44 protein-coding genes, 1 tRNA gene and 1 pseudogene (1 of these 46 only partly in view) are annotated in these 48,672 nt (G+C 72.4%); 19 read left to right on the forward strand and 27 right to left on the reverse strand.

All coding sequences use genetic code 11. The annotated features are described in order from the left end of the window. The 8 genes from JJI54_RS27885 to JJI54_RS27920 form a co-directional block, all read left to right on the forward strand. Positions 1-1,962: the 3' portion of a glycogen/starch/alpha-glucan phosphorylase gene (locus JJI54_RS27885; RefSeq protein WP_203076701.1), read on the forward strand. The gene continues 519 nt to the left of window position 1, outside the view; only the last 1,962 of its 2,481 coding nucleotides appear in the window; the start codon falls outside the window, past its left edge; the stop codon is at positions 1,960-1,962. Between the two features lie 16 nt (positions 1,963-1,978). Then, a complete protein-coding gene (gene glgB / locus JJI54_RS27890) occupies positions 1,979-4,222 on the forward strand; it encodes a 1,4-alpha-glucan branching protein GlgB (protein ID WP_203076702.1) in 2,244 nt (747 codons plus the stop codon). Beyond that, positions 4,212-5,483 carry a glucose-1-phosphate adenylyltransferase gene (gene glgC / locus JJI54_RS27895; RefSeq protein ID WP_203076703.1) on the forward strand — a complete coding sequence of 424 codons (1,272 nt, stop codon included), beginning with the start codon at positions 4,212-4,214 and terminating at the stop codon, positions 5,481-5,483. The genes glgB and glgC overlap by 11 nt, the downstream gene beginning before the upstream one ends. 124 nt (positions 5,484-5,607) lie before the next feature. Beyond that, the gene (glgA, locus tag JJI54_RS27900) at positions 5,608-7,050 is read left to right on the forward strand and encodes a glycogen synthase GlgA (RefSeq protein ID WP_203076704.1); all 1,443 of its coding nucleotides are present in this window, start codon (positions 5,608-5,610) and stop codon (positions 7,048-7,050) included. Then, entirely contained in the window at positions 7,040-11,053 is a 4,014-nt protein-coding gene (glgX, locus tag JJI54_RS27905) for a glycogen debranching protein GlgX (RefSeq protein ID WP_203076705.1), read from the forward strand. The genes glgA and glgX overlap by 11 nt, the downstream gene beginning before the upstream one ends. Positions 11,054-11,110: 57 nt before the next feature. Beyond that, a complete protein-coding gene (locus JJI54_RS27910; RefSeq protein WP_203076706.1) occupies positions 11,111-12,211 on the forward strand; it encodes an alpha-hydroxy acid oxidase in 1,101 nt (366 codons plus the stop codon). A 75-nt stretch (positions 12,212-12,286) separates the two neighbouring features. Then, the gene (locus JJI54_RS27915; protein WP_203076707.1) at positions 12,287-14,275 is read left to right on the forward strand and encodes a hypothetical protein; all 1,989 of its coding nucleotides are present in this window, start codon (positions 12,287-12,289) and stop codon (positions 14,273-14,275) included. Then, a complete protein-coding gene (locus tag JJI54_RS27920; protein WP_203076708.1) occupies positions 14,272-14,961 on the forward strand; it encodes a sulfotransferase family protein in 690 nt (229 codons plus the stop codon). Before JJI54_RS27915 ends, JJI54_RS27920 begins: the two co-directional genes overlap by 4 nt. Before the next feature lie 22 nt (positions 14,962-14,983). Here the strand turns inward: JJI54_RS27920 and JJI54_RS27925 are convergent, their stop codons facing one another. The 15 genes from JJI54_RS27925 to ffh all read right to left on the reverse strand — a co-directional run bounded on the left by JJI54_RS27925 (position 14,984) and on the right by ffh (position 27,634). After that, positions 14,984-15,787, reverse strand: a complete 804-nt coding sequence (locus JJI54_RS27925) for a 2-oxo acid dehydrogenase subunit E2 (RefSeq protein WP_203076709.1) — start codon at positions 15,785-15,787, stop codon at positions 14,984-14,986. After that, positions 15,784-16,464: an ABC transporter ATP-binding protein gene (locus JJI54_RS27930; protein ID WP_203076710.1), complete on the reverse strand. Its 681-nt coding sequence runs from the start codon at positions 16,462-16,464 to the stop codon at positions 15,784-15,786. Before JJI54_RS27930 ends, JJI54_RS27925 begins: the two co-directional genes overlap by 4 nt. Beyond that, positions 16,461-17,645: an FtsX-like permease family protein gene (locus tag JJI54_RS27935; protein ID WP_203076711.1), complete on the reverse strand. Its 1,185-nt coding sequence runs from the start codon at positions 17,643-17,645 to the stop codon at positions 16,461-16,463. The genes JJI54_RS27930 and JJI54_RS27935 overlap by 4 nt, the downstream gene beginning before the upstream one ends. Next, on the reverse strand, positions 17,645-18,661 hold the full coding sequence (locus JJI54_RS27940) for an efflux RND transporter periplasmic adaptor subunit (RefSeq protein WP_203076712.1): 1,017 nt from the start codon (positions 18,659-18,661) through the stop codon (positions 17,645-17,647). The genes JJI54_RS27935 and JJI54_RS27940 overlap by 1 nt, the downstream gene beginning before the upstream one ends. Next, positions 18,658-19,227: a hypothetical protein gene (locus JJI54_RS27945; RefSeq protein ID WP_203076713.1), complete on the reverse strand. Its 570-nt coding sequence runs from the start codon at positions 19,225-19,227 to the stop codon at positions 18,658-18,660. Before JJI54_RS27945 ends, JJI54_RS27940 begins: the two co-directional genes overlap by 4 nt. After that, positions 19,224-20,585 carry a cytochrome P450 gene (locus JJI54_RS27950; protein ID WP_203076714.1) on the reverse strand — a complete coding sequence of 454 codons (1,362 nt, stop codon included), beginning with the start codon at positions 20,583-20,585 and terminating at the stop codon, positions 19,224-19,226. The genes JJI54_RS27945 and JJI54_RS27950 overlap by 4 nt, the downstream gene beginning before the upstream one ends. A 164-nt stretch (positions 20,586-20,749) precedes the next feature. Continuing rightward, a tRNA-Arg gene (locus JJI54_RS27955) sits at positions 20,750-20,826 on the reverse strand. A 68-nt stretch (positions 20,827-20,894) separates the two neighbouring features. Then, entirely contained in the window at positions 20,895-22,007 is a 1,113-nt protein-coding gene (leuB, locus tag JJI54_RS27960; protein WP_203076715.1) for a 3-isopropylmalate dehydrogenase, read from the reverse strand. 57 nt (positions 22,008-22,064) lie between these two features. Further along, the gene (gene leuD / locus JJI54_RS27965) at positions 22,065-22,685 is read right to left on the reverse strand and encodes a 3-isopropylmalate dehydratase small subunit (RefSeq protein WP_203076716.1); all 621 of its coding nucleotides are present in this window, start codon (positions 22,683-22,685) and stop codon (positions 22,065-22,067) included. A gap of 1 nt (position 22,686) precedes the next feature. Further along, entirely contained in the window at positions 22,687-24,117 is a 1,431-nt protein-coding gene (leuC, locus tag JJI54_RS27970) for a 3-isopropylmalate dehydratase large subunit (RefSeq protein ID WP_203076717.1), read from the reverse strand. Positions 24,118-24,183: 66 nt separating this feature from the next. Further along, entirely contained in the window at positions 24,184-24,564 is a 381-nt protein-coding gene (gene rplS, locus JJI54_RS27975) for a 50S ribosomal protein L19 (protein WP_203076718.1), read from the reverse strand. A gap of 27 nt (positions 24,565-24,591) precedes the next feature. Beyond that, positions 24,592-25,350, reverse strand: coding sequence for a tRNA (guanosine(37)-N1)-methyltransferase TrmD (trmD, locus tag JJI54_RS27980; RefSeq protein WP_164694125.1), 759 nt, complete (start codon positions 25,348-25,350; stop codon positions 24,592-24,594). After that, positions 25,347-25,871, reverse strand: a complete 525-nt coding sequence (rimM, locus tag JJI54_RS27985; protein ID WP_203076719.1) for a ribosome maturation factor RimM — start codon at positions 25,869-25,871, stop codon at positions 25,347-25,349. The genes trmD and rimM overlap by 4 nt, the downstream gene beginning before the upstream one ends. A 24-nt stretch (positions 25,872-25,895) precedes the next feature. Further along, entirely contained in the window at positions 25,896-26,225 is a 330-nt protein-coding gene (gene rpsP, locus JJI54_RS27990) for a 30S ribosomal protein S16 (RefSeq protein WP_203076720.1), read from the reverse strand. A 23-nt stretch (positions 26,226-26,248) separates the two neighbouring features. Beyond that, complete coding sequence (gene ffh, locus JJI54_RS27995; protein WP_203076721.1) at positions 26,249-27,634, reverse strand: signal recognition particle protein; 1,386 nt, start codon at positions 27,632-27,634, stop codon at positions 26,249-26,251. Positions 27,635-27,950: 316 nt separating this feature from the next. Between ffh and JJI54_RS28000 the strand changes: the two genes are divergently transcribed. Beyond that, positions 27,951-28,235 carry a hypothetical protein gene (locus JJI54_RS28000; RefSeq protein ID WP_203076722.1) on the forward strand — a complete coding sequence of 95 codons (285 nt, stop codon included), beginning with the start codon at positions 27,951-27,953 and terminating at the stop codon, positions 28,233-28,235. A 13-nt stretch (positions 28,236-28,248) separates the two neighbouring features. After that, positions 28,249-29,745 (forward strand): tripartite tricarboxylate transporter permease, encoded by a 1,497-nt coding sequence (locus JJI54_RS28005; RefSeq protein WP_203076723.1) that lies wholly within the window; start codon positions 28,249-28,251, stop codon positions 29,743-29,745. A gap of 80 nt (positions 29,746-29,825) precedes the next feature. On the opposite strand, the gene infC is transcribed toward JJI54_RS28005, so the two are convergent. Together infC and thrS are read right to left on the reverse strand one after the other, a co-directional pair. Beyond that, positions 29,826-30,338 carry a translation initiation factor IF-3 gene (infC, locus tag JJI54_RS28010; RefSeq protein ID WP_226382180.1) on the reverse strand — a complete coding sequence of 171 codons (513 nt, stop codon included), beginning with the start codon at positions 30,336-30,338 and terminating at the stop codon, positions 29,826-29,828. Between the two features lie 140 nt (positions 30,339-30,478). Then, on the reverse strand, positions 30,479-32,413 hold the full coding sequence (gene thrS / locus JJI54_RS28015; RefSeq protein WP_203076725.1) for a threonine--tRNA ligase: 1,935 nt from the start codon (positions 32,411-32,413) through the stop codon (positions 30,479-30,481). A 147-nt stretch (positions 32,414-32,560) separates the two neighbouring features. Here thrS and JJI54_RS28020 point away from each other — a divergent pair, with 147 nt between their 5' ends. Beyond that, the gene (locus JJI54_RS28020; RefSeq protein ID WP_203076726.1) at positions 32,561-34,231 is read left to right on the forward strand and encodes an NYN domain-containing protein; all 1,671 of its coding nucleotides are present in this window, start codon (positions 32,561-32,563) and stop codon (positions 34,229-34,231) included. A gap of 46 nt (positions 34,232-34,277) precedes the next feature. Here the strand turns inward: JJI54_RS28020 and JJI54_RS28025 are convergent, their stop codons facing one another. The 6 genes from JJI54_RS28025 to JJI54_RS28050 are packed head-to-tail and all read right to left on the reverse strand — an operon-like array spanning position 34,278 to position 40,468. Beyond that, positions 34,278-35,195, reverse strand: coding sequence for a glycosyltransferase family 9 protein (locus tag JJI54_RS28025; protein ID WP_203076727.1), 918 nt, complete (start codon positions 35,193-35,195; stop codon positions 34,278-34,280). Continuing rightward, a complete protein-coding gene (locus tag JJI54_RS28030) occupies positions 35,192-36,319 on the reverse strand; it encodes a glycosyltransferase family 4 protein (protein ID WP_203076728.1) in 1,128 nt (375 codons plus the stop codon). The genes JJI54_RS28025 and JJI54_RS28030 overlap by 4 nt, the downstream gene beginning before the upstream one ends. 42 nt (positions 36,320-36,361) lie before the next feature. After that, positions 36,362-37,315: an isopenicillin N synthase family dioxygenase gene (locus tag JJI54_RS28035; RefSeq protein ID WP_203076729.1), complete on the reverse strand. Its 954-nt coding sequence runs from the start codon at positions 37,313-37,315 to the stop codon at positions 36,362-36,364. Positions 37,316-37,347: 32 nt separating this feature from the next. Beyond that, entirely contained in the window at positions 37,348-38,196 is an 849-nt protein-coding gene (locus JJI54_RS28040) for a carbohydrate ABC transporter permease (protein ID WP_226382181.1), read from the reverse strand. Next, positions 38,193-39,131: a carbohydrate ABC transporter permease gene (locus tag JJI54_RS28045; RefSeq protein WP_203076730.1), complete on the reverse strand. Its 939-nt coding sequence runs from the start codon at positions 39,129-39,131 to the stop codon at positions 38,193-38,195. The genes JJI54_RS28040 and JJI54_RS28045 overlap by 4 nt, the downstream gene beginning before the upstream one ends. Beyond that, positions 39,131-40,468, reverse strand: coding sequence for an extracellular solute-binding protein (locus JJI54_RS28050; RefSeq protein ID WP_203076731.1), 1,338 nt, complete (start codon positions 40,466-40,468; stop codon positions 39,131-39,133). Before JJI54_RS28050 ends, JJI54_RS28045 begins: the two co-directional genes overlap by 1 nt. A gap of 179 nt (positions 40,469-40,647) precedes the next feature. Here JJI54_RS28050 and JJI54_RS28055 point away from each other — a divergent pair, with 179 nt between their 5' ends. The 4 genes from JJI54_RS28055 to JJI54_RS28070 are packed head-to-tail and all read left to right on the forward strand — an operon-like array spanning position 40,648 to position 43,546. Continuing rightward, entirely contained in the window at positions 40,648-41,808 is a 1,161-nt protein-coding gene (locus JJI54_RS28055) for a fumarylacetoacetate hydrolase family protein (protein ID WP_203076732.1), read from the forward strand. Then, positions 41,805-42,539 carry an alpha/beta hydrolase gene (locus JJI54_RS28060; RefSeq protein WP_203076733.1) on the forward strand — a complete coding sequence of 245 codons (735 nt, stop codon included), beginning with the start codon at positions 41,805-41,807 and terminating at the stop codon, positions 42,537-42,539. Before JJI54_RS28055 ends, JJI54_RS28060 begins: the two co-directional genes overlap by 4 nt. Then, a complete protein-coding gene (locus JJI54_RS28065; RefSeq protein WP_203076734.1) occupies positions 42,536-42,712 on the forward strand; it encodes a hypothetical protein in 177 nt (58 codons plus the stop codon). The genes JJI54_RS28060 and JJI54_RS28065 overlap by 4 nt, the downstream gene beginning before the upstream one ends. Before the next feature lie 36 nt (positions 42,713-42,748). Next, the gene (locus JJI54_RS28070) at positions 42,749-43,546 is read left to right on the forward strand and encodes a phosphotransferase (RefSeq protein ID WP_203076735.1); all 798 of its coding nucleotides are present in this window, start codon (positions 42,749-42,751) and stop codon (positions 43,544-43,546) included. Here JJI54_RS28070 and JJI54_RS28075 read toward each other — a convergent pair. Beyond that, complete coding sequence (locus JJI54_RS28075) at positions 43,498-44,352, reverse strand: Rossmann-fold NAD(P)-binding domain-containing protein (protein WP_203076736.1); 855 nt, start codon at positions 44,350-44,352, stop codon at positions 43,498-43,500. The two genes, JJI54_RS28070 and JJI54_RS28075, sit on opposite strands and share 49 nt — an antisense overlap. 120 nt (positions 44,353-44,472) lie before the next feature. On the opposite strand from JJI54_RS28075, the gene JJI54_RS28080 reads away from it, so the two are divergent. From JJI54_RS28080 to JJI54_RS28095, 4 genes are all read left to right on the forward strand, one after another. Continuing rightward, positions 44,473-45,441: a tripartite tricarboxylate transporter substrate binding protein gene (locus JJI54_RS28080; RefSeq protein ID WP_203076737.1), complete on the forward strand. Its 969-nt coding sequence runs from the start codon at positions 44,473-44,475 to the stop codon at positions 45,439-45,441. Between the two features lie 78 nt (positions 45,442-45,519). After that, entirely contained in the window at positions 45,520-46,353 is an 834-nt protein-coding gene (locus tag JJI54_RS28085) for a tetratricopeptide repeat protein (protein WP_226382182.1), read from the forward strand. Continuing rightward, the gene (locus JJI54_RS28090) at positions 46,350-46,697 is read left to right on the forward strand and encodes a CidA/LrgA family protein (RefSeq protein ID WP_203076738.1); all 348 of its coding nucleotides are present in this window, start codon (positions 46,350-46,352) and stop codon (positions 46,695-46,697) included. The genes JJI54_RS28085 and JJI54_RS28090 overlap by 4 nt, the downstream gene beginning before the upstream one ends. Next, positions 46,694-47,413, forward strand: coding sequence for an LrgB family protein (locus JJI54_RS28095; RefSeq protein WP_203076739.1), 720 nt, complete (start codon positions 46,694-46,696; stop codon positions 47,411-47,413). Before JJI54_RS28090 ends, JJI54_RS28095 begins: the two co-directional genes overlap by 4 nt. A gap of 3 nt (positions 47,414-47,416) precedes the next feature. Here JJI54_RS28095 and JJI54_RS28100 read toward each other — a convergent pair whose 3' ends face one another. From JJI54_RS28100 to JJI54_RS28110, 3 genes and pseudogenes are all read right to left on the reverse strand, one after another. Then, entirely contained in the window at positions 47,417-48,124 is a 708-nt protein-coding gene (locus JJI54_RS28100) for a hypothetical protein (RefSeq protein ID WP_203076740.1), read from the reverse strand. A 77-nt stretch (positions 48,125-48,201) separates the two neighbouring features. Continuing rightward, positions 48,202-48,519 (reverse strand): hypothetical protein, encoded by a 318-nt coding sequence (locus JJI54_RS28105; protein ID WP_203076741.1) that lies wholly within the window; start codon positions 48,517-48,519, stop codon positions 48,202-48,204. 46 nt (positions 48,520-48,565) lie between these two features. Further along, positions 48,566-48,672, reverse strand: a pseudogene (locus tag JJI54_RS28110) (IS5/IS1182 family transposase); the annotation flags it as partial.

Consider the following 48,672-nt stretch of genomic DNA (forward strand, 5'->3'; position numbering starts at 1 on the left):
CGCGAATACCCGGAGGACTGGCTGAACGACGGCAATCCCTGGGAATTCGCCCGCCCCGAGATCGCGCACGAGATCGGCTTCGGCGGCACGGTGGAGGCCGTGACGGTCAGCGAGGCCCGCGTCAAGCATGTGTGGAAGCCGAGCGAGACGGTGCAGGCCGTCGCCTATGACACGCCAATCGTGGGCTGGCGCGGCGCGCATGTGAACACGCTGCGCCTGTGGTCGGCCCGCGCCGTCGATCCGCTGCGGCTCGATGCCTTCAACTCCGGCGACCATGTCGGCGCGCTGGCCAACAAGGTGAAGGCGGAGAGCATCTCGAAGCTGCTCTACCCCTCCGATGAAAGCGCGGCGGGGCAGGAATTGCGGCTGCGGCAGGAATACTTCTTCTCCTCCGCCGCCCTCCAGGACCTGGTCCGCCGGCATCTGCGCGTCTATGGCGATCTGCGGTCGCTGCCCGACCGCGTCTCCATCCAGCTGAACGACACGCACCCCGCCATCGTGGTGGCGGAGCTGCTGCGCATCCTGGTCGACCTGCACGACATCCCGTGGGAGGAAGCCTGGCCGATCACGCAGAAGACGATCAGCTACACCAACCACACGCTGCTGCCGGAGGCGCTGGAAAGCTGGCCGGTGCCACTGATGGAACGGCTGCTGCCGCGGCACATGCAGCTGATCTACCTGGTCAACGCCTTCCACCTGGACAGCGTGCGCCTGCAATACCCGGGCGATGGGCGGCTGCTCTCCTCCGTCTCCCTCATCGAGGAAGGGCATGGCCGCCGCGTGCGCATGGGGCACCTGGCGGTGGTCGGCTCCCACAAGGTGAACGGCGTCTCCGCGCTGCATTCGGACCTGCTGAAGCAGACGGTCTTCGCGGATTTCCACCGGCTGTTCCCGGACCGCCTGACCAACAAGACCAACGGCATCACCTTCCGGCGCTGGCTGCAGCAATGCAATCCGGGCCTGACCTCCCTGCTGGTGGAGGCCATAGGGCCCGAGGTGCTGGACGATGCGGGTGCGCTGGCGAAGCTGAAGCCCCTCGCGGGTGACAAGGGCTTCCAGGAGAGGTTCGCGGCGGTGAAGCGCGCCAACAAGGTGGCGCTGGCGGAGCTGGTGCGGGACCGCTTCCAGCTGCGGCTCGACCCCGATGCCATCTTCGACGTGCAGATCAAGCGCATCCACGAATACAAGCGCCAGCTGCTGAACGTGCTGGAAGCGGTCGCGCTGTATGACGAGATCCGCAGCCAGCCGACGCGGGACTGGACGCCGCGCGTCAAGATCTTCGCGGGCAAGGCGGCCAGCAGCTACCACCGCGCCAAGCTCATCATCAAGCTGGCGCATGACGTGGCGCGCGTGATCAACAGCGACCCCACCGTGCGCAACCTGCTGAAGGTGGTCTTCCTGCCGAACTACAACGTCTCCCTGGCCGAGATGATCGTGCCGGCGGCCGACCTGTCGGAGCAGATCAGCACGGCGGGGATGGAGGCGTCCGGCACGGGCAACATGAAGTTCGCGCTGAACGGCGCGCTGACCATCGGCACGCTGGACGGCGCCAATGTCGAGATCAGGGAGCATGTCGGCGACGACAACATCTTCATCTTCGGCCTGACGACGCCGGAGGTGGAGCAGCGGCGGCGGGAGGGCTGGCAGGGCCAGCGCGCGGTCGACCAGTCCCGCCGGCTGCAGGAGGCGCTGGAGCAGATCGAGGCCGGCGTCTTCTCCCCCGACGATCCCGGGCGGTACCGGGAGCTGGTCGGCAACCTGCGCGGCAGCGACTACTTCATGGTGACGGCCGATTTCGACAGCTACTACGACGCGCAGCGCTTGGTCGGTCGGCGCTGGCGCGACCCTTCCGCCTGGTGGCAATCGGCCGTGATCAACACCGCCAGCATGGGGTGGTTCTCCTCCGACCGCACCATCGCCGAATACGCGCAGGAGATCTGGAACGTGCCGGTGAAGCGGTGAGGATGAAGCGTTGAGGATGGAGCCGTGGCGCGCACCGCAGGAGGCGGTGGAGGCCCTGCTGGCCGCGCGCCACGGCGACCCCTTCGCCATCCTCGGCCCGCATGCCGCGCCGGGCGGCCTGGTCATCCGCGCCCTGCTGCCGGGGGCGGAGGCGCTGGCGGTGCTGCCCTGGGATGGCGGGGAGCCGGTCCCGCTGCCGCGCCGCCACGGCGCCCTGTTCGAGGGGCTGCTGCCCGGCCGGGCCGCGCCCTTCGGCTACCGCCTGCGCGCCTCGGCGGGCGGCGGCAGCTGGGACCTCGAGGATCCCTACCGCTTCGGCGCGACGCTCGGGCCGCTCGATGACCATCTGATGGTGGAGGGCACGCACCGGCGACTGCACCGCCGGCTGGGTGCCCATGCCGTGATGCATGAGGGCGTGGCCGGCACGCGCTTCGCGGTCTGGGCGCCGAATGCGGCGCGCGTTTCCGTCGTGGGCGCCTTCAACGAATGGGACGGGCGGCGCCATCCCATGCGCAAGCGCGTGGATAGCGGGCTGTGGGAGCTGTTCATCCCCGGCCTCGGCGCCGGCGCGGCCTACAAGTATGAGATCCTGGCGCGGGACGGCACGGTGCTGCCGCTGAAGGCGGACCCCTTCGGCCGGGCGGCGGAATTGCGGCCCTCCACCGCCTCGCTGGTGCCGGCGGACAGCGATTTCGCCTGGGACGACGCGGCCTTCCTGCAGGCGCGCGCCGCCACGCAGGACCGGCGCGCGGCCATCTCCATCTACGAGGTCCATGCGCCGTCCTGGCGACGGCATCCCGGCGGCGCCTTCTACAGCTGGGACGACCTGATCGGATCGCTGATCCCGCATGTCGCCTGGATGGGCTTCACGCATATCGAGCTGATGCCCGTGATGGAGCATCCGCTCGATGAAAGCTGGGGCTACCAGCCGATCGGGCTGCATGCGCCGACGGCGCGGCTGGGCGATCCCGCGGGCCTCAAGCGCTTCATCGCCGCCTGCCACGCGCAGGGCATCGGCGTGCTGCTGGACTGGGTGCCGGCGCATTTCCCGAAGGATGTGCACGGGCTGGCGCGCTTCGACGGCCAGACGCTGTACGAGGACCCGGACCCGCTGCGCGGCTTCCACCGGGCCTGGGGCACCGCCGTCTTCGACTATGGCCGGCGCGAAGTGGCCGCCTTCCTCGCCTCCAACGCGCTCTACTGGATGGAGGAGTTCCACGCGGACGGGCTGCGCGTCGATGCCGTCTCCACCATGGTCCATCTCGACCACGGGCGCGCGCCTGGCGAATGGCGCCCGAATGCGGAGGGCGGCACGGAGCACCATGAGGCCGTGGCCTTCCTCCGCCAGGTGAATGCGCTGGTGGAGGAGGAGCACCCCGGCGCCATCATGGTGGCGGAGGAAGCGACATCCTGGCCCGGCGTCTCCCGCCCCGCCGCCGAAGGCGGGCTCGGCTTCCGCTTCAAGTGGAACATGGGCTGGATGAACGACACGCTGCGCTATTTGGCGATCGACCCCATCCACCGCCGCTGGCACCACGACCTCGTCACCTTCGGCATGATGTACGCCTTCACCGAGGATTTCGTGCTGCCGCTGAGCCATGACGAGGTGGTGCACGGCAAGGGATCGCTGCTCGGCCGGCTGCCCGGCGATGACTGGCAGCGCTTCGCGACGCTGCGCGCCTACTACGCGCTGATGTGGGCGCATCCCGGCAAGAAGCTGCTCTTCATGGGCGGCGAGATCGCGCAATGGCGGGAATGGTCGGAGGCGCGGGAGCTGGACTGGTGGCTGCTGCAATACGCCCCCCACCAGGGCGTGCAGAGGCTGGTGCGTGACCTCAACCATCTGTACCGGTCGCTGCCCGCGCTGCACGCCAGGGATGCGGAGGCGGAAGGATTTCGCTGGATCGATGCGGATGACAGCACGCGATCGATCTTTTCCTGGCTCCGTTTCGACGGAGAGGGTGGCGCGCCGGTCGCGATGATCTGCAACATGACGCCGGTGCCGCATGCCGCGCTCCGCTTCGGCCTGCCGCGGGCGGGGGCGTGGCGGGAGGTGCTGAACACGGATGCCGCGGTCTATGGCGGCTCCGGCATGGGGAATCTCGGCGGGGTGGTGGCGGAACGCGTGGCCTTCCAGGGCTTTCCCGCTTCCGCCACGGTGACGGTGCCGCCACTCGGCACCATCTGGCTGGTGGCGGAGGGTCCGGAGCCTGGGGAAGAGGCGGCGGACGACAAGAAAGGGGAGAGCGATGCCGAATAGCAGGACCCAGGCGAGTGCGCCCCTGGCGCGGACCGCGATGGCCTTCGTGCTGGCGGGCGGGCGGGGCTCGCGGCTGATGGAGCTGACGGACCGTCGCGCCAAGCCCGCGGTCTATTTCGGCGGCAAGTCGCGCATCATCGACTTCGCGCTGTCGAACGCCATGAATTCCGGCATCCGGCGCCTGGCCGTCGCCACGCAGTACAAGGCGCACAGCCTGATCCGCCACCTGCAACGGGGCTGGAACTTCCTGCGCCCCGAACGGAACGAGACCTTCGACATCCTGCCCGCCAGCCAGCGCGGCGATGGCGCCAACTGGTACCTCGGCACCGCCGATGCCGTGTACCAGAACATCGACATCATCGAGGACCTGGCCCCGCGCCACATGGTGATCCTGGCGGGCGATCACATCTACAAGCAGGATTACGAGCACATGCTGCAGCAGCATGTGGAATCCGGCGCCGACGTGACGGTGGGCTGCATCGCGGTGCCGCGCCTCGATGCCCGCGGCTTCGGCGTGATGCATGTGGATCCGGACAGCCGCATCGTCGCCTTCATGGAAAAGCCCCAGGACCCGCCCGGCATCCCGGGGCGGGAGGACCTGGCCCTCGCCTCCATGGGCATCTACGTCTTCGAGACGAAGTTCCTGTTCGAGCAGCTGCGGCGGGATGCCGCGGACCCGAACTCCCAGCGCGATTTCGGCCACGACATCATCCCCTACCTGGTGAAGCACGGGAAGGCCGTGGCGCATCGGTTCGAGCGGTCCTGCGTGCGGTCCCGCGCGGAATCGAAGCCCTATTGGCGCGATGTCGGCACCGTCGATGCCTATTGGGAGGCGAATATCGACCTGACCGACGTGGTGCCGGAACTCGACCTCTATGACCGCGACTGGCCGATCTGGACCTACGCGGAGGTGACGCCGCCGGCGAAGTTCGTGCATGACCTGGATGGCCGGCGGGGCGAGGCCATCGCCTCCCTCGTCTCGGGCGGGTGCATCGTCTCCGGCGCCATGGCGCGGCGGTCGCTGATGTTCACGGGCGTGCACCTGCACAGCTATGCGAAGATCGATGGCGCGGTGATCCTTCCTTACGTCGATGTCGGCCGCGGCGCGCGGCTGACCAATGTCGTCGTCGATCGCGGCGTGCGGATTCCGGAAGGCATGGTGGTCGGCGAGGATCCGGTGGAGGACGCGAAGCGCTTCCGCCGGACGGAGAAGGGCATCTGCCTGATCACCCAGGCGATGCTGGACCGCATCGCGCCGTGAGCGACACTCGGCAGCGGTCTCACCTTGCGGGCGCCGGCAGGCGCCCGAGCGGCCGAATGGCCGCCGCCGCTTATGCGGCGAAGGCAAGCGGCCGGAGGCCGCGCCCGCCGTTTGAGGGCATGATATGAAAATTCTCTCCGTCGCCTCCGAATGCGTGCCGCTGGTGAAGACCGGCGGGCTGGCCGATGTCGCCGGCGCGCTGCCTTCGGCGCTGGCGGCGGAGGGCGTGAAGGTCACGACGCTGCTGCCGGGCTATCCCGCCGTGATGGCGGCGCTGGGCGGCGGGCGGGCGCTGCGGCGGATCGATGATCTGTTCGGCGGCCCGGCGCGGCTGCAGCGGGGGGAGGCCGGCGGGCTCGACATCATCGCCATCGATGCGCCGCACCTCTTCGCCCGCACGGGCAACCCCTACCTGGCGCCGGATGGCGGGGAATGGGGGGATAACGGCATCCGCTTCGCGGCCCTCGGCGCCATGGCATCGCTGCTGGCGACGGGCGGCGTGCGCGGCCTGGCCTTCGACGTGGTGCATGCGCATGACTGGCAGGCGGGGCTGGCGCCGGCCTATCTGCGCTTCGGCGCCAGGCGCGTGCCCTCCGTCTTCACCGTCCACAACCTGGCCTTCCAGGGGAAATTCCCGCTCGACCTCTTCCCCCGCCTCGGCCTGCCGCCGCAGGCGCTGTCGGTGGAGGGGCTGGAGTATTTCGGCACCATCGGCTTCCTCAAATCGGGGCTCTGGTACGCGGACCGCCTCACCACCGTCTCCCCCACCTATGCGGCGGAGATCCGCACGCCGGAGGCGGGGATGGGGCTGGACGGGCTGCTGCGCGGCCGCGCGGGTGCCGTCTCCGGCATCCTGAACGGCATCGACACGGTGGAATGGGACCCGGCGACGGACCGGCATCTCGCCGCGAATTTCTCCGGCGCGAAGCTGGCGGGGCGCGCGGCGAACAAGGCGGCGCTGCAGCGGCGCCTCGGGCTTGCGGAAGACCCGGAGGCGCTGCTGATGGGCTTCGTCGGGCGCCTCACCTGGCAGAAGGGCGTGGACCTCATCCTCGGCGCCATCCCGTCCATCCTCGGCTGTGGCGCGCAGCTCGCGCTGCTCGGCACCGGGGAGCGGGGCATCGAGGATGGGGCGCGAGGCGCCGCCTGGGCGCATCCCGGGCGCATCGGCGCCGAGATCGGCTATGACGAGGGGCTGGCGCGGCTGATCTATGGCGGCGCCGATGTCGTGCTGGTGCCGAGCCGCTTCGAGCCCTGCGGCCTCGCCCAGCTCTGCGCGCTGCGCTACGGCGCGGTGCCGCTGGTGGCGCATGTCGGCGGGCTGTCCGACACGGTGGTGGACGCGAACGAGATGGCGCTGGCGCAGGGCTTGGGCACCGGCATCCACTTCGCCCCCGTGCAGCGGGAGATGCTGGAAGCCGCGGTCTGGCGCATGGCCGCGCTGTGGCGGGACCGCGCGGTCTTCGCGCGGCTGCAGAAGAACGCGCTGGCCACGGATGTGTCCTGGACACGATCGGCGAAGCGCTACGCCGCGCTCTACCGCGACGCCATCGCCGATGCAGGCTGAGGCCAGCGCGGGTTTTCACGAGCCGCTCGGCGCGACGCTCGACAGCACGGGCGCGAATTTCGCGTATCCGGCGCCGGGGGCGGAGGCGGTGTTCGTCTGCGTCTTCGACGATGCCGACAGGGAAATCGCCCGTATCCGCCTGCCGGGCCGGACCGGCGACGTGCATCACGGCCATGTCGCGGGCATGGCCGCGGGCACGCGCTACGGGCTGCGCGTCGAGGGGCCCTTCGCGCCCTGGCACGGCCACCGCTTCAACCCGCGCAAGCTGCTGGTCGATCCCTGGGCGGGGCGGATCGACCGCCGCTTCGCCCTCAATCCCGCGCTGTTCGACACGGGGGAGGCGCCGGACGGCGCGGACAGCGCGCCGCATCTGCCGAAGGCGGTGCTGGCGGCGCCGCTGCCGCCCATCCATCGCCGCGGGCCGCGCGGCCCGCAGGTGATCTACGAGCTGCATGTGAAGGGCTTCACCGCCGCGCATCCCGCCATCCCGGCGGCGATCCGCGGCACCTTCGCGGGCCTCGCCCATCCCGCCGCCATCGGCCATCTGCGCGGCCTCGGCGTGACCTGCGTGGAGGTGATGCCGGCGGCCGCCTGGATCGATGAACGGCACCTGCCGCCGCTCGGCCTGACCAACCACTGGGGCTACAACCCGGTGGCGCTGCTGGCGCCCGATCCGAAGCTGGCGCCGGGCGGCATGGCGGAGGTGCGCGCGGCGGTCGCGGCCCTGCAGGACGCCGGCATCGCGGTGGTGCTGGACGTGGTGCTGAACCACAGCGGGGAAGGCGATCACCTCGGCCCCACGCTGTCGCTGAAGGGGCTCGGCAACGCGGCCTTCCACCGGCTGCGGGGCGATGATCCGCGCCGCTACGTGGACGATTCCGGCTGCGGCCATGCGCTGGCGCTGGACCGGCCCTGGGGGCTGCGCCTCGCCATGGATGCGCTGCGGCACTGGGCCGGCCAGGCGGGGCTGGATGGCTTCCGGCTTGACCTGGCGACCACGCTGGCGCGGCGGGAACACGGCTTCGATGCGGAGGCGCCGCTGCTCCAGGCCATGCGCCAGGACCCGGTGCTGCGCGACCTGCTGATCATCGCGGAGCCCTGGGATATCGGCCGGGACGGCTATCGCCTGGGCGCCTTCCCCGCGGGCTGGGGCGAATGGAACGACCGCTTCCGCGACGATGTGCGGCGCTTCTGGCGCGGCGATGGCGGCATGGTTGGCGCGCTGGCCACGCGGCTGGCGGGCTCCACCGATGCCTTCCGCGGCCGGTCGCTGGCGGACAGCGTCAACTTCGTCACGGCGCATGATGGCTTCACGCTGCGCGACCTCGTCAGCTTCACCGCCAAGCGCAACCACGCGAATGGCGAGCAGAACCGCGACGGCACGGACGACAACAAATCCTGGAACAACGGCGCGGAAGGGCCGAGCGACGATCCCGCCATCACGGCCCGCCGCGCTTCCGATGCGCGGGCGCTGCTGGCGACGCTGCTGCTGGCGCGCGGCACGCCGATGCTCTCCATGGGGGATGAGGCCGGGCGCAGCCAGGGCGGCAACAACAACGCCTATGCGCAGGACAATGCCCTGTCCTGGTTCGACTGGGATGGCGCGGATGCGGGCCTGATCGGGTTCACGCGGCGGCTGGTGGCGGCGCGCCTCGCCCATCCCGCGCTGCATGACGGCACGGCGCTGACGGGCGGCGCCGATGCGGATGGCGTGCGGGATGTGGCGTGGCTGCGCCCCGATGGCGCCGCGATGGACCGCTGGGGGGATCACGATTGCCGCGCGCTGGTCGCCGTGCTGCACGCACAAGGCGATCGCTGCCTGGTGGCGCTGAACGCCGGCGACGCCACGCCGCTGGTGCTGCCCCTTGCCCGCCCCGGCCGCGCCTGGCGCCTGCTGGCGGACAGCAGCGCGCCCGACGCCACCGCCCTGCCCGCCATGCTGCCCGCGCGATCCGTGCTGCTGCTGGCGGAGGAAGCGACCCTCTCGCGCTCGCCGGCCGATGACCCCGCGCTGCTGGCGCGCCTCGCCCGCGCGGCGGGGATCGAGCCCGTCTGGCATGCCATCTCCGGGGAGCGGCATGAGGTGCCGGTGGCAACGCTGACCGCGCTGCTCGGCGCGCTCGGCCTGCCGGCGGGGAACCGGGATGCCATGCAGGGCAGCCTGGCGCGGCTCTCGGCCGCGCGGGCGCTGCCGGCCTCCGCCACGCTGCGCGCGGGCCAGCCCCTGCCGATGGCGCTGTCCGGCCGCCCCGTGATGCTGCGCATCGCCTGCGAGGATGGCAGCGAGCATCGCTGGGCCGTGCCGCCGGAAGCCGGCGAGACGCGCCGCCTGGCGCGCGCCGATGGCAGCGCGGCGGCGGACCGGCTGGTGGCGCTGCCGCCCCTGCCGGAAGGCCGCCACATCCTGTTCGACGAAGCCGCGCCGGAGGCGCGCTGCACCCTCTCCATCGTGCCCGCGCGCTGCTTCCTGCCGCCGCTGCTGGACCGGCCGCGCTTCGGCATCGCGGCCCAGATCTACGCGCTGCGCGGCGCCAGGGACCAGGGGATCGGCGATTTCGGCGCGGTGGCGGAACTGGCGCGGGTGGCGCGGGACCAGGGCGCGGCCTTCCTCGGGCTCAGCCCGCCGCATGCGCTGACGCCGGTCGATCGCAGCCGCGCCAGCCCCTACCACCCCAGCGACCGGCGCTTCCTCGACCCCATCTTCATCGATGTCTCGGGCCTGCCGGGGGGCGATCGGCTGGGCGCGCTGGCCGCCGGCGCCAGCGTGGACCACGCCGCCGTCTGGGCCGCCAAGCGCGCCGTGCTGCGCGCGGCGTGGGAGCGGGGGCCGCGCGACGCCCCGCCCGAGCCCGGCAGCGCGCTGGCCCGCTTCTGCACCTACATCGCCATCGCGGAACAGCAGGGCCACACCGATGCGCGCCGCTGGCCGGAGGGGCTGCGGCACGGCGATGACCACGGCGTGGCCGGCTTCGCCGCGCGGCACGCGGATGCCGTGGGCTTCGCCGCCTTCTGCCAGCGCCTGGCCGACGCGCAACTGGCCGAGGCCGGGCGTGCCGGCGCCGGCCTCTACCGCGACCTCGCCGTCGGCGCCGCGCCGGATGGCGCCGAGATCTGGTCCGGCGAGGGGCGCTTCCTGCCCGGCTTCTCGATCGGCGCGCCGCCCGATCCCTTCAGCGCGGAGGGCCAGGTCTGGGCCCTGCCGCCGCCCGACCCGCGCCATGCCGCGGAGACCGGGCACGCCGCCTTCGCCGGGCTGATCCGCGCCAATATGCGCCACGCCGCGGCGCTGCGCGTCGATCACGTGCTCGGCCTGCGGCGCCTGTTCCTGGTGCCGGAAGGCGCGCGCGGCTCGGAAGGCGCCTACCTCGCCTATCCCTTCGCCGACATGCTCGGCCACCTGGCGCTGGAGAGCATGCGGGCGCGCTGCCTGGTGGTGGGGGAGGATCTCGGCACGGTGCCGGAAGGCATCGGCCCCGCGCTGCAATCCGCCGATGTGCTCTCCTACCGCGTGCTGTGGTTCGAGAAGGAGGGCGCACGCTTCCGCCCGCCGCGGCACTATCCCGCCCGCGCCGCCGCCTGCGTCGCGACGCATGACCTCGCGACGCTGGCCGGCTTCTGGACCGGGGCCGATCTGGAGGAGCGGGAGGCGCTCGGCCTGCTGGCCGATCCGGCGGCGGAGCAGGCGGCCCGCGCCGCCGACCGCGCCGCGCTCTGCGCCCTGCTGGCCGAGGAAGGGCTGCTGCCGGAGGGCGCCGGCCCCGACCAGCCCATGGACGATGCCCTGGCCGCCGCCATCCATGCGCTGGTGGCGCGCACGCCCTCCGCCCTCATGCTCGTGCAGGCGGAGGACCTGGCGGGGGAGACCATCGCGGTGAACCTGCCCGGCACGGATCGCGAAAGGCTCAACTGGCGCCGCCGCCTGCCCATGCCCGTTGCCGGCCTGGCCGCGCTGCCGCGCGCGCAGGCGATCCTTGCAACCCTGCGCGGCGTGCGCCCCGTCTAGGCCGCGCCCTACCCCCGTTGCAGACTGCGCCGCACCGATTGGGGGGAGATGCGCGGGATGTCGGCCGAGGGTCAGGAACGCTTCCAGACGCTGCATGAGCTGGTGAAGGCCGCGAAGCTGCGGCTCAACGCCAATATCTGGGACTACCTGGTCGGCGCGACCGAGACCGAGACGACGCTGCAGCGCAACCGCGCCTCGCTGGATGCCTGGGCCTTCCGGCCGCGCGTGCTGCGGGATGTCAGCACGGTCGATTGCTCCGGCGATTTCCTCGGCAGGCGGCGCATCCGGCTGCCGGTGGCCCTCGCCCCCGTCGGCTCGCTCGACAGCTTCGATCCGGGGGGCGCGGCGACGGCGGGGCGGGCGGCCTCGGCCTTCGGCGTGCCGATCATCGTCAGCAGCGTGACGGAGCCGGGGCTGGAGGGTTCGGCCGCCGCCAATCCGGACGGGCCCAAGATCTTCCAGCTCTATGTCCGCGGCGGGCCGGACTTCATCGACAGCCACATCAGGCGCGCGATGGATGCCGGCTACGATGCCTTCGCCATCACGGTGGACACCGCCCATTACAGCCGCCGCGAACGCGACATCGCCAAGCGCTTCGTCAAGCACTGGCGGGCGCGGAGCGAGGGGATGAACCATCAGGCCGCGCTGTCCTGGGCCGATATCGCCCGCGTCCGCGCGGCGCATCCCGGCGTGACGCTGATCCTGAAGGGGATCGGCACGGCGGAGGATGCGACGATGGCGGTCGAGCACGGGATCGACGTCGTCTATGTCTCCAACCATGGCGGGCGGCAGCTGGACCATGGCCGCGGATCGCTGGCCGTCCTGCCGGAAGTCGTGGAGGCCGTTTCCGGCCGCGCGCGGGTCTGGATGGATGGCGGCATCAGCCGGGGGACGGACCTGGTGAAGGCCATCATCCTGGGCGCGGAGCTGGTGGGCATCGGGCGCCTCTACTGCTACGGCCTGGCGGCCGCGGGGCAGGATGGCGTGCGCCGCGTGCTGGAACTGCTGGAGGACGAGGTGCAGACCTGCCTCGGCCTGCTGGGCGCCACCAGCTTCGCCGCCGCCGACCGCAGCATGCTGCATCCGGTGGCGCCGCTGGTGGTGCCGCATGTGCATTCCGCCTTCCCGCTGCTGGCGGAGCCGCATCGGGGCTACTGAGCCTTGCCGGCGCCGCCGGGCGGGTGGGATAGTCCGCCCGCGCCATCGCCTCCCCGCGACCTGCCCCGAGGATCCGTGCGACCCCATCGCCCCACTGCCCCCGCCGCCGGTCGCAGCCTGGTCATCGCCGCCCTGCTGCTGCTGCCGCTGGCGGCGGAGGCGCAGCAGCGCCCGGCCCGGCCGGCGCCGCGCCCCCCCGTGGCCACGCAGCCCCTGCCCGCCCCCGTCGCGCCGGCCCCCGCGCCGCTGGAACGGCGCATCGGGCTGGATGAGCTGGGGCTGGAGGCGGGCCTCGCCTTCGGCACCGCCGGGCGAGAGGTCGCCTTCGCCATGCCGCGCGACATTCCGGGGCTGGAGGCGCGCGCGAGCCTCGCCTTCGACCTCGTCGCCCCCTTCGCCGGCCGCCAGGCGGTGGAGGTCTGGGCGAATGGCCGGGTGCTGGCCAGCCGCGCCTTCCCGGAGGGCGAGGCGCGGCTGACGATCGACCTGCCCATCCCCGCCGCCGACCTGGCGCGGGATAGCGCGGCGCTGCGGCTCGGCCTGCGGCTGGTGGACCAGGGGGGCGGCGCGCTGGCGACGCTGCGGGCGGACAGCCACCTGGCCCTGCTGCTGCCGGATGGCATGGCGCCCTCCGTCGCGACCCTGTTCCGCCTGATGCCGCGCCAGGTGCAGGTGCTGACCCGCCCCGGGCCCCTGCCGGTGGCGGAAGCCGCGGCGGCGCTGCGCATCGGGCTCGCGCTGGCCGGTTCGGGGCGGGAGGTGCGGATCGGCTCCGGCGCGCCGCCGGCGCTCGAACGCGGGCCGGGGGGCCAGCGCCTCTGGACCACCGGGGCGGTGGTGGTGGGGCTCGGCCCCGCCGGCGCGGCGGTGCTGGACCTCGATGGCATGCCGGCGCTGGCGCTGGGCGGGCCGCAGCCGGAACGGGCGGCGGGGCTGCTGGACGGGCCGTGGCGGGATGCGGCGGCGGCGGGCACGCTCAGCGTGCGGGATGCCCGCGCGCCGGATGCGGCGATGGCCGCCCTGCCCTTCTCCGCCCTCCGGGGCACGACGCTGCCGCAGGAAGGCGCCACGCCGGGCTGGGCGCTGGAATTCGCGGCGCGGGACCTGCCAGGCGGCGCGCTGCCCGCGGCGCTCGACCTCGCCTTCAGCCTCACCCCGGATGCGGGCGGGCGCAGCGTGGCGACGGCGGTGCTGAACGACACCATGCTGGGCAGCGCGGCGCTGGGCGCGGAGATGCCGGCGCGGATCAGCCTGCCCATCCCGCCGGCGCTGCTGCGGCTCGACAACCGGCTGGTGGTGACGCTGCAGCGCCCCGCCGCCGGCGGCCTGGCGCAGCTGCTGCCGGACAGCCTGCTGCGCCTGTCCCCCGCGCCGCCGCCGCGCGATTTCCTCGGCCTGCCCGGCCGCTTCGCCGGCGGGGTGGAGGTGATCCTGGACGCGCCGGAGGGCGGCCCGGTGGCGGAGGCGCTGAACCCCATCCTCTGGCTGCTGCGCGGCCTGGTGCCGGCGGCGGCGCCGCTCAGCGTCTCGCTGCGCGACGGCGCGGCGCCGCCGCGTCCCTCCGGCCCCTTCGTCGCCGTCACCGCGGACCCGCCCGCGGGCAGCCGGCCCGTGCTGCGCTTCGATGCCGGGCGGCTGGCGCTGACGGACCGGGATGGCCGGCCGCTGCTGGACCTCGACGGCGTGCAGCGCATGATCGCCGCGGCGCTGGTGACGGCGGAGGGCGACCACCCCGGCCTCTGGCTGCGGCTGCCGACCCTGATGCCGGCCCTGCCCGCCGCCGCGCCGCGGCTGGAACGCGGCGACGTGGCGCTGCTGGATGGGCAGGGCGTCGCGCTGGCCTGGTCCAGCGCCGCGCCGGTGCCGGAGGTGCGCGTGGCCTATGCCGCCGCACCCGCCACACCGGCCGCGCCCGCCACGCCTGCCGCGGCGCCGGCCGGGCCGCCCGCCGCCCGCTCCGCCATCCTGGTCTGGCGTCCCTATGTGCTGGCGGTGCTCTGGCTGCTGGGTGCCGGCCTGGTCGCCTATGCCTTCGCGCGGCCGAGGCGGGAGGCCGAGGCGTGACCGCGCCCGTGCCGGCCCAGCTCGTCTTCATCCACCTGCCCAAGACCGGCGGCTTCGCCCTGCATGCCGCCCTGGCCCGGGCCCTGCCGGCCGATCGCGTGCTGCGGATCGGCGACGAGGCCGAGCACGCCGCCTTCCTGGCCATGGCGCCGGAGCAGGTGGCGGGCCGGGCGCTGGTCAGCGGCCATGTCACGGTGAACGAGGCGCTGGAGCGCGCCCGCCCCGATGCCCGCTTCGTCACCCTGCTGCGGGACCCCGTGGCGCGGCTGCTTTCCGCCTTCAACTACATGGCGACCTGGCCCGGCCACCCGCTGCATGCCGTCTTCCGCGACCGCGGCTTCGCCGAGTTCATCCGCGAATCCGCCCATGGCCTGGCCGGGGAGGCCTGCCGCCAGCTGACCGGCGCGGCATCGGCGAAGGAGGCGATCCCGATCCTGGAGGGGTGCTACGCCCTTGTCGGCACCACCGCCCGGGTCGATGACGTCGCCACCACGCTGCATCGTTGGCTGGGCGTCGCCCCGGGCGCGGTGGAGCGGGAGAACGTCACCACCGGCCAGGGCCGCATCACCCTGGACAGCGAGACCTGCGAGATCCTGCTGGAGGTGACGCGGGAGGACCGCGCCCTGTTCGAGCATGTGGCGATCCGCCATGGCGGGCTGATGCGCCACCCGGGCGCGCCGGGCTGACCCGCGGCCGGCACCGCCGGCATCACCCGGGCTCCGCCGCCTCCACCAGCCCGCGCAGCCCCTCCGCATCCGCCAGGCGCTGCTGCAGGGTGATGCAGAAGCGGGCGAGCGCCGCGCCATCGATCACCGCATGGTCCATCGCGCCGCCGAGCGAGAGCACGCGCCGCGGCGCGCCGCCCGCCACCGCCGGGCGCGTCTCGATCCCGCCCACCGCGACGGAGACGGTGAAGGGGTTGGGCGGGAAGGCGACCATGCGGAAATCGAGCCCCGGCCGCTGCAGGCTGGTCAGCCCGATCGTGCCTTGCACGCGGCGCAGGAAATGCGGATCGGCGGCGATGCGGCGGAAGACGAGCGCGCGCAGCGGCTTCGGCAGGCGCAGCAGGCGGCGGCGGCGCTGCACCTCCGCCGTCCGCGTCAGGTCGCCCTTCAGCGCGGCGCGCAGCTCCTCATGGATCGCCATCACGTCCTTCGATTGCGCGGCGCGGATGGTCAGGCCCATGGGCAGGCGCGTGCCATCGGGCTGCTTGCGGTCCACCACCGTCGCCACATCGGCGTCGCGGAAGGTCACCAGCTTCCTGCCGTGGCGGAAGGTCAGCACCGCCGGGTTCAGCGCCGCCGCCACGGCCACCGCCTCCACCAGCACGGCGTGCAGCGACACCGCCTGCCGGTCCGCCCGGCGCAGCCTGGCCAGCCCGTCCATGATGCGGGTGACATCGGCCTCGATCATGCCGTGGAAGGTCATCGGCCGGTGCAGCGACAGCATGCCGAGGATGAGGTCGCGCAGCGGCGGCCAGGGGCGTTCCGTGTAGTCGGGGATCGTCGTCATGGCTGCTTCAGCACCCCATCCTCCATGTGCAGCCGCCGCGTCGCCAGGTCGAGGCAGCGTTCGTCATGCGTCGCCATCACCACCGCGCAATCCTGGCCGCTCGTCAGCGCCGCCAGCAGCGCCACCACGGCGCGCCCGCTGCGGCCATCGAGCGAGGCGGTGGGTTCATCCGCCAGCACCAGCGCCGGCCGCCGCACCAGCGCGCGCGCCACCGCGACGCGCTGCTGTTCGCCGCCGGACAGCCGCGCGGTCGCCTCCCCGCCACGGCCGCCGAGGCCGACCGCCTCCAGCATCGCCAGCGCCGCCGCGCGGTCCCGCGCGGGCTCGGCGCCGGGCTGGCCATGCAGCGCGGCCTCCACATTTTCCACCACGCTCAGCGACCGCAGCAGGTGGTGGCGCTGGAAGACGAAGCCGATGCGCCGGCGCAGCGCGCCGAGCGCCCGCCCCTCCAGCCCCCGCACATCCTGGCCGAGCAGGCGGAGATCGCCTTCCTCCGGCACCCGCAGCGCGCCCAGCAGGGTCAGCAGCGTGGTCTTGCCCGACCCGGAGGGACCGGTGAGCGCGACGAAATCCCCGGCCCGCAGGTCGAGCGTGACGCCCCGCAGCACGACGCGGCGCCGCGCCCCGCTGCCGAAGCCGTGGCCGACATCGCGGAGCCCGGCCAGCAGGGCGGTCATCCGAACAGCTCCAGCGGGTCCGCGCGCCGCAGCCGCAGCGTCGCCAGCCCCGCCGCGACGGCCGCCATGGCGAGGCTCAGCCCCAGCACCATCGCCATGTCGGCGCCATGCACGCCGATCGGCAGGCGCGTGACCTCCGCCGCCACGCCGGTGACGGCCAGCGCCAGGGCCAGCGCCGGCAGCCAGGTGACCAGCGCGATGGCGATGGCCGCCTGCGCCACCACCGCCGCCAGGAAGGCCGGCGGATAGCCCTGCGCCAGCAGCACCGCGTATTCGGGCAGATTCGCATCCACCAGGCCGTTCAGCACCTGCAGGATGAAGACGATGCCGACCGCGATGCCGACCAGCAGCCCGACATTGAAGATCACGCCGATCGGCGTGCGGCTGGCGTAGAAGTGCCGTTCCTCCGCCAGGTAGTCGGCCCGCGTCAGCACCCGCGCGCGGCCTTCGATCCGCGCGGCGATGGCGGCCGCCATCGCCTGCGCCCCGGCGCCCGGTTCCAGCCGCAGCAACCCGATCGAGACGCGGTCCAGCGGCACGCCGAGCGTGGCGTGCAGCGTCAGGTCGCTCATCAGCAGGGTGCCGTCGATGGTGAAGGAGGGGCCGAGGGTGAAGAGCCCGCGCACCGAGAGCACCGGCGCCAGGTCCGCGGCCGGCGCATAGACCGGCAGGCGCGCCAGCCCGTCCTGCGCCACCTGCGCGATGACGGCGCCGAATTCCTGGCGCGACAGCCGGTCGATCAGCGCGGTGTCGGGGACGGACAGCGCGCGCTGCGCCGCCACCACCGCCGGCAGGTCCAGCACGCGGGCGGCGGGATCGATGCCGAGCAGCCAGGCGGAGAGGTTGCCGCCCGTCTCCGGGCTGCGGATCTGGCCGCTATAGGCGTAGAGGATCGCGGCCTCCGCCACGCCCGGCACCCCCGCCGCATCGCGCAGCGCCGCGCGCGGGAACCAGGGGGGCGAGAAGGTGAGCGCCCGGTAGCCCGGGCTGACCAGCACGAGGTCCGCCGCCAGCGCCCGCGGCAGGGCGAGCGCGCTGTCATAGAGCCCGTTGCGGAAGCCCACCTGCACCAGCATCAGCATCACCGCGACCGCCACGCCCGCCAGCGCGGCGAGGGAGGCGAGCGCGCGGTGGCGCAGCTGGCGCAGGGCCAGCAGGACGGCGAAGCGCGCCAGCGCCATCACGGGCGCGGCGCGGCCAGGGGGATGCGCACCTCCACCTCCGCCCCCACCACCGGCGGCAGGGGGCCGAGGGGGCGGATCGTCACCTCCACGATCCGGGCATCCCGCCCGACCAGCACGTCGGAGCTGGTGCGGCGCTGGCGCATGACGAGCCGGCCCACCACCTCCACCCTTCCCTCCACCGGCGCCGCCAGCACGCGGCCGGACAGGCGGGCGGGTTGGCCGGGGGCGACGCGGGGGGCATCCGCCTCCTCCACCTCCGCCACCACCACCAGGCGGTCGAGGGCGGCCATCTGCAGGATGCCCTCATCCCCGATGCTCTCCCCGCCCCGCCGCAGCAGCGCCAGCACCGTGCCGGCGAAGGGCGCGCGGATGGTGGTGCGGGCCAGCTCGGCCTCGGCCTCCGCCACCGCGGCGCGGCTGACGGCGGTGCGGGCGGCGGCGGCGCGGCGATCCTCCTCCCGCACCTCGCTCAGGGCGCGCAGCTCGGCTTCCGCCTGGCGCAGCGCGGCCTCGGCCCGTTCCAGCTCCGCCTGGCGCTGTTCCAGCGTGGCCTGGGCGGCGATGCTGGTGGCGCGGAGCGTCGCGATGCGGGCGTGTTCCTGCCGCGCCAGCGTCAGCTCCGCCTCCCGCGCCCGCACCAGGGCGCGCTGGGCCAGGATCAGGCCGGCCTTGGCGGGGGCGCTGGCCTGCGCTTCCTCGGCCTGCGCCAGGGCCAGGCGGGCGCGCGCGGCCTCGGCCTGGGCTTCCGCCACCGCATGGGTATCCAGCAGCGCCACCACCTGCCCGGCCGCGACCGCCTGCCCCTCCTCCACCAGCACGCGGCCCAGCACGCCGCGATAGGGGCCATGGAGCGCGATGACGCGCCCCTCGGGCTCGATCCGCCCGCGGGCCACCAGCGCGGTGGCGGCGGCCGGGGATTGCGCCGCGGGCGCGGGCCCGTCCGGGTGCGGCAGCAGCAGCAGCGCCGGCACCGCGAGCAGGAGGAGGCCCGGGAGCCAGAGGCGGCGCCTCATCCCCCGCCCTCCTGCCCGCGGGAGAAATCGGCCGCCAGGTCGAAGCGCAGCAGGAAGCGGGCCTCGCCCTCGATCCGGCGTTCCTCGATCACCTCCGTCCCGAAGCGGCCATAGGCGGGCAGCGGGCGGCGGCGGGCGGTGCCGTAGCCGTGGCGCAGCCCGCGCGCGCGCAGATCCGCGTAGCAGGCGCGGCGGAAGCGCAGCGCGCCGCGCAGGTCATGCGGGCCATCGGAGAAGAAGGTCAGCATCTCCCCGATCCCGGGCCCGCGCGGCACGGCGAAGCCGAAGCGGGCGGCCTGCACGGTGCGCAGCGCCAGGTTCACCGCCAGGCCGCGCCGGACGGCGCCGCCGGCATCCCGCAGCACATAGACCACCTGGTCCGCATAGGGCACCGGCGCCGCGATGCGCCCCGCCGCGTCATCCCATTCCCAGAGGCGCCGCAGCAGCACGGCCGGGCGGATGGGTTCGAAGGCGCGGTAGAAGGCCTGTTCATAGGCCAGCACGGCGGCGGGGTCGGCGGTGTCCAGCACCTCGAACCCGGCCAGCGGGGGCGGCAGGATCCTCATGCCAGCGGCACCGGGCGCAGCATGAGGGGACGGTCCGGCGCCAGGGTGGTGCGGCCGCGCAGGCCGATGGGCGCTTCCTCCACCGGCTCCAGCCGCCAGCGCCGGACGAGGGCCAGCATCGCCACCACCAGTTCCAGGTCGGCGAAGTGGTTGCCGATGCATTGGTGCCGCCCCCAGGCATAGGGCAGCAGGTTGCGCCGCGCGGCCGCGCCGGCGCCGAGGAACCGGTCCGGCCGGAAGTCCTCCGGCGCCTCCCACAGCGCGGGGCTGCGATGGATGGCGAAGATGGAGACGAGCACGGTGGTGCCGGCGCGGATGCGGAAGCCGCCGAGGTCATCATCCGCCGCGCAGTCCCGGCCCATGTTGTAGACCGGCGGGTAGAGCCGCATCGCCTCCTCCACCACCGCCGCGGCATAGGGCAGGCGCGGCAGGTCGGCGGGCGTGGGGGCGCGGTCGCCCAGCACCGGCAGGGCTTCGTCCCGCAGCGCCTGCGCCACGCCGGGGTGGCGGGCCAGCAGGTGCATCAGCCAGGTCAGGGCCGTCGCCGTCGTCTCGAACCCCGCGGCGAACAGCGTCTTCAGCTCATCCAGCAGGGCCTGGCGCGGCAGCGGCGCGTCATCCGGCCGGCCGCGGATCAGCGCGGCCAGCAGGTCGTCCGGCTGGGCATCGGGCGCGGCGAGCCGGCGGTCAAGCTCCCGCCCCAGGAAGGCCTCCAGCGTGCGGCGCGTGGCGTTGACGGCGCGGTTGACGGGCACCGGCACCCAGAGCGGCCAGCGGATGAAGGACCAGTTCCGGCGCATGAGCTGCGCCAGGCAATCCTGCACCGCGGCGACGAAGGCCGCGCCCTCCCCCTCCCCGATCCGGCGGGAGAGCAGGACGCCGCCGATGACGCCGATGGCGATGCGCCCGGCTTCCTGCCCGGCATCGATGGGATCGCCGGCCCAGCGGTCCATCGTCTCCGCCATCACCGCCGCCGTGGTCGCAGCGAGATCGCCGAGGCGGTCCGCGCGGAAGGAGGGCTGCATCCGGCGCCGGCGGGCGCGCCAGAGGTCACCCTCCGTCGCCAGCAGCCCCTCGCCGATCACGGCGCCGAGGTTGCGGTTGATGCGGCCGCGCGGGTAGCGGTCCGCGCGCGTCACCAGCACCTCCCTCGCCAGGTCGGGGCGGCCGATGGCGACGATGCGGCGCGGGCCGAGGCGGATGCCGACGATGCCGCCATGCGCCTGCAGCGCCGCGGCGGGGAAGCTGTGCGGCGCGGCCGCCATGGCGCGCAGATGGCCGAGCGGACCGCCACCTTCCAGGGCGGGAACATCGGGCAGGGCGGCGGGAGGGGCTGGCTGGCTGCCGGCGATGGTCATGTCGGCGGCAAAATGCCTCAAACGCCGGTTGCAGCATAGCACAACCGGCCGGCGAGATTGCGGGGAGGGGCTGGCCGCGCGGGCGGCGTGAAGCGCAGAAGGCCGGGTCAGTGATGACCCGGCCTTCTGCGTGGCGTGGAAACCGGCGTTTCCAAGTAATCGGATGGCGGACCCGAAGAGATTCGAACTCCTAACCCCCAGATCCGTAGTCTGGTGCTCTATCCAATTGAGCTACGGGTCCGCACGGGGGGCGATTTAGCGGGGTCGGCGGGGGGGCGCAACCCCTCCGCCAACCCCGCGTCACCAATTTTACGCCGAGAGCTTTTCCAGCTCCCGCAGCACGGCCTCGCCCATCACGGTGGTGCCGACGCGCGCGCGGCCGGGGGACATGATGTCGGCCGTGCGCAGCCCGCCCGCCAGCACCTTCTCCACCGCCGTCTCGATCAGCTTCGCATCCTCGTCCATGCCGAAGGACAGGCGCAGCAGCATGGCGAAGGACAGGATCTGCGCGCAGGGATTGGCGACACCCTTGCCCGCGATGTCGGGCGCGCTGCCATGGATCGGCTCATACAGCGCATGCCGCTTGCCGGAGGGCTGCAGCGCGCCGAGCGTGGCGGAGGGCAGCATGCCGAGCGAGCCCGTCAGCGCCGCCGCCAGGTCCGACAGCACGTCGCCGAAGAGGTTGCCGCCGAGGATGACGTCGAACTGCTTCGGGCGGCTGGCCAGCTGCATCGCGCAATTGTCGGCGTACATGTGCTGCAGCTCGACATCCGGATACTCGGCCTTGCCGACCTCCCCGACGACGGCGCGCCAGAGGCGGCCGGACTGCATGACGTTGGCCTTCTCCACGCTGGTCAGCTTGCGGCTGCGCTTGCGGGCGATGTCGAAGGCCACGCGCGCGACGCGGGCGATCTCGTCCTCGGAATAGACTTCCGTGTCGATGCCGACGCGCTTGCCCTGCTCGTTCACATGGATGCCGCGGGGCTCGCCGAAATAGATGCCGCCCGTCGTCTCCCGCACGATCATGATGTCGAGGCCGCGCACCAGTTCCGGCCGCAGCGCGGAGGCATCGGCGAGCGGGTCGAGCACCACGGCGGGGCGGAGATTGGCGAAGAGGCCAAGGTCCTTGCGCAGCCGCAGGATGCCGAGTTCCGGCCGCTGGTCGAAGGGCAGGCTGTCCCACTTCGGCCCGCCGACGGAGCCGAACAGCACGGCATCGGCCTCGGCGGCGGCGGCCACCGTCTCATCCGGGCAGGGGCTGCCGGTGGCGTCCAGCGCGGCGCCGCCGACGACGCCCTCCTTCACCTCGAAGGTCACGGCGCGGCGGCGATCCATCCAGTCGATGATGCGGCGCACTTCGCGCATCACCTCGGGGCCGATCCCGTCGCCGGGCAGGATGAGGAGCTTCTTGTTGGCGGGCATGGATGCGGTGGTCCTGGCGGCAGTGGAGATGCGGGGGCCTCGGCCCCCGCCGGGTGGTCAGACCTTGGCGTCGTAGAGCCAGGGCTGGGCGGCGCGCTGCTTCGCCTCGAACCCATCGATGCTGGGCGCGTGCTGCATGGTCTGCCCGATATCGTCGAGCCCGTTCAGCAGCAGGTGGCGGCGGAAGGGGTCGATGGTGAAGGGGATCTCCTCCCCGTTCGGGCGCACCACCACCTGGCGTTCCAGATCGACGGTGATGCGGGAATTCGGGCCGAGCCGCGCATCCTCCATCAGCTGTTCGCAGATCTCCCGCGGCAGCTTCACCGGCAGCACGCCGTTCTTGAAGCTGTTGTTGTGGAAGATGTCCGCGAAGTCCGGCGCGATGACGCAGCGGATGCCGAAATCCAGCAGCGCCCAGGGCGCATGCTCGCGGGACGAGCCGCAGCCGAAATTCTCGTAGGCCACGAGGATCTCGGCCTTGCGGTAGGGCTCCTGGTTCAGCACGAAGTCCGGCTTCTCCGCCCCGTCATCCTCGTAGCGCATATTGGCGAAGAGGTGCTTGCCGAGGCCCGTCCGCTGGATGGTCTTGAGGAAGCGGCCGGGGATGATCTTGTCGGTATCGACATTCGCCATCGGCATGGGCGCGGCGATGCCCGTCAGCGTGGTGAAGGCCTTCATGTCACACGCCCTCCTGCTTCGCGAAGTCGCGCACATCGACGAAATGCCCCGCGATCGCCGCCGCCGCCGCCATGGCGGGGGAGACGAGGTGGGTGCGCCCGCCGGGGCCCTGGCGGCCTTCGAAGTTGCGGTTGCTGGTGCTGGCGCTACGCTGGCCGGGCTTCAGCTTGTCCGGGTTCATGCCGAGGCACATGGAGCAGCCGGCCTCGCGCCACTCGAAGCCGGCTTCCAGCAGCACCTTGTCGAGCCCTTCCGCTTCCGCCGCTTCCTTGACCAGGCCGGAGCCCGGCACGACGAGGGCGCGGACATGGGACGCGACCTTGCGGCCCTTGGCGATGGCGGCGGCGGCGCGGATGTCCTCGATCCGGCTGTTGGTGCAGGATCCCACGAAGACGACATCGACCTTGAGGTCGGTCAGCTTCTGGCCCGGCGTCAGGCCCATGTAGTCGATCATCCGCTGCACCTGCGCGCGGCGCGCCTCATCGGCATAGTCGGCCGGGTTCGGCACGCTGCCCGTCACCGGCAGCACGTCCTCGGGGCTCGTGCCCCAGGTCATCTGCGGGATGATGTCGGCGGCGTTCAGCACGACTTCCTTGTCGAAGACCGCACCCTCGTCGGAGGGCAGCGTCTTCCACCAGGCGACGGCACGGTCATAGGCCTCGCCCTTCGGCGCGAAGGGGCGGCCCTTCACGTAGTCGAAGGTCGTCTGGTCCGGCGCCACCATGCCGGCGCGGGCGCCGGCCTCGATCGACATGTTGCAGACCGTCATGCGGCCGGCCATGTCGAGCGCGCGGATCGCCTCGCCCGCGAATTCGATGACATGGCCCGTGCCGCCGGCGGTGCCGATCTTGCCGATGATGGCCAGCACGATGTCCTTGGCCGTGCAGCCCGCGGGCAGCGTGCCATCGACCGTCACGCGCATGTTCTTCGCGGGCTTCTGCAGCAGCGTCTGGGTGGCGAGCACGTGCTCGACCTCCGACGTGCCGATGCCGAAGGCCAGCGCGCCGAGGGCGCCATGCGTCGAGGTGTGGCTGTCGCCGCAGACGATCGTCATGCCGGGGAGCGAAAGGCCGAGCTCCGGCCCGATGACGTGGACGATGCCCTGGCGCTTGTCGGTCAGCGGGATGTAGGGGACGCCGAAGGCCTTGACGTTGGCTTCCAGCGTCTCGACCTGCGTGCGGCTCTCGGGATCCTCGATGGTGCCGTAGCGGCTGGCATCGGTCGCGATGTTGTGGTCCACCACCGCGAGCGTCGCATCCGGGCGCCGCACCTTGCGGCCGGCAAGCCGGAGGCCTTCGAAGGCCTGCGGGCTCGTCACCTCATGCGTGAGGTGCTTGTCGATGTAGAGCACCGCCGTGCCGTCGGGCAGCGTCTCGACGACATGCGCATCCCAGATCTTGTCGAACAGCGTACGCGGCTTCGTGGCCGACATTCCCGATTTCCCCCAAGACAAAAGCGCCCCGGCCTGGCGGGCCGGGGCGTTCGGTAAGGCGTAGGCTCAGGCGGTGGCTTCGACCTTGGCCCGTGCCCGCTCCTCGATGCGGGCGGACTTGCCGGTCCGGCCGCGCAGGTAATACAGCTTCGCGCGCCGCACCTTGCCGCGGCGCACCACGACGATCTCCGCCACGTTCGGGCTGTACAGCGGGAAGACGCGCTCCACGCCCTCGCCGTAGGACAGCTTGCGGACCGTGAAGTTGCTGTTCAGGCCGCGGTTGCTGCGGGCGATGCAGACGCCCTCATAGGCCTGGGTGCGGATGCGCTCGCCTTCCACGACCTTCACCATGACGCGGAGCGTGTCGCCCGCGGCGAAGTCCGGGGTCTCGCGGGTGGCCGAGAGCTTCGCCTGCTGGGCGGCCTCGAACTGCTGAAGCAGGTTCATCGGGGTGGTTCCTTCCGTCTGAAGCAATTAGGCGGCGGCCGGGTGGCCGTCCAGCCGCCCCGCCTTTGCCTGTTTGGGTTCCGCGCCTGCGCGCGTCTGATAGCGTTCCCAGAGGTCGGGCCGCCGCGTCCGCGTCGCCGCTTCCGCTTCCGCGCGCCGCCAGCGCGCGACCTCCGCATGGTGGCCGGAGAGCAGCACCTCCGGCACCTTGCGGCCCTGCCATTCGGCGGGCCGCGTGTAGTGGGGGTATTCCAGCAGCCCCTCGGCGCCGTGGCTCTCCTCCTCCGCGGATGCCGCGGCGCCCATCACGCCCGGCAGCAGCCGGATGCAGGCATCGAGCATCAGCAGCGCGGCGGGTTCGCCGCCGGAGAGCACGAAATCGCCGGCCGAGACTTCGACCATCTGACGCGCCTCGATGACGCGCTGGTCGACGCCTTCGTAGCGGCCACAGAGCACGGTCACGCCCGGCCCCGCCGCAAGGTCCCGCACCAGCGCCTGGTCCAGCCGGCGCCCGCGGGGCGTCAGATAGACCAGGGGCGCGCCGGGGTTGCGGCTGGTCGCGGCCTCGCAGGCGAGGTCCAGCACATCCGGGCGCATCACCATGCCCGCGCCGCCGCCGAAGGGCGTGTCGTCCACGGTGCGGTGGCGATCCGTCGCGAAGCTGCGGATATCCAGCGCCTCGATCGCCCAGCGCCCCTCGCGGAGCGCGCGCCCCGCCAGCGACAGGCCGAGCGGGCCCGGGAACATGTCCGGGAACAGCGTCAGGATGGTGGCGCGCCAGCTCATGCCGCCGCGCCCTCCCCGCCCTCGGGCCGTACCAGCACCTCCGTCGGCGGCACCACGGTGATCCGCCCGCCCGCCACATCCACCACCGGCACGCAGGCCTTGGTGAAGGGCAGCAGGATCTCGCCCGCCGCGCCGTCGATGATCAGGAAGGGGCCGCCGCCATGGTCCTCCACCAGCCGCACCGTGCCGATCGCCGCCCCGTCTTCCGCGACGGCCGCCAGGCCCTCGAGGTCGCTCAGGTAGAACTCGTCCGGGTCGGCGGGGGGCGGCAGCTGGCTGCGCTCCACATAGAGCTTCGTGCCGGTCAGCCGGGCCGCGGCATCGCGATCCGCGACGCCTTCGATCCGGCCGAGCCCGTCAGGCAGCGGCGTGACGCGGAAGGCCTTGGCGCCGGAGGCATCGGTCAGCGGGCCGTAGCTGCCGATGGCGCGCGGATCGGCCGTGAAGGCATGCAGGCGCACGAGCCCCCGCACGCCATGCGGCCGCCCGATCTCCCCCACCAGCACGCGCTGCACCCGCATCGCCCGATCGACCTATGGCGTCGTTCAGCCGCCGGCCGCGGCGCGTTCCTGCGCCTTCTTCTTCGGCGCGGACTGCTTCGGCTGCTCGTTGTACACGGGCATCGGCGCCAGGCCGGCATGGCCCAGGAACTTCGCCACGCGCTCCGTCGGCAGGGCGCCGACGGACTTCCAGTAGGTGATGCGCTCGGCGGAGAGGCGCACGCGGTCGGCATGGTCCGACGGCAGCATCGGGTTGTAGCTGCCCAGCTTCTCGATGAAGCGGCCGTCGCGCGGGCTGCGGCTGTCCGCCACCACGATGTGGTAGTAGGGGCGCTTCTTGGCGCCCGCGCGGGCGAGGCGAATCTTGAGACCCATGAGGGTTACCTTCTCCTGATCGTCTAGAAAGGTCGTCGGTTGCCGAGGCCCGGCATGAGGGCACCCAGGCCCCCACGCATCAGCCCCTTCTGGCCGAGCTTGTTCATCCGCTTCATCATCGCGGACATCTCGTCGAACTGCTTCAGCAGGCGGTTCACATCCTGCACCGTGGTGCCGGAACCGGCGGCGATGCGCCGCTTGCGGGACGCCTTCAGCAGGTCCGGGTTGCGTCGCTCCTTCGGCGTCATCGAGCTGATGATCGCGGCCTGGCGCTTCAGCATGGTCTGGTCGAGGTTGGCGTTCTCGATCTGCGACTTGATCTTGCCCACGCCCGGCAACATCCCGAGGATGCCGGAGAGCGAGCCCATCTTGCCGATCTGCTTGATCTGCGATGCGTAGTCCTCGAGGTCGAAGGACCCCTTCTGCATCTTCTTCGCGAGCTTCTCGGCTTCCGCCTGGTCGATCGTCTCCGCCGCCCGTTCGACGAGGGAGACGATGTCGCCCATGCCGAGGATGCGGTTGGCGATGCGATCCGGATGGAAATCCTCCAGCGCGTCCAGCTTCTCGCCGGCGCCGAGCAGCTTGATCGGCGCGCCGGTGACGGCGCGCATGGACAGCGCCGCGCCGCCGCGCGCATCGCCATCGACGCGCGTCATGACGATGCCGGAGACGCCGACCTTCTCCTGGAAGGCCTTGGCGGTGTTCACCGCATCCTGGCCGGTCATCGCATCGACGACGAGCAGCGTCTCATGCGGCTTCACGAACGCCTTCACGTCCGCGACTTCCGCCATCAGCGCCTCATCGATCGCCAGCCGCCCGGCGGTGTCGAGGATGACGACGTCGAACAGCTCCCGCCGCCCGACATCCATCGCACGCTCGGCGATCTGGCGCGGCGTCTGGCCGGGGATGATGGGCAGGCCCGTCACCTCCGCCTGGTCGGCCAGGGTCTGGAGCTGCAGCTGCGCGGCCGGGCGATGCACGTCGAGCGACGCCAGCAGGACCTTCTTCCGCTCCCGCGTCCGCAGCCGCAGCGCGATCTTGCCGGAGGTGGTGGTCTTGCCCGAGCCCTGGAGGCCCACCATCAGGATCGGGATCGGGGACGGCGCGTTCAGGTCCAGGCCCCGCTTGCCGTCATCGCCTTCGCCGCCGCCCAGCGCCTCGACCAGCGCGTCGTTGACGATCTTGATGACCTGCTGGGCCGGGGAGACGGAGCGGATGACTTCCTGCCCCACGGCGCGTTCGCGCACGCGGGTCACCAGGTCCTTCACCACCGGCAGGGCGACATCGGCTTCCAGCAGCGCGACGCGCACTTCCCGCAGCGCGTCCTGGACATCGGCATCGGTCAGCGCGCCGCGGCGGCGCAGCTTGTCGAAAACCCCTGTCAGCCTGTTGCCCAGCGCCTCGAACATCGCGGCGGGAACTTCCTTGCCAAACCGTTGAGACCGCCCCAAACGAAATCGCGCCGCTGCGCGAGCCTTCGCGGAGCGACGGAGCCGACCCGCATCAGGCGGGGCGACCGACAGGGTCCAGGGCGGACCGGAGGGCGCCATTAGGCGCGATCCGCCCCAGGGTCAAGCACCGCGCGGGACCCCGCCCGCCGGCGGTTCGAGGCGCCCGCGCGATTATTGCGCTTAACCGTTTGAATTTCCCGCGATTTCCCGATCCCGTCATCTGACATCCCTGCCGGTTCGGCCGACACCGCAGGCCTCCGGGAAGGAAAACCGCATGCCGAGACACCCCCCCTGGCCCCCGCGCCCGGTCCAGGAACCGCTCACCCCCCGCCGCCTGCTCGCCCTGCTCCGCACCCCCGGCATCGCCGCGGAATGCCGCGCGCCCCTGCTCTTCGGCGCCCTCGCGCTCAGCGTGCTGGCGATCGACCTGCTGGGGCCGGGGCTCGGCCTCGGCCTCGCCGTGCCGCTGCTGCACGCGGCCGCGGGCTACCGCCTGCCGCCCCTTGCCGGCGCCGTCATCGCCGGCGGCCTCGCCTGCCTCGCCTGGCTGATCCTCTAGGAACCGCGCCGCCATGCTCGACAACCTCATCCTCGGCTTCAGCGTCGCGCTCACGCTCCAGAACCTGGCCTTCGCCTTCCTGGGCGCCATGATCGGCACGGCGATCGGCGTGCTGCCGGGGCTCGGCCCGACGGCCACCATCTCCCTCCTCCTGCCACTCACCTTCGGGCTGGATGCGACGACGGCCATCATCATGCTGTCCGGCATCTACTACGGGTCGCAATATGGCGGCTCCACCACCGCCATCCTGCTGAATCTGCCCGGCGAGATATCGAGCGTCGTCACGGCGATCGAGGGCTACCAGATGGCCCAGCAAGGAAGGGCGGGCGCGGCGCTGGCCACCGCGGCCATGGGATCCTTCTTCGCCGGCACCGTCGCCACGGTGGTGGTCGCGGCCTCCGGCCCGCTGCTGACCTCCGTCGCGCTCTCCTTCGGCCCGCCCGACTATTTCGCGCTGATGCTGCTCGGCCTCATCGTCTCCTGCATCCTGGCGCAGGGGGGGATCATCAAGGCGATCGGCATGGTGATCCTGGGGCTGACGCTGGGCCTGGTGGGCACGGATGTGCAGACCGGCCAGCAGCGCTTCACCTTCGGCGTGCCGGAACTCTCGGACGGCATCAACTTCGTCGTCCTCGCCATGGGCCTCTTCGGCATCGCCGAAGTCATGGTGAACCTGGAGAATCCGGAGATCCGCAAGGGCATCGTCGCCAAGCATGGCAAGCTGTGGCTGACGCGGGAGGAATGGCGCTACGCGGCACCGGCGGCGGTGCGCGGTACCGTGCTCGGCACCATCCTCGGCATCCTGCCGGGCGGCGGCGCATCGCTCTCCGCCTTCGGCTCCTACATGCTGGAACGGCGCATCAGCCGGCGGCCGGAGAAGTTCGGCCATGGCGCCATCGAGGGCCTGGCCGGGCCGGAATCCGCCAACAATGCCGGCGCGCAATCCAGCTTCATCCCGCTGCTGACGCTCGGCATCCCCTCCAACGCCGTCATGGCGCTGATGACGGGGGCGCTGATCATCCAGGGCATCCAGCCGGGCCCGCGGATGGTGGAGGCGCAGCCGGAGCTCTTCTGGGGGCTCATCGCCTCCATGTGGGTCGGCAATCTGATGCTGCTGGTCATCAACCTTCCGCTGATCGGGCTGTGGGTGATGCTGCTGCGGGTGCCCTACCGCTTCCTCTACGTGGGCATCCTGATCTTCTGCTGCATCGGCTCCTACAGCCTCAACAACAACGTCTTCGACATCTACCTGATGGCCGCCTTCGGTGGCATCGGCTACCTCTTCAACAAGCTGAAGATGGAGCCGGCGCCGCTGCTGCTGGGCTTCGTGCTGGGCCCGATGATGGAGGAGCATCTGCGCCGCGCCATGCTGCTGAGCCGGGGCGACGCGACGGTGTTCTTCGAGCGCCCGATCAGCGCGACCCTGCTGGTGCTGGCGGCGGTGGCGCTCGGGATGATGCTGCTGCCGACCCTGCGGAAGAGCAAGGAACAGGCGATGGAGGCGGACTGACCGGGGCCGCCCCCCACAAACGGCAAGGCCCGCGCCATTCCTGGCGCGGGCCTTGCCCCGTCTCCGTTGCCGGCGGCCGGTTACTTCGGCGCCAGCACCATGATCATCTGCCGGTTCTCGAGCCGCGGCATCTGCTCCACCTTGGTGGTTTCCGCCAGCTCCGTCCGGATCCGGTCCAGCACCTTCAGGCCAAGGTCCTGGTGCGCCATCTCGCGGCCGCGGAAGCGGAGCGTGACCTTCACCTTGTCACCCTCGCCGATGAAGTCCTTCATCTGGCGCATCTTCACGCCATAGTCGTGGTCGTCGATATTCGGACGGACCTTGATCTCCTTCAGCTCGACGACCTTCTGGCGCTTGCGCGCCTCGTTGGCCTTCTTCTGCTGCTCGTACTTGTACTTGCCGTAGTCGAGGATCTTGCAGACCGGCGGAATGGCGTTCGGGCTGATCTCGAGCAGGTCGAGGCCCACGTCATAGGCGCGCAGCAGCGCCTCGCGCGCCGACATCACGCCGATCATCTCCCCATCCTGGTCGATCAGGCGGACCTGGGGGACTCGGATCTCCTCATTGACCCGCGGGCCGTCTCTCGTCGGCATCTGGGCGGGCATCGGACCACGGGCTATGGCGCTCTCCTGTCGCTGTTCAAGGCTAGTCTCTCATTGTTATGGCGAGTGGGCGGGGCCGGTGCAAGCCGCTGCCTTAATGGGCAGGCGTGCACCGGGCCGAAAAATGCCGCTCAGCCGCGGATATCGGGGGGCGTGGCCTCCGCCGCAAGCGTCGCCACCGCCTCCGCAAGCGGCAATTCCACCTGGTCCCGCCCCGGCAGGCGGCGCAGCACCAGCTTGCCCTCCTCCGCCTCCCGCCGCCCGACCACGGCCAGCACGGGCACGCGCTGGGCGATGTGGTCCGGCACCTTGCGGTTGATCTTCTCGTTCCGCAGGTCGAGGTCCACCCGCAGCCCCGCCTTGCGCAGCGCCTCCGCCGCTTCCTTCGCGAAGGGGGCGGCATCGTCCACGATGGTCGCCACCACCACCTGCACGGGCGCCAGCCACAGCGGGAAGCGCCCCGCATGCTGCTCGATCAGGATGCCGAGGAAGCGTTCGAAGCTTCCCAGGATGGCACGGTGCAGCATGACGGGGCGCTTCCGCGTCCCGTCCTCCGCCACATATTCGGCGTCCAGCCGCTCCGGCAGCACGAAATCCACCTGGAAGGTGCCGCATTGCCAGTCGCGGCCGATGGCGTCGCGCAGCACGAATTCCAGCTTCGGGCCGTAGAAGGCGCCCTCCCCCGGATTCATCTCGTAATCCACGCCGGCCTTGCGGCAGGCCTCGTGCAGCGCGCCCTCCGCCCGGTCCCAGATGCCGTCATCGCCGGCCCGCTGCTCCGGCCGGTCGCTGAACTTCACGCGGAAGCTCTCGAAGCCCAGATCCTTGTAGATGCGGGACAGCAGCGCGGTGAAGCGCACGGCTTCGTCCGCGATCTGGTGCTCCTCGCAGAAGATATGGGCGTCGTCCTGCGTGAAGGCGCGCACGCGCATGATGCCGTGCAGCGCGCCGGAGGGCTCGTAGCGGTGGCAGGCGCCGAATTCCGCCATGCGCAGCGGCAGTTCCCGGTAGCTGCGGATGCCCTGGTTGAAGATCAGCACATGGCAGGGGCAGTTCATCGGCTTCAGGGCCAGCAGGCGATGCGCCTCGTCCTGGTCCTCCACCGTCGCCATGAACATGTTCTTGCGGTAGTTCTCCCAATGGCCGGAGCGTTCCCACAGCTTCCGGTCCAGCACCTGGGGGGTCTTCACCTCCTGGTACTCGCCATCATCCAGGCGGCGGCGCATGTAGTCCTCCACCGTGCGGTAGAGCTTCCAGCCCTTGGGGTGCCAGAAGACGCTGCCGGTCGCTTCCTCCTGCAGGTGGAACAGCCCCATCTCCCGCCCGATGCGGCGGTGGTCGCGCTTCTCCGCCTCCTCCAGCTGCAGCAGATAGGCATCCAGCTCCTTCTGGTCACGCCAGGCGGTGCCGTAGATGCGGGACAGCACGGGGTTGCGGTGGTCGCCGCGCCAATAGGCGCCGGCCACCTTCATCAGCTTGAAGGCGGTGCCGACATCGCCGGTGCCGCGCATATGCGGCCCGCGGCAGAGATCCACCCAGTCCCCCTGGCTGTAGAGGCTGATCGTCTCGCTCTCCGGCAGGTCGCGGATGAGTTCGACCTTGAAGCGCTCGCCCTTGCCCTCGAACAGCGCGATGGCGTCCTCGCGGCTCACCTCCTGCCGGCGGAAGGGGGCGTTGCGGCCCACGATCTCCCGCATCTTCGCCTCGATCGCGGCGAAATCCTCCGTGGTGAAGGGCTGGTTGCGGGAGAAGTCGTAGTAGAAGCCGTTCTCGATGGAGGGGCCGATCGTCACCTGGGTGCCGGGGAACAGCTCCTGCACCGCCTCCGCCAGCACATGGGCGGTGTCGTGGCGGATCAGGTCCAGCGCCTCGGCATCCTTCCGGGTGACGAAGCGCACGGCGGCATCGTCCGCGATCTCATGGCTCAGGTCGCGGAGCTTGCCATCCACCTGCATGGCGAGCGCCGCCTTGGCCAGGCCGGGGCCGATGGCGGCGGCGATCGTCGTGCCCGTCACGGGCCCGTCGAAAGCGCGGACGGAACCGTCGGGCAGGGTGATCGCGGGCATGGGGGCAGCAAGCTCCGATAGCGGAAAATGGGGCGGGACCATGGCCAGCCCGGCACGGCGTCGTCAAGGTTGCCCATTATGGTTACAGTTTCCCCTCAACCCGGGGTTCCGTGCCACCGTCCCTGCCCAACGGAGTCGATCCACCGCATGGCTGAAGCCGAGAAGCCGCCCCGCGCGGCGCTCTATGTTGATTTCGACAATGTCTTCATGGCGTTGCTGCGGTGGGATGAACGGGCGGCCTATGCCTTCGGGGAACGGCCGGATGCCTGGCTGGCCTGGCTGGAGGGGCGGGAGGCCGGCGGCGCGCCAACCACGCGGCGGACCCTGATCCGCCGCTGCTACCTGAACCCGGGCGGCTATTTCGATTTCCAGATGGGCCGCGCCGTCGCGCGCTACCGCCAGCAGCGGGATTTGCGCAACCGGACCTATTTCGGGGAGTTCCGCGCCAATTTCGTGCAGGCGGGCTTCGACATCGTGGATTGCCCGCCCGTCGCCTACCTGAAGAACAGCGCCGACATGAAGATGGCGCTCGATATCCGGGACGCGCTGGACCACAAGACCACCTTCGACGAGTTCGTGATCCTGTCGGGGGACAGCGACTTCCTGCCGGCGCTGGCGCGGCTGCGGGCGCATGACCGGCGCATCACCATCCTGGCGCAGAACACCGCCAAGCGCGCCTACCTGGCGGCCGCCGACATCGTCGTGGGGCTGGATGACTTCGCGCATGACGGCATGGGCAATGTCGCCATCGCGCAGGTGGACCAGGCGCCGCCCCGCCCCGAACCGCCGCCCCGGCCGGAATACCAGCGCCCGGAACCGGTGCGGGCGGAAGCCCCGCCCGCCGCGCGCGGGCCGGACCTGGGCGCGCTGCGCGCCAATGCCCTGGCTTGGCTGAGGGAGGCCCTGGCCCGCAGCCCCGCCGGCGCGCTGCGGATGACGGAGGTGGGCAGCCAGATCAGCCGCGCCCTGCCCCAGCTCAAGGCGACCACCTATGCCGGCGCCGGCACGCTGGGCGCGCTGATCGAGGAGGCGCGCGACCCCCGCCTGCTGATGACCGGCCCGCCATCCCGCCGCTGGGTCTTCGATCCGGAGCGCGGCCCCCCGCCCGGGGACCTGCCGCCGGGCGTGGAGGACCAGCCCGGCCTGCCCCCCGAAGCACCGGCCGAAGCGGCCCCCGAAGCACCGGCCGAACAGCCCGCCGTGGCCGAGGAAGCCGCCGCCCCGACGGCGGCGCCCGGGGAGGCTGAGCCCGCCGGCCTGCCCCCGCCGCCCGCCGCGGAGGCGCCGCCGGAACCCGACGCCCCGGAACCGCCCCCCGAGCCGGCGGCCGAGGCGCCCCCCGAACCCGAGCCCGAGCCCGAGCCCGAGCCCGAGCCGCCGAGCCGCGAGGCGCTGATGATGGATGCCGCGCTGCTGGTGCGCGACATCCTCTGGGGATCGCGGGACAACAAGAAGCTCGCGCAGGACCTGCCGGCCTTCTCGCCCGCGGAGATCGGCTTCGTCCTGAACGCCATCGCCGCCCGCCAGCCGCTCGACCTGCCGGACCTGCCCGCCGCCGCCACCGCCATCGCGGCGGAGGGCGCGGCCCAGGGCCTCCATGTCTCGGCGCGGGAGGTCACGGCCATCCTGCGCTGGCTGCTGCGCGGCTTCGCCAGGCTGAACGAGGCCCCGGCGCCCGACACCGCGTCCCAGCACGCCCGCCGGCTCTACGCCACGCTGGTCGCCGCCGTGCGCGCGCTGGATGAACCGCTCAGCGAGGCGGAGAAGGAGGATCTGCGCAACTGGACCCAGGCCGGGACCGGCCCGGGGGTGGCCTGAGCACGCTGCGTTCAGATGATTCCATCTGAACGCATATTGCTCTAGCTCAGCGGGGCGCCAGCCCCGCCATCGCCGCGCGCACATCCTCCACCCCCAGCGCGGAAAGCGGCGCGTGGCGCAGCACCGCCACCGCCGGGCCGCGCGGCGCGCAGAGGGCGGGGTCGCTCTCATCCCCGAACAGCGCCAGCGTCGGGCAGCCGGCGGCGGCGATCAGGTGGGTGGGGCCGGTATCGTTGCCGAGCGCGAAGCTGGCCCGGCGCGCCAGGGCCGCCACCTGCGGGATGCTGGTCCGGCCGGCCAGGTCGATGGCGCCGGGCGCGGCGCGGGTGATCGCCGCGGCCAGCGCCGCTTCCCCCTTCCCCCCCAGCACCAGGCAGGGCAGGCCGCAGCCCGCGGCGAAGGCGGCGAATCCCGCCACCGGCCAGCGCTTGCCGGGGCGGTGGGGGGAGGCGCCGGGCACCAGCAGCGCGAAGCGCGGCGGCAGCGCGAAATCCGAGAGATCGGCATCCAGCCAGTCCAGCGCCGGCGGCGGGAAATGGTGGATGCCCGCCATTTCCAGCTGGTCCCGCTGGCGTTCCAGCGTGTGCATCACCGTCCGCCGCGGATTGGCATGGGGGTGGGACGCGCCCCAGGCCGTGCCGGACCATTTCGCGCCAAGCCCCACCATCAGCCGGTAGCGGGAGGACCGGCCGGAGGTCTGCAGATCATAGACCCACTCGAAGCCTTCGGCCCTCAGCCGGCGCGCCAGGCGCAGCACGGCGGGGATGTCGGTCCAGGCGGGGCGGCCATCCTCCCACACCTCGTCGAACCAGGGGCTGCGGCGGGCGAGCGGCGCGAAGGGCGGCGTGGTCAGCAGCACGATCCGGCGGCCGGGGTGATGCGCGCGGATGGCCGCGAAGGGGCCGAAGGACTGCACGAAATCGCCCAGCGCGCCCAGGCGGATGACCAGCACGGGGGCACTCACGGCAGCAACTCCCGATAGACCGCGAGCGTCGCCTGCTGCATCGCCGCGGTGGTGTGGCGGGCCAGCACCGATTGGCGCCCGGCCCGCGCCACCGCCGCGCGCTCCGCCGCCGGCATGGCCAGCACCCGGGCCAGCGCCGCGGCCAGCGCCGCCGCATCGCCCGGGCGGACGCGCCAGCCCGTCACGCCATCCTCCACCGTCTCCCGCGGCCCGCCGAGGTCGGCGGCGATGACGGGGCGGCCCATGGCCTGGGCCTCGATCACCGTGCGGCCGAAGGCCTCGGCATCGGTGCTGGCATGGACGACGATGTCGGCCGCCAGCAGCGCCGTGCCCAGCGCCTCCACATGGCCGAGGATGCGGACCCGGTCGGCGACGCCGTGCTGGCGGGCCAGCGCCACCAGGCCGGCGCGGTATTCGCCTTCCCCGCCGCCGCCGGCCAGCACCGCCAGCGCGTTCCCGGGCAGCGCGGCCATGGCCTCGATCAGCACGGCCTGGCCCTTCCAGCGGGTCAGGCGGCCGGGCAGCAGCACCACCGGCCGGTCATCCGGCGCGCCCCAGGCGGCGCGCAGCGCGGCCACCCGGTCCGGCGGCACCGCCGCGGGGTCGAAGCGGCGCGGATCGACGCCGCGATGGATCACGCGCAGCCGGTCCTCCGCCACGCCATGGCGGGCGCGGACCAGGTCGGCGATGAAGTGGCTGACGGCGATGACGCGGTCGCCCCGCGCCATGACGGAATTGTACAGCCGCTTGCCCGGGAAGCCTTCGTTGTAGGCGCCGTGATAGGTGGTGACGAAGGCCGCCCCGGTGCGCCGCGCCGCCAGCAGCGCGGACCAGGCCGGCGCGCGGGACCGCGCATGGATCAGGGCCACGCCCTCCTGCCTCACGAGGTCGGCCAGCGCGGCCGCGTTGCGCCAGATGCCGAGCGGCGACTTGGTCCGCAGCGGCAGCGCCACGTGCCGCGCGCCCAGCGCCTCCAGCTCCGCCACCATGGGCCCGCCCTGGGATGCGACGATGGCGCGCAGCCCCGCATCGCGGATGGCTTCCGCGATCTCGATCGTCCCACGCTCCACGCCGCCGGTGACAAGCGCGGGGAGGACCTGCAGCACGGCGGGGGGGAGAGCCATCGAGGGCGGTTCCTAGCCCCGCCGCGCCCGCGCGTGAAGGGTTCAGCCCCCCTCGCGCCGATGGGCGTAGGTCTCGTCCAGCTTCGCGCGCAGGTAGGCGGCCCCGGTCACGGGGGCGTAGCGCGGCGGATTCCCGGCGTCCGCGCAGCCCGGCAGCACGGCCACCACCGCATCCGGGTTGGGGTCCAGGAAGAAGGCCGCCGAATAGCGTTCGGCCACCGGCGCGCGGACGCGATGCGGGGTGGAAGCGTAGAGGTCATTGGTCCAGCGCATCAGGCAGTCCCCGATGTTGCAGACGAAGGCGCCGGGCAGGCTCGGCACATCCTCCCACCCCCCGCCGCGGCGCTTCACCTGCAGCCCCGCCACCCCATCCGTGGCCAGCACCGTGACGCAGCCATAATCCGTATGCTCCCCGGCGCCGAGCGCGGCCCCCGCATCGCCCGCGGGGTAGTGCAGCAGCCGCAGCGTCGCGAGGGGCCGGTCCAGCTTGTCCTCGAAGAAATCCTCCGCGACCCCGAGGTCCAGCGCGAAGCCGCGATGCAGCAGCCGGCCGAGCGCCCAGGCCGCGTCGAAATGGGCGAGGATGGCGGCGCGGAGGTCGGGGCGCCCCTCCGGCCAGAGGTTCACGCCGCGGAAGGGCACGCCGGCCCGGATCTCCGGATGGTCGGGCGGCATCTCCAGCCCGACATTGAAGGCCTCCTTCCGGTCTGCGGGTTTGGTGGGATCGAGCTGTTCCTCCGACAGGCCGACATAGCCGCGGTTGTGCGGCGAACGGCGGATCGACATCGCCTGCTTGGCGGCCTCCGGTAGGGCGAAGAGGGCGCGGGCGGCGCCGAACAGCCCGGCGGTGGTGGAATCGGGGATGCCGTGGCCGGTGACGAGGAAGAAGCCCGGCCCGCGGCAGGCCGCGCCGAGTTGCGCGGCCACCGCCCGGCGCGCGGCCGGATCGGGGCTGCGGAGGCCGGAGACGTCGATGACGGGGACGCTGTCGCTCATGCCCCGCATGGTGGCGCGGCGGCGCCGCGCTGTCAGCCGCCCTTCACGCCGCCCTGCGTCAGCCCCGCCACGATCTGCTTCTGCGCCACCAGCGTCAGCACCAGCACCGGCGCCGTCACCAGCAGCGCCGCGGCCGATAGCGGGCCCCAGCTGATCTGCTCGAAGGTCAGCATGTTGTTGACGGCGACGGGCAGCGTCCGCGTCTCCCGCCCCGCCAGCACCATGGCGAAGATGAAGTTGTTCCAGGAGAAGATGAAGGCGAGGATGGTCGCCACCGTGATGCCCGGCCGCGCCAGCGGCAGCGCCACGTGGCGGAAGGCCTGCCAGATGGTCGCGCCATCGACCAGCGCCGCTTCCTCCAGCTCGCCGGGCAGGCCCTCGAAGAAGCCGATCATCACCCAGACCGCGATCGGCACGGTCAGCACCAGGTGGGTGATCAGGATGGGCCAGATCGTCCCCGTCAGCCCGATCCACTGGAACAGGAGGAAGAGCGGGATGAGGTAGGAGAGCCCCGGCGTGATGCGCGCGATCAGGATCAGCACCGCCGCCTTGGTGGCCCGCATCTTGGCGATGCCGTAGCCCGCGGGGATGCCGACGGCCAGCGCGATGCCCGTGGCACCGAAGCTGACGACGACGCTGTTCCAGGCCTGCAGCAGGAAGTCGTTGCGTTCGAACACCGCGCGGAAATTGTCGAGCGTCGGCGGGCTCGGGATGAAGACCGGCGGGAAGGCGGTGTTGTCCACCTCGTTCTTCAGGGACAGCGAGAGCATCCACAGGAAGACCAGCGCCGCCGGCGAGACCAGGGCGAAGACCGCGAGCCCGAAGCCGAGGCTTTCGAGGCGCCGCTTCCAGGGCTTCGCCCGCATCGTCGTGCCGCTCATCGCGCCGCATCCTTGAAGCGTTCGCGCGACCAGAGCAGCAGCAGCGCGAGCCCGATGATGAGGGCGAAGAACACCACCACCACCGCGCTGGCATAACCCATGTTGTAGTAGGCGAAGGCGTTGAGATACAGGAAGATGTTGATCGTCTCGCTCGCCGTGCCCGGCCCGCCCTGGGTGATGACGTAGATGGTGTCGAAGGCCTTCAGCGCATCGATGGTGCGGATGATGATCGCGACCATCAGGAAGGGCGCGAGCAGCGGCAGGGTGATGAAGCGGAAGGCCTGCCAGCCCGTCGCGCCATCGATCTTCGCGGCCTCATAGGGATCGACGGGCAGCGAGGCCAGGCCGCCCAGCACCAGCAGCATGACCAGCGGCGTCCAGTGCCAGACCTCCACCATCACCAGCGTCGGGATCACGGTGGAGGCGTCATAGACCCACATGCTGGGCGGGATGCCGAACTGGGACAGGATCCAGTTCAGCACGCCGAGCTGCGGGTGGAACATCATGGTCCAGACCAGCGCGACCGCGACCGGCGTCGCCATCATCGGCAGGATGAAGATGGTGCGCGCCAGGCCGCGCAGCGGGAATTTCCGGTGGAAGGCGATCGCCGCCGCCGTGCCCAGCACCACCGGGATCACCACCGCCAGCGCGGTGAAGTAGAGCGTCCGCCAGATGGAGGCATGGAAGCGTTCGTCGCCCCAGAGCCGCTGGTAGTTCGCGAGCCCGACGAAGCTGCGGCCGGAGCCCAGCTTCCATTCATTCACGCTCATCCACAGGGTGAAGATCCAGGGGAAGACGATGACGGCAACCACCACGAGGGCGGCGGGGACGACGAAGGGCCAGTAGTGCCGGGCATAGGCACGGCCGCGCCGCGCCTTGTCCGCGGCGGCGCCCGACAGCGCCGCCGCATCCCCCGTGGTGGTGCCGCCAGACATCAGGTCGCGCGCTCGGACTGTTCGAGGATGGGCCGGAAGGCCTCGGTGGCGCGGCGCAATTCCGTCGCGACATCGGCGCCGCCGATCATGTTGGTCAGCCCCGCGCCCAGCGTGTCGCGGAACTCCGTCACCGGCACGATCTCCGGCAGGCCCGGATGCGCGATGCGGGAGGAGGCGATCAGCGTCTCGAAATAGTCGCGGCCGAAGCGGCTGGAGCGGATCGCCTCCTCGTCCCGGTAGGGGCTCTGGCGGGCGGGGGCGCCGGCGCCGGCGGTCAGGAAGCGCAGCTGGTTCCGCTTGTTCAGCGCCCATTGCAGGTAGAGCCAGGCGGCGCCGCGCTTGCGCTCGCTGGACCCCGCGCTGATGCCGAGGCCCGTGCCGAAGAGCGCGCAATGGTGGCGCGCCGCGCCGCGCGGCACGACGGCGTAGCCCACCTTGCCGGCCACGCGGGACCGCGTCGGGTCCTCCAAGGGTGCCGCGAAGCCGACGCCATCCAGCCACATGGCGGCGCGGCCCTGGGCGAAGCTCGTCTGCGCCTCGTTCCAGTTGAAGCCGGCCACGCCCTGCGGCGCGCAGTCGCGCATAATCTTCTTGTAGTATTCGCCGGCCGCGATGGCATCCGGCGTGTCCGTCAGCAGGCGCTGGTTGGCATCCGTGCAGTCCCGCTGCTGGGTGCCGAGCAGGAAGCTGGTGTAGAGCACGACATTCGCGTTGCGCACGCCGCGGCCGACGAAGCCCGCCTGGCCGGCGCGCGCATCGGTCAGGCGCTTCGCCGTCTCGTACATCTCGTCATAGGTGGTCGGCACCTGCAGGCCGGCGCGCTGGAAGATTTCCTTGTTGTAGTAGAGGATGAAGTAGTCGGTGAACTCCGGCAGCGTGTCCATCCGCCCATCGGCCTGCGTCGAATAGGCGACGGCGCCGGCGCCGAAATCGCCGAAGTCGAAATCGGGCGCGGTCATCGACGCATCGGCGATCAGCGGCTTCAGGTCCGCGGTCCAGCGCGCGCGGCCGACCTGGCGCTTGTTGACGTGCAGGCTGATGCCGATGACGTCGAAGGAGGGACGGCCGGAGGCGAATTCGATGACGAATTTCTGCCGGTGCTGCTGTTCGGGAATCGCCTCGGATCCGACGCGGATGCCCGTCAGCTCCTCGAACTCCCGCTGGTTCTGGATCAGGATCTGGCTGCGCGGATTGGCCGTCAGGCTGACCTCGATCCGCTCTCCCGCGAAGCGGCGCCAGTTGAAGGCGCCCTGCGCATCGACCTGGCTGACCAGCGCCGGCGCCGCCAGCATCCCCGCACCGCCCAGCAGCGCACCGCGCCGCGTGATCATCGTCATGGGTCCCTCCCTCAAGGCTCGGATCGGCCTGTCCGGCGCGGATGCTCCGCCGAAACATGGTGCCGGGGCAAGCCCCGCCATGCGGCGGCGGGGTCGGTTCGGCATCCGATCGGCAACCCCGCCCCCTTCCCCATCGCGCCGATGCGGCTAGGCTCCACCAGGACAGGGAGAGACATGCCATGACGATGCCGGACGGCCTGCCCGATGACTGGAAGGAAGGCGCCTTCGCGCTGCGGCTGCAGACGCCGGAGGGCCCTTCGGTCCTGGCCCTGCTCGGCGGCGCCGCCTTCGACATGACGCCCGCCTTCGGCACCGCCAGCGCCTGGCTGAACAGCGACGATCCCGTCGCCGCCATCCGCGCGCAGGGCGTGCCCGCGGCGCTGGACCTGCCCGCCGCGCTGGCCAATGCCCGGCATGGCGCGCGCGCCGCGGACCGGCCCTGGATCATCGCGCCCATCGACCTGCAGGCCATCAAGGCCGCCGGCGTCACCTATGTCCGCTCCATGCTGGAACGCGTGATCGAGGAGCGCTGCCGCGGCGATGCCAGCCAGGCGGAGGCCGTGCGCGGCGAGGTCCGCGCCATCATCGGCGACGACCTCCAGAACCTCATCCCCGGCAGCGCGGAGGCGATGGCCGTCAAGGCCGCGCTGGTCGCCAAGGGATGGTGGAGCCAGTACCTCGAGGTCGGCATCGGCGCGGATGCGGAGATCTTCACCAAGTCGCCCGTGCTCTCCGCCGTCGGCACCGGCGCCAAGGTGGGCGTGCACCCGATCAGCCACTGGTCGAATCCGGAACCGGAAGCGGTGATGGTGGTGAATGGCCGCGGCCGCATCGTCGGCGCGACGCTCGGCAACGATGTGAACCTGCGCGACGTGGAGGGGCGTTCCGCCCTGCTGCTCGGCCGCGCCAAGGACAACAATGCGAGCTGCGCGCTCGGCCCGATGATCCGCCTCTTCGACGGCGGCTTCACGCTGGAGGATGTGCGCCAGGCGGAGATCACGCTGACCATCACGGGGCGGGACGGTTTCAACCTCTCCGAATCGGGTCGCGTCGGGTCCATCAGCCGCGATCCCGCCGATGTGGTGGGCCAGATGATCGGGCCGCACCACCAGTATCCCGATGGCGCCGTGCTGTTCCTCGGCACGCCCTTCTCGCCCACCAAGGATCGCGGCGCGCCGGGCATGGGCTTCACGCATCACCCCGGCGATGTCGTGCGCATCGCCTCCCCGCGCCTCGGCGCGCTGGAGAATGAGGTGGACCGCACCGATGAATGCCCGCCCTGGACCTTCGGCATCGGCGCGCTGATGGCGAACCTGGCGCGGCGCGGGCTTCCGCGATGACGGAAGAGACGGGCCGCCTCGACGGCCGCCTCGCCTGGGCGCGGCTGCCGGGCAAGGGGCCGGGCGTGGTCTTCCTGCCGGGCTTCCGCAGCGACATGCAGGGATCGAAGGCGGTCTTCCTGCGGGACCATTGCGCGGCGCGTGGCCAGGCCTTCCTGCGGCTCGACTATTCCGGCCATGGCGAAAGCGATGGGCGGTTCGAGGACGGCACCATCGGCCAATGGGCCGCCGATGCGCTGGCGCTGTTCGATGCGCTGACGGAGGGCCCGCAGATCCTGGTCGGCTCCTCCATGGGCGGCTGGATCGCGCTGCTGATCGCGCGCCAGCGGGCGGCGCGGCTCGCGGGCCTCATCGGCATCGCGCCCGCGCCGGATTTCACCGACAAGCTGCTCTGGCCCGCGCTGCCGCCGGAAGCCCGGCAGGCGCTGGCGCGGGACGGCATGATCCAGCTGCCGAGCCAGTATGGCGAACCGACGCCGGTGACGCGGGCGCTGATCGAGGACGGCAAGCGCCAATCGGTGCTCGATGCGCCGATCGACCTGCCCTGCCCCGTCCGCATCCTGCAGGGCATGGCGGACCCGGACGTGCCCTGGCGCCACGCGCTGCGGATCCTCGACACGCTGGTCCAGGGCGATGCCCGCGTCACCCTCATCAAGGATGGCGACCACCGCCTCTCCCGGCCGGAGGACCTCCGCCTGCTGGCGGAGACGCTGGACAGCCTGCTGGCGTGAGCGAGGATGTCGAGGAAGCGATCAGGATCGCGGCCCGCCTGCTGGGCCATGATCCCGGCGGGTTGGAGCCGCTGAGCCAGCCCGGCCGCCGCAACCTCATCCTGCGCCTGCCGGGCGGGCTGATCGTCAAGCGCATCCTGGGCGCGGATGCCGGGGAGCGGTTCGCGCGGTAGGAAGCGAGCCTTGGCCTGCCCGGCCTGCCCCGCCTGGTGGCGTGCTGTGCCGAGGCGAAGCTGCTGGTCATGGAGGATGTCGGTCCCGCCGGGTCGATGGTGGCGCCCCTGCTGGGCAACGACCCCGGCGCGGCGGAAGCGGCGCTCCTGACCTGGGCTCATGCACTCGGCACCGTTCATGGCGCCACACGAGGCCACCAGCCGCTGCCCTGCCCGCTTCACATCGACCTTGGCGCGCTGCCGACTGCCATCGAGGCCGCGCTGCCCCGCCCCGCCGTCGCGGCGCTGGTCTCGGCGCAGCCCGGCCCGTTCCGAAGCTGGCTGCATCACGATCCCTGCCCGGACAATGTGCTGCTGTCAGACGGCGCCGCGCGGCTGATCGATTTCGAACGCAGCGGAAGCGGGTTCTGCCTGATGGATGCGGCCTATCTCCGCATGGGTTTCCCGACCTGCTGGTGCGCCGGCACCGTGCCGGCCGCGATCGTCGCACGGGTCGAAGCGGCCTATCGCCGGGCGCTGGCGCCGGCCCTGCCGGAGGCGGCCGACGATTCCTGCTTCGAAGCCGGCATGCAGGCCGCCTGCGCACTGTGGTTCCTGCGCCGGCTCGGCTGGCTGCTGAGGCTGGCGATGGCGGAGGATGCGATCTGGGGGATCGCGCCGCGCCGATCGCGGCTGCTGCACGACGCAGAGACGGTGGCCGCCGGCAACACGGCCCTGGCTCAGCCGGCACGGGCCATCGCGTCGATACTGCGCGGCTGGTGGCCGGAATCGTCGCCGCTGGCGCCCTACCCCGCCTTTTCCGCCGCCAGGATGCGCGCCAGCCCCTCCCGGTAGGTCGGGCAGCGCCAGGCGATGCCGAGCGCCGCCTTGGTGGCTGCATTCGTCACCACGCGGTTCTCCGACCAGAAGGACAGCGCCATGGGGGACATGCGCGGGGCCGCCGCCTCGAAGGGCAGCTCCGGCGGTGGTTCCACGCCCAGCAGCCGCGCGGCTTCCGCGACCACATCGGCGGAGGGCGCCGGTTCGTCATCCACGAGGTGCAGCACGCGAACGCCATCCGGCCGCCGCGCCGCCGCCACCACGGCGAGGGCGATGTCGTCCCGGTGGATGCGGCTGAAGGCATGGCCCGGCTTCACCACGCGGCGCGCCGTGCCGGCGCGGAGTTCATCCAGCGCGGACCGCCCCGGCCCGTAGATGCCCCCCACCCGGAACAGGTCCAGCGCCCGCACGCCGGCCGCCGCGCGCCAGGCCTCCTCCGCCTCCAGCCGCCGCCTGGACCGGTCCTGTCCGGGTGCGGGGGGCGTCGCCTCCTCCACCGCCGCCCCGCCGCGGTCGCCATAGACGCCGGTGGTGGAGAGGTAGCCGAGCCAGCGCAGCGCGGGCGCCGCGGCGATCGCCGCCGCATGGGCGGCCAGCACGGGGTCGCCAGCCTCGCCCGGCGCGGCCGTGACGACGAGGTGCGTGGCCTCGCGGATCGCCGCCCCGGCCTCCGCGAAGGCGATGACGGCAACACCCGGCGGCGGCGCCGCGCGGGCGGGGTCGCGCGCCGTGCCGGTCACGGCGAAACCCGCGGCCAGGGCCTCCTGCGCGATCGCGCCGCCGCTGTAGCCCAGCCCCGCCACCACCAGCCGATCCACCATGCCATCCCCCCGGTCAACGGCCCTGATGTGCGCCCATGCCGGCCGCCCGCAAAGGGGTTGCGCCCCGGCTGATCGTTCCGCCATGGTCAGGCATTACAAGCAAGACAGGAAACGTCCCGCATGCTTCGCCGCCGCCATGCCCTCGCCCTGGCCGGGGCCACCCTTGCCTCACCACTCGTCGCCCGGGCCCAGGCTTTCCCGCAGGACCGGCCGATCCGCGCCGTGGTGAACTTCCCGCCCGGCGGGACGGTGGACACGGTGGCGCGCCTGGTCGCCCCCGTGCTGTCGGAGAAGCTCGGCCGGCAGGTGGTGGTGGAGAATCGCGGCGGCGCCTCCGGCCTCATCGGGGCGGAGGCGGTGGTGCGCAGCCCGGCCGATGGCCACACCCTGCTCTTCGCGCTGTCCACCCATGCGGTGAACCCGCACATGGTGCCGCGCATGCCCTTCGACACGCTGGCGGATTTCGCGCCGGTCGGCCTCATCGGCGGCGCGCCCGTGCTGATGGCCGCCCACCCCACCGCCCCCTTCCGGACGCTGGCCGACGTGATCGCGGCGGGGCGGGTCGGGGAAGGCCCGCATTACGGCACCATCGGCAACGGCTCCACCGGCCATCTGATGATGGCGCAGCTTTCCACCCTGACGGGCGCGCGCTTCACCCATGTGCCCTTCCGCGGCGGCGGGCCGGCCGTGCAGGCGGCGCTTGGCGGGCAGGTGCCGCTGGTCATCACCTCCACCGTCGCGGTCGGCCCGCATGTCACGGCGGGGTCGCTGCGCGGCGTGGCGCTTTCCGGCGCCGAACGCTCCCCCGTGCATCCCGGCGTGCCGACGGTGGCGGAACAGGGCTTCCCCGGCTTCGCCGCGGATAGCTGGGTCGGCGTCCTGGCCCCGGCGCGGACGCCGGAGGCGGTGGTCGCGCGGATCAACGCGGACCTCGCCGCCACGCTGGCCGATCCGGGCGTGCGCGAACGCCTGGCCGGCATCGGCATGACGCCCCGCGCCATGTCGCCCGCGGAATTCGGCGCCTTCGTCGCCAGCGAATACGAACGCTGGGGCAAGGTGGTGCGGGAACACCGCATCGTCTCGGACTGACGACCACCAAGGGTTGATCGCCGGCGGGCTTCTCCGCCGGCGATTCCCGTATCGCGAAAGGTGGTATAGAAGCGGGCCATGCGACGCCCTGCCCGCACCATGCTCCTCGGCGCCTTCGCCGCCGCCGCGCTGGCGGCGCTGGGCGGCTTCACCTGGGTCGTGATCCTGCCGAGCCCCGCCCTGACGGCGGAGGAAGTGCTGCCCACGCCGCCGGAGCCGCCGCGCCTCGATGGCAGCCCGCGCAGCGAGCGCTGCATGATGCTGGCCCGCACCGATGCGGTGGAGGCCCGCAGCTTCGCCGAGGCGTGGGAGGCCGAGGGCGGCGGCGAGGGCGCGCGCCATTGCCTGGCCATCTCCATCCTCGCCATGGGCGAGCCCGGCCAGGCGGCGCGGCAGCTGGAAGCCCTGGCGCGCAATTCCCGTGCGGGCAATGCCGCCCGCGCCGCGGTCTTCGCGCAGGCAACCCAGGCCTGGCTGATGGCGGGCGATGCGGGCCGCGCCTATGCCGCCGCGACGCTGGCGCTGACCCTCTCCCCGGATGATCCGGACCTGCTGACGGACCGCGCCGTGACGCTCGGCTCCCTCTCCCGCTACCGGGAGGCGCTGGAAGACCTGGACCGCGCGCTGGTGATCGACGCGGAGCGGACGGAGGCGCTGGTCTTCCGCGCCGCCGCCTGGCGGCATCTGGATCGCGTGGACAATGCCGCGCGGGACATCGACCGCGCCCTGGCCCTCGACCCCAACTATGCCGAGGCGCTGCTGGAGCGCGGCATCATCCGCCAGCTGCGCGGCGACACGGCCGGCGCGCGGGAGGATTGGGAAAGGGCGATCGAGATCGCGCCGGACAGCCCGACCGCGGACCTCGCCGCGCAGAACCTGGCGCTGAACGAGGCCGGGCCCTTCCGCCGTTGATCGGCGCCATCACCGCGCTGCTGGTCTGCCAGCTGGCCGGTGAGGTCGCGACGCGCGCGCTGCACCTGCCCGTGCCCGGCCCTGTCGTGGGGATGGTGATCCTGTTCCTCGCGCTGCTGGCGCGGCGCGGGCCGGTGCCGGCGCCGCTGGGCGAGACGGCGGATGGGCTGCTCGGCCATCTCGGCCTGCTCTTCGTGCCGGCGGGCGTCGGCGTGGTGCTGTTCCTGCCCGTGCTGGCGCGGGACTGGGCGCCGCTGTCACTCGCCATCCTGGCCGGCACACTGGCCGCGATCGCCGCGACGGGACGGATCGCCCAGGCCCTGCTGCCGAAGGAGGATCCATGACGCCGCTGGCGGAGATCTGGGTCTATCTGGCGCGGGAACCGCTGGCCGCGCTGACGGCGACGCTGCTGGCCTGGCTGGCGGCGCTGCGCATCCATGGCTGGTGCGGGCGGCATCCGCTGGCGAACCCGGTGCTGATCGCCGTCGCGCTGCTGGCCGGCGGGCTGCTGGCGGCGGGCATCGACTACCGCGCCTATTTCAGCGGCGCGCAATTCGTCCATTTCCTGCTGGGCCCGGCGACCGTCGCGCTGGCCGTGCCGCTGTATCGCCAGTTCGCGCTGGTGCGGCGATCCGCGCTGGCGGCCACGGCCTCCATCATCCTGGGCGGCGCCTTCGCGGCGCTGGCCGGCATCGGCATCGCGCTGGCGCTGGGCGCGGCGCCGGAGGTGGTGGCGAGCCTGGCGCCGCGATCCGTCACGACGCCCGTCGCCATGGGCATCGCGGAACGGCTGGGCGGCCTGCCGAGCCTGACGGCCGTGGTGGTGATCCTGTCCGGCATCGTCGGCGCCGCGCTCGGCCCGGTGGTGCTGACCTGGGCGGGGGTGCTGGACTGGCGGGCGCGCGGCATCGCCATCGGCACCGCCTCCCACGGCATCGGCACGGCGCGGGCGCTCAGCGTGAACGCGACGGCCGGCGCCTTCAGCGGGCTGGCGATGGGGCTGAACGCGCTGGCGACGGCGCTGCTGCTGCCGCTGCTCTGGGGGTTCTTCGCGGGGTAGCCCTCAGAACAGCGCAGGCAGCGGCGCCGTGGGTTGGCGGCCATAAAGGCCGCGCCGGAGTTCCGACCGGGCCTGCACGCCCCAGCCATCCAGCTGCTGGATCAGGGCCTGCGGCACGGAAACGCGGGCGCCCTCGGCCAGGGGCGCCCCGCCCGCCATCCCCGGCGCGATGACGGAGGGCGCCACGCGATACTCCACATGCAGGTAGTGCATCGACTCGCTGAGCAGGAACTGGCTGCTGATCCAGTAGGGCGGCAGCCAGCCCGCCCGGCGCTGGCCTTCATCGTGGAGCGTGTCCAGATAGGCGGCCTGCCCCGGCTGCCGTCCGGCCGCCACCACCACCAGGCCGCGGCAATCCAGGGCGGCGCGCACGGCGGAGACGACATGGCGCGCCAAGGCACCTTCGTGGAGGCAGACGCCATGCGGCTCCCAATGCACCGCCACTTCCTGCGCCGCGCGGGCGACGATGACCGCCGCGGCGCGGCCGGCGCGTTCCTGCACCAGGACGGCCTCGTGGAACCGGGTCGGCACGCTCTGGTCGCTGGTGCGCGCAGCACCGACGCCGAGATGCATGACGCGCCAGGGCCCGGCCGGCAGGGGCAGGACCTTGGGCCCGAGGGCGAGGCTGCCCTCCACCATCGATCCGGGCGCCTGCGCCTGGCCGGGGAGCGGCAGGAGGAGAAGGGCCGCCAGCAGCAGAACAAGACGCACCGACCGCAACCCCCGATTGCCATTCCGGCAATGCTGCGGGGCCGCGGCGGATCATGTCAACGCGGGAACGGTGCCCCTCACTCCGGCCTGGATTGTGGCGGGGCGCCGGCCGGCGGCGTCGCGGGTTCCCGCGCGCCCGAGGTGCTCTCCCCGAGGAAACCCTGCGGCGTCGTTCCCGTGCCGGCGGGCTGGTCCCGCCCCACCGCCGACCCATCCGTGCCGCGGTTCACCGCCTGGGGGCTGTCGGTGCGCGGCGGCTGCTGCGCCGGGCCGGCATCCCGCCCGATCTCCTCCACCCGGCCCGGCGGCGGGCCACCGGCCTGCGGCGGCGCGACGGGCTGCGCGAGGGCGAAGCCCGGGAGGAGGAGGGCGGCGAGGAGAAGGCGATGGGTCATGGGGAGCGTAACGTCCGCCCCCCGGGACGGTTGCTAGGCTCAGGACTCATTGGCCGAGCCAGAAGATGACGATGGCGGCGAGTGTGACGGCGCCGAAGAAGATGGTGGGGCATCGGTCGTAGCGGGTGGCGATGCGGCGCCAGTCCTTGAGGC

This window comes from Falsiroseomonas ponticola, from assembly GCF_016805305.1.
In the GTDB taxonomy this organism is placed as follows: domain Bacteria; phylum Pseudomonadota; class Alphaproteobacteria; order Acetobacterales; family Acetobacteraceae; genus Falsiroseomonas; species Falsiroseomonas ponticola.

Coding starts and splice junctions, on each gene's coding strand:
- glgB (WP_203076702.1), top strand. CDS start 1,979: ATGGAGCCGTGGCGCGCACCGCAGGAGGCGGTGGAGGCCCTGCTGGCC.
- glgC (WP_203076703.1), top strand. CDS start 4,212: ATGCCGAATAGCAGGACCCAGGCGAGTGCGCCCCTGGCGCGGACCGCG.
- glgA (WP_203076704.1), top strand. CDS start 5,608: ATGAAAATTCTCTCCGTCGCCTCCGAATGCGTGCCGCTGGTGAAGACC.
- glgX (WP_203076705.1), top strand. CDS start 7,040: ATGCAGGCTGAGGCCAGCGCGGGTTTTCACGAGCCGCTCGGCGCGACG.
- JJI54_RS27910 (WP_203076706.1), top strand. CDS start 11,111: ATGTCGGCCGAGGGTCAGGAACGCTTCCAGACGCTGCATGAGCTGGTG.
- JJI54_RS27925 (WP_203076709.1), bottom strand. CDS start 15,787: ATGACGACGATCCCCGACTACACGGAACGCCCCTGGCCGCCGCTGCGC.
- JJI54_RS27930 (WP_203076710.1), bottom strand. CDS start 16,464: ATGACCGCCCTGCTGGCCGGGCTCCGCGATGTCGGCCACGGCTTCGGC.
- JJI54_RS27935 (WP_203076711.1), bottom strand. CDS start 17,645: ATGGCGCTGGCGCGCTTCGCCGTCCTGCTGGCCCTGCGCCAGCTGCGC.
- JJI54_RS27940 (WP_203076712.1), bottom strand. CDS start 18,661: ATGAGGCGCCGCCTCTGGCTCCCGGGCCTCCTCCTGCTCGCGGTGCCG.
- JJI54_RS27945 (WP_203076713.1), bottom strand. CDS start 19,227: ATGAGGATCCTGCCGCCCCCGCTGGCCGGGTTCGAGGTGCTGGACACC.
- JJI54_RS27950 (WP_203076714.1), bottom strand. CDS start 20,585: ATGACCATCGCCGGCAGCCAGCCAGCCCCTCCCGCCGCCCTGCCCGAT.
- leuB (WP_203076715.1), bottom strand. CDS start 22,007: ATGCCCGCCAACAAGAAGCTCCTCATCCTGCCCGGCGACGGGATCGGC.
- leuD (WP_203076716.1), bottom strand. CDS start 22,685: ATGAAGGCCTTCACCACGCTGACGGGCATCGCCGCGCCCATGCCGATG.
- leuC (WP_203076717.1), bottom strand. CDS start 24,117: ATGTCGGCCACGAAGCCGCGTACGCTGTTCGACAAGATCTGGGATGCG.
- rplS (WP_203076718.1), bottom strand. CDS start 24,564: ATGAACCTGCTTCAGCAGTTCGAGGCCGCCCAGCAGGCGAAGCTCTCG.
- trmD (WP_164694125.1), bottom strand. CDS start 25,350: ATGAGCTGGCGCGCCACCATCCTGACGCTGTTCCCGGACATGTTCCCG.
- rimM (WP_203076719.1), bottom strand. CDS start 25,871: ATGCGGGTGCAGCGCGTGCTGGTGGGGGAGATCGGGCGGCCGCATGGC.
- rpsP (WP_203076720.1), bottom strand. CDS start 26,225: ATGGGTCTCAAGATTCGCCTCGCCCGCGCGGGCGCCAAGAAGCGCCCC.
- ffh (WP_203076721.1), bottom strand. CDS start 27,634: ATGTTCGAGGCGCTGGGCAACAGGCTGACAGGGGTTTTCGACAAGCTG.
- JJI54_RS28000 (WP_203076722.1), top strand. CDS start 27,951: ATGCCGAGACACCCCCCCTGGCCCCCGCGCCCGGTCCAGGAACCGCTC.
- JJI54_RS28005 (WP_203076723.1), top strand. CDS start 28,249: ATGCTCGACAACCTCATCCTCGGCTTCAGCGTCGCGCTCACGCTCCAG.
- infC (WP_226382180.1), bottom strand. CDS start 30,338: ATGCCGACGAGAGACGGCCCGCGGGTCAATGAGGAGATCCGAGTCCCC.
- thrS (WP_203076725.1), bottom strand. CDS start 32,413: ATGCCCGCGATCACCCTGCCCGACGGTTCCGTCCGCGCTTTCGACGGG.
- JJI54_RS28020 (WP_203076726.1), top strand. CDS start 32,561: ATGGCTGAAGCCGAGAAGCCGCCCCGCGCGGCGCTCTATGTTGATTTC.
- JJI54_RS28030 (WP_203076728.1), bottom strand. CDS start 36,319: ATGGCTCTCCCCCCCGCCGTGCTGCAGGTCCTCCCCGCGCTTGTCACC.
- JJI54_RS28035 (WP_203076729.1), bottom strand. CDS start 37,315: ATGAGCGACAGCGTCCCCGTCATCGACGTCTCCGGCCTCCGCAGCCCC.
- JJI54_RS28040 (WP_226382181.1), bottom strand. CDS start 38,196: ATGAGCGGCACGACGATGCGGGCGAAGCCCTGGAAGCGGCGCCTCGAA.
- JJI54_RS28045 (WP_203076730.1), bottom strand. CDS start 39,131: ATGTCTGGCGGCACCACCACGGGGGATGCGGCGGCGCTGTCGGGCGCC.
- JJI54_RS28050 (WP_203076731.1), bottom strand. CDS start 40,468: ATGACGATGATCACGCGGCGCGGTGCGCTGCTGGGCGGTGCGGGGATG.
- JJI54_RS28055 (WP_203076732.1), top strand. CDS start 40,648: ATGACGATGCCGGACGGCCTGCCCGATGACTGGAAGGAAGGCGCCTTC.
- JJI54_RS28060 (WP_203076733.1), top strand. CDS start 41,805: ATGACGGAAGAGACGGGCCGCCTCGACGGCCGCCTCGCCTGGGCGCGG.
- JJI54_RS28075 (WP_203076736.1), bottom strand. CDS start 44,352: ATGGTGGATCGGCTGGTGGTGGCGGGGCTGGGCTACAGCGGCGGCGCG.
- JJI54_RS28080 (WP_203076737.1), top strand. CDS start 44,473: ATGCTTCGCCGCCGCCATGCCCTCGCCCTGGCCGGGGCCACCCTTGCC.
- JJI54_RS28085 (WP_226382182.1), top strand. CDS start 45,520: ATGCGACGCCCTGCCCGCACCATGCTCCTCGGCGCCTTCGCCGCCGCC.
- JJI54_RS28095 (WP_203076739.1), top strand. CDS start 46,694: ATGACGCCGCTGGCGGAGATCTGGGTCTATCTGGCGCGGGAACCGCTG.
- JJI54_RS28105 (WP_203076741.1), bottom strand. CDS start 48,519: ATGACCCATCGCCTTCTCCTCGCCGCCCTCCTCCTCCCGGGCTTCGCC.